Source organism: Streptomyces sp. CA-243310 (genome assembly GCF_050936775.1).
GTDB lineage: Bacteria > Actinomycetota > Actinomycetes > Streptomycetales > Streptomycetaceae > Streptomyces.
The window spans coordinates 3,473,299-3,528,799 of the sequence record NZ_JBNJMF010000001.1 but is presented as its reverse complement, the minus strand read 5'-3'; the positions used below and the strand labels follow the sequence as shown (position 1 = coordinate 3,528,799).

Here is a 55,501-nt window from a genome sequence, read left to right as displayed (position 1 = left end):
ACCAGGGCCGGGGAGCGCATCTCGCTGCTCGACCTGTACGAGCGGTCCTTCGTGCTGCTGAGCGCGGCGGGAACCCCCTGGCGGGCGGCGGCGGCGCAGGTGGCCGAGCAGTTGTCCGCGCGCCTGGCCGGGTACACGATCGGCTCCTCGTCCGACGCCGACCTGATCCAGCCGGCCGACGCCGACTGGACGGAGGTCCACGAGATCGGTGCCGGAGGCGCGGTGCTCGTGCGGCCGGACGGGTTCGTGGCCTGGCGCTGCGAGGACGCGGTGACCAACCCTCAGGAGGCGCTCCTGACCGCGATGATGGCCGTCCTCAGACGGGACTGAGGTCCGCGTGGCCTGCCGGGGTCACCGGCAGGCCCAGCACCCCGCCCAGCATCCGTGGCCTCCGGGGCGCGGATGCGGGCGGTGGCGCCTGTTGTCATGGGGGCGACTGGGCGCCCGGGACAGGCGCCCGGCGAGGCAGGCGACCACGACGGCTATCGCCGCCAGTTCCTCGGGTTCGGCGGAACCTCGGTGGACGCGCAGCAGGCTGGACACGGATGCGTCTTCCGGCATCGGCATGCCCTCCCGTCAGGAGAGTTCGCCCTTCGGGGCACCAGGCCCCCTGATGCCGACGACGCTACGAGCACGGCGCGGGCCTGTCGTGTTCGAAGGACTTGTCCACAGCCGTCCGGGTCACGCCCGGCCGTGCGCCGGGCGTCAGGTCCTCACCGGAACGGCCGTCATCCGAGCGGGGTGCGGCTCTCCGCACGGTCCGTCGGCCGCGGCCCACCGTCGGTTCCGTCCTGTCCCCCGGCGGCGCGGGCGGAGAGGGGCGTGGCGATCGATTCGAGGGACTTGCCCTCCGCCGCCACCGCGAAGAAGACCGCGACCAGGCCCGCCGCCACCATCAGGGAGGCCCCGATGCAGAACGCGAGCACGGCGTCGGCGACCACTCCGCTGGAGGTCAGGTCCGCGAAGACCAGCGGACCCGAGATGCCGCCGGCGGCGGTGCCCACCGCGTAGAAGAAGGCGATGGCCATCGCCCGCGTCTCCATCGGGAAGATCTCGCTGACCGTCAGGTACGCCGAACTCGCTCCGGCGGAGGCGAAGAACAGCACCACACACCAGCAGGCGGTCATCGTGAAGGCCGTGAGCATGCCGGCCCCGAAGAGCCACGCGGTACCGAAGAGCAGCAGGCCGGACAGGACGTAGGTGCCGGCGATCATCGGCCGGCGGCCGATCGTGTCGAAGAACCGCCCCAGGAACAACGGTCCGAGGAAGTTGCCGAAGGCGATGACGGCGAAGTAGTAGCCGGTGACCGAGCTGGAGACGTCGAAGAAGCGGACGAGGATGGTGCCGAAGCCGAAGGTGATCGCGTTGTAGAGGAACGCCTGCCCGACGAAGAGGGAGAGACCGAGCACGGCCCGCCGCGGGTAGGACCGGAAGACGGTCCTGGCGATCTCCCCGAATCCGATGCTGCCGCGCTGCTCGATCGTGATGGACTCCCCCGGTTCGGGGAGCGGGACGCCCTTCTCTCGCTCCACCTGGCGTTCGACGTCGGAGACGAGTTTCTCCGCCTCCTCGCCCTGGCCGTGGATGAACATCCACCGGGGGCTTTCGGGCACGTGCCGGCGGACGAGCAGGATCACCAGGCCGAGGACGACGCCGAGGGCGAACGTGAGCCGCCAGCCGAGCCAGGCCGGGAAGATGTCGGTGTCGAGCGCGAGCACGGACAGCAGTGCGCCGGCGACCGCGCCGAGCCAGAAGCTGCCGTTGATGATGAGGTCGACGCGCCCGCGGTACTTGCTGGGGATCAGCTCGTCGATCGCGGAGTTGATGGCCGCGTACTCTCCGCCGATGCCGAAGCCGGTGAAGAAGCGGAAGACGAAGAACCACCAGGGCGAGAAGGACACGGCGGTGAGCGCGGTCGCCGCCAGGTAGACGCCGAGGGTGATCAGGAAGAGCTTCTTGCGGCCGAACAGGTCGGTGAGGCGTCCGAAGAACAGCGCCCCGGCGCAGGCACCGGCCACGTACAGGGCCGCCGCGATCCCGGTGACCTGGGCGTCGGTGATGCTGAGGCCGCTGCCGTCCTCGGAGAGCCGACCGGCGATGTTGCCGACGATCGTGACTTCCAGGCCGTCGAGGATCCACACGGTCCCCAGCCCGATCACGATCATCCAGTGCCACCGCGACCACGGCAGCCGATCCAGTCGCGCGGGGACGCCGGTCGTGATCGTCCCCTGGTTCCCACCCGTGAGCTCAGCCATGACGCACCGTCTGCCCGACCTCCCTCCCGGACAAACGCCGGCGGGTGAAACGGGGGTATCCGGCGGTTCGTTCGGGCGAATGTGCCGTCGCGCCCGCAGGGGACTCCGCATGCCGTGGAACCAGTCGAGGAACACTTCCGGAGGTGGGGCACTGCCATGACCAGGCGATCCGCGGCGCGGTCGGCACCCCGGCCGGCCCGCCCGCGCGCGACCGGCCGCCCCCGGCGTCCGAGGCCTCCGCTGCCGGCGGGCACCCCCCACGTCTCTCCGCTGCTGCGCACGGTCGCCGCCTACTCCTGGCGGCTGCTGGCCGTGGGGGCCGTGACGTACGCGGTGTTCGTGGTCCTGGGCAGGTTCCACGAGGTGGGTGTGGCCGTCTTCCTCGGCCTCGTGGTCACCGCGGTGCTCCGGCCCCTGACGGGCCTGCTGGCCCGGTGGATGCCCCGCCCGCTCGCCGTGGCGTGCGCCCTGATCGGGAGCATCCTGCTGCTGCTCGGCGCGTTCGCCTTCGTCGGCGAGACGATCGCCTCCGAGTGGACCAACCTGCTCGCGGAGTTCAAGGACGGCCTGGGCAGGATCCAGCGATGGCTGGAGCAGCCGCCGCTGCGCCTGGACCCGCACGCCCTGGACGACTTGCAGGCGCGCATCACCTCATACCTGTCGAGCCACCGGTCGACCCTGCTCAGCACCGCGGTCAGTGGCGCAGGCCGGCTCGTGGAGATCTTCACCGTGATCGCCCTGGCGCTGTTCTGCTCGGTCTTCTTCATCCACTCGGGCGATCGGCAGTGGGCCTGGTTCTGCACCCAGCTCCCGCCGACCGCCGAGGACCGGGTGACGACCGCCGGACGGGCGGCATGGCGGACGTTCACCGGATACACCCACGGCATCCTGCTCGTCGCCGCGACGAACGCCATCCTCGTGGGCGTCGCGCTGTTCGCGTTGGGGGTGCCGCTGGCGGTGCCGCTCGCGTTGTTGGAGTTCTTCGCCGCGTTCATCCCGCTGATCGGTTCCCCGGTCGCCCTCGCGGTGGCCGCCGTCGTCGCCCTGGCCGCGAAGGGGCCGTTGGTGGCCTGCCTGGTGGTCGCGCTGATCGTGGTCATCGGGCAGATCGAGGGCCATCTGCTGCATCCGCTCGTGATGAGTTGGGCGGTGCGGCTGCATCCGGTGGTCGTGGCCCTGTCGGTGGTGGCCGGCGCCATCGCCGCGGGCGTCGTCGGCGCGGTGGTCGCCGTGCCGCTGGTGTCGGTGGCCTGGGCCGTCCGGCAGTCGCTGCGTCCACCCGCCCCCGTGTGAGGTGCGGGGCTCGACCTCTTCCGGCGTACGCATCGGGTGCGCGGGCCCTGCGCCCCCGTCAAGCTGGGACCCGGACCGACCGAACCCGAACACGCCCACGGAAAGGCCTCGGCCTCATGGACATCTACCGGCGCAAGGACCTCGGACTGCTCGCCCTGCGACTGGGGGCGGGCGGCGTGCTGATGGCACACGGCACTCAGAAGCTCTTCGGCTGGTTCGGCGGTGGCGGCCTCGACGGCACCGCGAAGGCGATGGAGCACATGGGCTTCGTCCCCGGCCGGCCGAGCGCGCTCGCGGCGGGACTCGGCGAGGCGGGCGGTGGCGCCCTCCTGGCCCTCGGCCTCGCGACCCCGGCGGCCGGCGCCGCCGCGGCGGGCGCGATGGCGGGCGCCGTGTCGGTGCACGCGCCGGCGGGGTTCTTCGCGCAGGGCGGGGGCTTCGAGTACCCGGCCTTCCTCGGCTACGTGGCCGCCGGCCTGGGACTCGCCGGGCCGGGCCGCTACTCCGTCGACCACTTCACCCGGCACCGGCTGGACCGGCCCGCGGTGCTGGTGCTGGCGTTCGCGCTCAGCGCGGCCGCCGCGACCGTCGTCGTCGGCCGCCGCAACGCCGCCCTGGCCGCGGCGGCGGCCCCCGACGACACCGCGGGCGGGGATCCCCTCTCGGGCGTCGACGCCTGAGGGTCCTCCGCGATCGATCTCGGGGTTGCGAGCGCCGCCTGCTACGGTGCGCCGATGTCAGCGATCAGGAAGTTCCAAGTCACCTTCGACTGCGCGGAACCGGAGCGTCTCGCTCGCTTCTGGTGCGAGGTCCTGGGGTACGTCGCACCGCCGCCGCCGGAGGGGTTCGCCACCTGGGACGAGTTCAGGGGCTCGCAGCCACCCGAGCAGCGGGACGCGTGGTTCGCCTGCGTCGATCCCTCGGGCGTGGGCCCGCGGTTGTACTTCCAGCGGGTACCCGAGGGGAAGGCCGCCAAGAACCGGCTGCATCTCGATGTGCGGGTCGGCACCGGGCTCGTGGGTGAGGAGCGCCTCGCCGCCCTCGACGCGGAGCGGGCGCGGTTGGTCCCGCTCGGCGCGGTGCACGTGCGGACGCTGTATGACGGCACTGATTCGTGCATCCCGATGCAGGACATCGAGGGCAACGAGTTCTGCATCGACTGAGCGCGCCCCGAGCCGGAGAGCCGGCCGACGGCGGCCCTACTGGCGCTCCTCGATCCCGATCGCCTTCTCCAGCTCCTCGTGCGCCGTGCCGGGCTTGCCCGAGTGCTGTTCCAGCAGCGCGGCGGCGATGGCGTCCAGCTTGCGCTGGATGGCGTGCTCGGCCCGCCGTTCGGAGTTCTTCAGCAGGGCCAGCAGGAGCAGGGCCACGGAGGCCACCGCGTCGCCCGCGAGGTGCTGCCAGCTCGTGGACAGGTGGAGGGCGTGCACGACCACCACGTTGACCACCAGGGCCACGCACACCACGAAGAAGGCCGCCGAACTCGTGAAGTTGGAGGCCAGCTCGGCCAGCTTCTCGAACGGACCGACCCGGCCGTCCTCGTTCTTCTCGGCGGGATGCTCGAATGTCATGTCGAACATCATCCCTTCTTCCGGCACGACGCAGGACCGGGGCCGTCCCGGGATCAGCAGATCCGGGGCAGCTGCTCCCCGAGCGGCAGGTCCACCACCCGCGTCCCGCCCAGGCCCGTGCGGGCGACGACGAGACCGGGGTGGGACTCCACCGCCTCCCCGATCACCGCGGCGCGGCGCCCCAGCGGGTGGGCGCGCATCGCGTCGAGGACCGCGTCGGCGTGCTCGCGCGGCACGAACGCCACCAGCTTCCCCTCGTTCGCCACGTACAGGGGGTCGAGGCCGAGGATCGCACAGGCGTTGGCGACCGGGTCCGGGATCGGGACCTTGCCCTCCTGGAGGACCACACCGGTCCCGGAGGCTGCCGCGATCTCGTTGAGGGCGGCCGCCACCCCGCCCCGGGTGGGGTCGCGGAGCACGTGCAGGTCGGAGGTGACCGCGAGCATGGCCTCGACGAGGCCGCCGAGCGCCGCGCAGTCGCTCTCGATGTCCACCCCGAATTCCAGGCCCTCGCGCACGCTCATGATGGCCACGCCGTGCAGTCCGATCTCACCGCTGACGATGACCACGTCGCCGGGGACGACGCGCTGCGCGCGCAGGTCCACCCCGTGCGGGACGAGGCCGATGCCGGCCGTGTTCACGTAGATGCCGTCGCCGTGGCCCGCCTCGACGACCTTGGTGTCCCCCGTCGCGATCTCCACGCCGGCGGCGCGGGCGGCGGCGCCCATGGACCGCGCCACCCGGGCGACCACGGACATCTCGACGCCCTCTTCGAGGATGAACCCGCAGGACAGGTACGCGGCGCGGGCGCCGGCCATCGCCAGGTCGTTGACGGTGCCGTTGACGGCGAGGTCGCCGATGTCGCCGCCGGGGAAGAACAGCGGCCTGACCACGTACGAGTCGGTGGAGAAGGCCAGTCGGGCGCCACCGAGGGTGACCGCGGCGGCATCGCCCATCTGGGCCAGCACCTCGCCGCCGAAGGCCGGGGCGAAGAGGTGTTGCACCAGTTCGGCGGAGAGCGCGCCGCCGCCTCCGTGACCCATCACGATGCGCGGGCGGTCCCGCAGGGGGGCCGGGCAGGTCCAGCCGGTGACGTCGAGGGCGGTGGTCTCAGACAACGGGGCTCGCCTCCAGCGGTGCGGTCCGTGCGAGGGGGTCGGCGGCGCGGACCGGGGTGAGGTCGAGCCTGCGGTAGAGGTAGTACGCGGCGCAGGCGCCCTCGCTGGACACCATGGTGGCGCCGAGGGGGTTGCGTGGCGTACAGGTGGTCCCGAAGGCCTCGCACTGGTTCGGCTTGATGAGGCCTTGGAGGACCTCGCCGCTGCGGCACTCCGCGGGCTCGAGGGTGGTGATGCCGGTGACGGAGAAGCGGTGTTCGGCGTCGTGCTCCCGGTAGCGCTCGGAGAGCCGCCAGCCGCTGTCGGGGATGACGCCGATGCCGCGCCAGGCGCGGTCGGTGACCTCGAAGACGTCCTCCAGCATGGCGATGGCGGCCGGGTTGCCCTCCGGTCGGACCGCCCGCGCGTAGGCGTTGTCCACGGTGTGTTCGCCGCGTTCGAGCTGGCGCACGGCACGTCGTACGCCTTCGAGGATGTCCAGCGGCTCGAAGCCCGTCACCACGATCGGGACCCGGTGCCTGGCGGCCAGCTCCGGGTACTCCCCCATGCCCATCACGCTGCACACGTGCCCGGCGGCCAGGAAGCCCTGGACGCGGCAGCTCGGCGACAGCATGATCGCCTCGATGGCCGGGGGGACGCGCACGTGGGAGACGAGCAGGCTGAAGTTGCGGATGCCGAGCTTCCGGGCCTGGTGGACCGTCATCGCGTTGGGCGGGGCGGTGGTCTCGAAGCCGATCCCGAAGAAGACGACTTCCTTGGTCGGGTTCTGTCGGGCGATCTTCAGTGCGTCGAGCGGGGAGTAGACGACGCGTACGTCTCCGCCCTCGCTGCGGACCTGGAAGAGGTCGCGGCCGGTCCCGGGGACGCGGAGCATGTCGCCGAACGAGCAGAAGATCACGTCGGGCCGGGAGGCGATCTCCAGGGCCTTGTCGATGACCTCCAGCGGGGTGACGCACACCGGACAGCCAGGTCCGTGGATCAACTCGACCTGATCGGGAAGGAGTTGATCGATCCCGTGCCGGATGATGGTGTGGGTCTGCCCTCCGCACACCTCCATCAGCGCCCAGGGGCGGGTGACGGTGGCGTGGATGTCGTCCAGGAGCCGGCGGGCGAGCTCGGGGTCCTGGAACTCCTCGATGTACTTCACTGTTGCCCTGCCTCCTGCGGTACGTGCCCACCGTCGACCGGTCCCGCGACCGCCGGGTCGGCGACGGCGTCCGACTCGTCGTCCTCGAACGGCCAGGGCGCTCCGCCCGCCTCCGCCGCCTGCTCCCAGGGGTCGCCGAACTCCTCTTGCAGCATGCCGAGTTGCGCGAAGAGTTCCAGGGTCTGCTTGGCCGACTCCTCGTCCAGGCGCTGGAGCGCGAAGCCGACGTGGACGATGGCGTACTCGCCCACCTGGAGGTCCGGCAGGTACTCCAGGCACACTTCCTTGACCACTCCGCCGAAGTCGACGGTGGCCATGCGGGTGCCGTTCTCCTCCGCGATCTCAACCACTCTGCCGGGTACCGCCAGGCACATGGGCTTCTCCTCGCTGTGGGTGTTCGGTGGTGCGGGCCGCCGCCACCATGAGTTGCCCGAGGGCCAACCCCCCGTCGTTCGGGGGCACTCGGTGGTGGCGCAGTACCGTGAAGCCGTGCCCCCGCAGTGCCTCGGCGCAGGCCGAGGAGAGGAGGGTGTTGGCGAACACCCCGCCGGTGAGGGCGACGGTGTCCAGGCCGTGCCGGTCCCGGGCGGCGACGCAGACCTCGGCCACCAGGTCCGTGACGGCGCGGTGGAAGCGCGCGCCGATCAGCGTCGCGGGGGTGCCCGCGCGCAGGTCGGCCACCACGGCCGCGAGCACGGGCGCCGGGTCGACGGTCATCGGGGGATCGGGGTGAGCGGCGGGATCAGGGTGGCCGGTGGCGTAGGGAACGGCGCCGGTCCCGGGTACGGCGGGCCGCAGGGCGAAGGCGTACCCCTCGTCCGCGCCGCCGGCCTCGTGGGCCGTGCGCGCCGCCGCCTCCAGCTCGATCGCCGCCTGGGCCTCGTAGCCCGCGTGGTGGCAGATGCCGGCCAGTGAGGAGACGGCGTCGAAGAGACGGCCCATGGAGGAGGTCGGCAGGCAGTTGAGGTTGGACCTCAACTGGGCTTCCAGAACGTGCAGTTCATCCGGCGGGCAGGCCGCGACGCACGGCAGGTCCGGTGTCCGGTCCAGGCCCGCCGCCCTCAGGTGGGACAGCGCCATGCGGTACGGGCGCCGTACGGCTGCGTCCCCGCCGGGCAGCGGAACGTACGCGAGGTGCGCGAACCGGGTGTGACCGGCGTAGTCGGCGAGGAGGAACTCCCCTCCCCACACGGCCCCGTCGTCCCCGTGGCCGGTGCCGTCGAAAGCGACGCCGATCACTCGGCGGTCCGCGCCCAGACCGTGCTCGGCCATGGCTGCGGCGACGTGCGCGTGGTGGTGCTGGACGCGGATCACGGGTCGGTCCGCGGCGTTGCGGGCGGCCCAGTGCGCCGAGCGGTAGCCGGGGTGCCGGTCGGCCGCGAGCAGGGTGGGCGCGACGCCGGTGATGCCCTCCAGTTGGCGCACCGCGCCGGCGAAGGCGTCCTGGGTGGCGAGGTCGTCCATGTCGCCGATGTGGGCGGACATCCAGGCCCGCCGGCCCTCGCCGAGGCAGAAGGTGTTCTTCAGGTCTCCCCCGACGGCCAGCGTCGGGGGTACCGGGAGCGGGAGGTCCAGGGGCAGGGGGGCGTGGCCGCGCGAGCGCCGCACGATCAGCGGCTCCCCGTCCAGGATCCGGACCACCGAGTCGTCGCAGGGGACGTGGATGGGGCGGTCGTGGGTGAGCCAGGCGTCGGCCAACCGGCCGAGCCGTTGCAGGGCTTCGGCGTCGTCGGTCACGATCGGCTCGCCGGCCAGGTTGCCGCTGGTCATGACGAGCAGGCGGGGGCCGGGAGGGTCACCGGGGAGCCCGAGCAGCAGGTGGTGCAGCGGTGTGTAGGGGAGCATCACGCCGAGGTCCGGGTTGCCCGGGGCGACCCCGACGAGTTCGATGGCGGCGGGGCGACGGCGCAGCAGCACGATGGGGCGCAGGGCGCCGGTGAGCAGGCTCCGTTCCCGCGGGTCGATGTGGACGTGGGGGGCGACGGCGTCGAGATCGCGGGCCATCAGGGCGAAGGGCTTGTCGCCCCGGCCCTTGCGGCGGCGCAGTTCGGCCACCACCGCGGGTTGCGTAGCGTCGCAGGCGAGGTGGTACCCGCCCAGTCCCTTGACCGCGAGGATCGCCCCGTCCGCGAGGAGCCGGCGCGCCGCGGCCACCGGGTCCCCGGCCCCGGGTTCGTCGGCGGCCGGTTCCCGGGGTGGTGTGCCGACGAGGAGGCGCAGCCGGGGGCCGCAGGCCGGGCAGGCGACCGGCTGGGCGTGGAAGCGGCGGTCGGCGGGGTCGGTGTACTCCCGGGCGCAGTCCGGGCACATCGGGAAGCGGGCCATCGTGGTGTGGGCCCGGTCGTACGGCAGGCCGGTGACGATGGTGAACCGGGGCCCGCAGTGCGTGCAGGTGATGAAGGGGTGGCGGTGTCGTCGGTCGGCCGGATCGGCCAGCTCCGCGAGGCAGTCCGCGCAGGTGGCCACGTCGGGCGAGACCAGCGTGCGGGCGGGGCCGCCGCCCGTGGAGGCGACGATGGTGAAACCGGTGCCGCCCGCGACGGGTACCTCGCAGTGGTCGACGGCGTCCACGACGGCGAGCGGCGGGGCGCAGGCGGCGAGCCGCTCACAGAACTCGGAGACGGCCGCCGAGGCGCCCTCGACCTCGGCGACGACGCCTTCCGGGGTGTTGGTGACGTGCCCGGCCAGCCCGAGGGCGATGGCCCGGGTGTAGACGTACGGGCGGAATCCGACGCCCTGGACCACGCCCCGGACGATGACCCGTCGCCGTTGCACCGCCTCCATCAGCGGGGCTGCGTCGCTGCCGCGTCGGCGCGCAGACGCGGATGCACGTGACCGTGGTCGTGGTCGTGGCTGTGATCGGCCCCGTGATCGTGATCGTGGTCGTGCGCCCCGTGGTGGTGGTCGAAGTGCCCGCCGTCCCGTCCCGCCATGACCGGCGCGTGGACCGTGGCGCCCGCCCCGATGGCCAGCGCCCGGTCGAGCAGGAAGCCGACGCCCTCGTCCGCGCGGGCGGACGTGAGGACCACCTCGACCCCCGGGTTGACCTGCTGTACGTGGGCGCGGAAGGCGTCCTCGTCGAACTCGACGGCCTTCGCGATGTCGGTCTTGGTGACGATCACCAGGTGGGCGAGCCCGAAGGCGGTGGGGTACTTGAGCGGCTTGTCCTCGCCCTCGGTCACGGAGGCGAGGACGACCCGCAGGGACTCCCCGAGGTCGTAGGAGGCCGGGCAGACCAGGTTGCCGACGTTCTCCACGAAGAGCAGCCGGGTGCCGTCGGGCATCCAGCCGTCCAGGTGCCGGCTCAGCATCCCGGCCTCCAGGTGGCACAGCCCGTCGGTGAGCACCTGCTTGACGGGTACGCCGGAACGGGCCAGCCGCACCGCGTCGTTCTCGGTGGCGAGGTCGGCGGTGAGGGCGGCCACGGCCACTCCCCGCTCACGGGCGAGCAGCAGCTCGCGTTCCAGCAACGCCGTCTTGCCGCTGCCCGGGCTGGAGAGCAGGTTGACGACCGTGGTGCCGCGGGCCGTGAGTTCGGCGCGCAGGTTCCGGGCGGCCTCGTCGTTCTTGGCCAGCACCGCCTGCTTGAGGTCGACGACTCGGCACATGTTCAGCGCTCCTCGGGGATCGGTTGGCGGTGGCGCGTGGGGGCGGGGCCGTCCTCCCAGTTCACGGAGAGGATCCGCAGCTCACGGCCGGCGGTGAGTTCGACGTCGGTGGCCCTGCCGCATCCGGGGCAACAGAGTTCGGGCGGCATGCCGACCGCCCAGTCGTCCGTGCAGGAGCGGCAGCGCGCACGGGCCGCCACGGGCTCGGTGACGAGTGCGGCGCCCTCCAGAACCGTTCCGGCGCAGGCCAGTTCGAAACAGAAGGCGAGTGCGTCGGGTACCACTCCGGCCAGCTCGCCGACTTCGAGTCGGACCGAGGTCACCACGCGCGCCCCACCGGCCTGGGCTGCGTCCTCGACCTGACTCACCACGGCCATGGCGATCGACATCTCGTGCATCGGGGCTCCGTCCTGCCGGGGCTCATTAGACCGGCAGGCGGGGGATGGCACCGGCGGGCACGCCGACGCGTCGCACGCCCTGTACGCCATTCGGGCGCCGGGGCGTGCGAGGGGCTGCGGGAGCGTCACATCCTGCGCATGCGCAGGTAGCGCTTGATGTCGGGGGCGACCAGTACGGCCACCGTGAACAGGGCGGCGAGTGCCACGCCGCAGAGGACTTCCTTCTTCATGGGGTTCTCTCCTCCGTTGTCACCAGGTCTTCCCGGGCCAGTCCCACGAGCGTCCGCACGGCCTCCGGGACCGCCGCGGCCACGGGGCCGCTGAGGCCCATGCCTTCCTCCACGGAGGCGGGTTCGCAGCCGAGCACCAGCGTGCGTCGGGGCGGGGCGCCGCCCGTGCCCGCGCACAGGGTGCCCAGCAGCGCGAGGACCGCGTCGGGGGACATGTGGTGGCCGTCGAGCACGGCGCCGCCGATCGGGGCGCCGGCGCACTCGTCGACCTCGATGAGGTACAGCGTGCCGGGCTCGCCGCCGCGCGCGGTCGCGTCCACCAGCACGAGGGTGTCGTAGCCGTCGAGCAGTTGGTAGGCGAGGTGGACTCCGCGCACACCGAAGTCCACCACCTCCACGTGGTCCGGCAGGTGGTGCGCGGACAGGGCGCGCACCACCTCGACACCGAATCCGTCGTCGCCGAGGAAGACGTTTCCGATCCCCGCGATCAGGGTCCTGCCGGTCACGTGACCTCCAGGGGGGTCACGTCGTCCGAGGGCCCCGTCGCGTCCAGGGCGGTCACCTCGTCGGGTTGGAAGTAGAGGAAGCGGCCCTGTTCGCGCCGGATGTCGGCGCCGGGATCCCCTTCCACCGTGACGGCGAGGTGCACTCCCCCGTCCACGTCGTGCAGCACGGCCTCGATGCGGGCGGAGCGGCCGTGGAGGAACACGTCCTGCGCGTCGGTGCGCCGCAGGCCCGGGCGCAGCAGCACGCGGCTGCCGACGTCCACCGGGACGCCGTCCACGAGGACGGGCTCCCGGGCGTGGTCGACGGGGTCCGCGTGGGCGGGGTCCCACCAGGGGGTGTCGGGGCGGAACACGGCCTGAGCGTCGAAGGGTTCGAGGCCGGTCGGGGTGTCCACCGGGATGTCGGGGTCGGTGATCTCCCGCAGGCCGCGGACCGCGCCGTGCAGCCGTTCGAGGACCTCGGGCGGCATGGATTCGGCGAGGTCGATCACGGCGGCGGCCCTCGGGTCGGTGCCGCGTGCCTCGCGCTTCTCCTGGTCGGTGAGGGCGGCGGTGCGCAGCGCGAGGATCTCGTCGATCTCGGTGGCGTCGTACATGGCGCCGATGCTCTCGGGGGCGATGCCGGGGTGGTCCTCCAGGATGATCGGGGAGGAGAGCACCACGTCCGCGCGGCCGGGCTCGCCGGCCAGCACGGGCCAGGTGTGTCGGTTGACGCAGGCGGCGACGGCGCCCTTGGCCCATTCGGGCGGGTCGGTCATCGACAGGAAGGAGCCCTTGTCGAGGCCGAGCAGGAGGTGCGCGGCGACCAGTGAGCGGGGCAGCGCGGCGTCGCGGTCGGCGCCGCTCTCGTCCGGTGTCCACGCGCTGGTGTTCTCCACCACCGCGGTCAGCTTCCAGGCGCGGTAGGCGCAGTCGAGTTCGCTCGCGCGCAGTCGGACGACCGCGTCGATGTTCTCGGTGCGGCGCAGCAGCCGGCCGACGGTCCGGCCGTCCGCGTCGTGGACGTCCTCGGTCTCCTCGCGTGCGGGCCGGGTGACGGGGACCCTCACGCCCTCCCGGGCGAGGTCGGCCACGTCCACGGTCATCTCGACGCGTTCCTCGGTCCCCTCGTCCCAGGGGACGAGGATCCGGTCGTCGAGGTGCAGTTCCGTGACGTCGGTGAACGATCCGTCCGGTCGGGCCTGTTGGACGGTCCGCCGTTGGGCGTGCAGGAAGCGGAGCTCGACGGCGAGCTTCGCGTTCCCCTTCGGCTCCATCAGGATCTCGGTCTGTTGGAGGCAGTGCTCCTCGTGCGCGGGGGCCCAGGCGGGCGGCACGAGGACGCCGAACTGCCACCGCAACCGGTTCTTGGCCGCCGAGGCCCGGTAGGGGTAGAGCACGTACCCCTCGAAGAGCACGGCGTCGGCCACCTGCCGGGCAATCGCGAAGCGGGCTTCGAGGGCGGTCGTTCCGGCCGCGCCGGCCGGCGTGGTGGTGACGGTCGTTCCGGTGGTGGTCGTCACGGTGCGGCCGTCCTCTCCGCGGGGCGCGCCGGCAGGGCGCCCGCCCGGAAGCGTTCCTGCGGTGAGGGTTTCGCGTCCGGGACGACGGCCGAAACCGCCGCCGCGTCCAGGAGGGCCCGTACGGTGGCCTCCCAGGACGCCAGGGCGTGTCGGGAGCGGTAGGCGAGCAGTTCGTCCATGGTGTCGCGGGGCAGTCTGAGCCATCCACAGCCCGGGAAGTGCTGCTCGATCATCTCCTGCCAGACCGCGACCGGCATGCGGTACGAGGCTTCGCGGTCCCAGGGGACGGGCTCGACGTGGAAGCCGCCGGCGCCGGTGAACGCGGTGCCGGAGAACAGCATGAGCAGGGGCGCCTCGCCGTCCTCCAGGGCGCCGAGGTAGCGGCTCGCCGCGATGTCCATGTCGTAGGTGCAGGGCACGACCAGGTCGATCTCGGTGGACCCGGTGAAGCTGGGCACCATGAGGGTGACCTGCGCGAACTGGACGGGCAGGAGGGTGTTGCCCCACCGGGAGCGTTCCCCGAACAGGTCGGCCAGGCCCTCGGCCTCGGTCGGCCCGTAACCGCGTCGGGCCGGTTCGATGCGGATCTGGCAGCGCAGGGCGAGGGCGTGGATCCGGGTCTGCTCGGTGGCGGTGATGGCCAGCCGGAAGACGAGGGTGGGACCGGCGGCGTACGGGTCGGCCCGTACGCCGGTGCAGGTGAAGCCGAACTCCGTCACGGCCGCGCCTCCTTCACCGGACTCTTGGCGCGGCGCTCGACCTGTCCGAAGAAGGCGGCGAGGGCGGCGCGCGCCTCGGATCCGCCGTCGAAGCCCTGCCACAACAGGCGCATGCGGCCGACGAGTTCGTAGCAGATGTCGATGGGCACCAGGTAGCAGTCGGTCCGCCCCTCGGCGCGTCGCAGCAGGAGCGCCTCGACGTCCGGTTCGAGCAGTGCGGACAGCGGGTTGCCGCCGAGTGCGGTCTGCCAGGTGGCGGGGTCGAGTTCGCTCTCGGTGGCGCCGGCGGGGCTGGGGTACAGCGCGACGAGTCGGTCGAGTGCGGCGTTGCGGAAGAAGAACGCGACGCTGACCGGGATCTGGAGCTGTTCCCACACCCCGTCTTCGAGCGGGTGGTCGGGGTCGGTGAGGTACCGGTTCGGGACGGCGCGGTAGCGTCCGGTCGCCGCGCCGGGCCGGTCGAACAGCAGGGCGCAGGCCGTGCAGGCGCATGCCAGGGCGCGCTTCTCGATCTCGACCAGGTGGCGGTGGCCGTCCTCGGCGACGGGGACCCCGCACAGTTCACAGGTTTCGGGGCGGGGGGCGCGCGGCCCGGCGAACCGGCGCAGGCCGCGCGGTCCGCCGGTCCGTGCGGCGGGTGGTGCCCAGCCCTGTGGGGCGCTCACGAGACCCGCGCCGGGCTGGTGTTCGGGCGGACGCCGATCTGCAGCAGCGGCTGCTGTGGCGCGGCCGCTTCGATCCGGACCTCGGTCACCTCGGGTGCGAAGGAGGCCAGCGCGTCCTCGACGGCCTGTCGGCCGCCGTCGTCGCCGCCCGCGCAGCCGCAGCCCGAACTCGGCGCGGAGCGCAGGTGCAATACGCCCGTGCCCTCGTCGAAGCCGACCAGTTCCACCGGTTCCCGTACGGCCGCCAGGGCGCGGGCGATCCGGGTGGGCGTGTCCTCGGGGTGCAGGTCGTGCAGGGCCAGCAGTCCGGAGACGAGCTCGTCGTCGAGGAGTGCGGCGAGGGCCTCGTCGTCGAGTCGGGTGGTGATGCTCGCCAGCCCGGCGCCGTAGAGGTCCATGAGCACGCGCACCAGTTCCTCGGCCGCCGTGCACACCTCGCGGTCGCCGGTGGCCGCCAGCCGGTCCAGGACCTCCTCGACCCGCAGGCCCGCCCGGCGGGCGTCGGTGGGGGCGCTCATCCGCCCAGTCCGCTCAGACCGGTGGGAACGTGCATCTGCTTGATCGTCTTGCCGCCGCCGACGTACATGTGGACGCCGCACGGCAGACAGGGGTCGAAGCTGCGCACGGCGCGCATGATGTCGATGCCCTTGAAGTTCTCCGGGGTGTTCTCCTCGAAGATGGGGGTGTTCTGCACGGCGTCCTCGTACGGTCCGGGGGTGCCGTAGGTGTCGCGGGTGCTGGCGTTCCACGGGGTCGGCGGGTAGGGGTGGTAGTTGGCGATCTTGCCGTCGCGGATCACCATGTGGTGCGAGAGGACCCCGCGCACGGCCTCGGTGAAGCCGACCCCCAGGCCCTCGTCGGGGACCTCGAACTTCTCCCAGGTCTGGGTGCGTCCGGCGCGGACCTCGGCGAGGCCCTTCTCGGCGCAGTGCAGCGCGATGGCCGCGGCGTACGCCTGGAAGTACGTGCGGGCGCGGTTGCGCTCCAGCGCGTTGCTCCACTTCGGGATCTTCCACTCGAAGCGGGTCTCGGGCTTGGTCATCGTGCGCGGCAGGGTGATGACCACGCTGTGGCCGGTGGCCTGGACGTAGTCGGTGTTCACCAGACCGGACAGGGCCGTGGACCACAGGCGGGCGAGGGGGCCGCCGCCGGTGTCGAGGGGGAGGTGGTCCTTGCCGTCGAACCAGCGGGGGGACATCACCCAGCTGTACTTGTCGTCGAAGTCCCGCTTCTGCGGCGCGGGGATGGTGTGCTGGTTCCAGGGGTGGCGGGCGTCGACCGGGTTGCCGAGCGGGTCGTGGGTGACGAACTTCTCCTGGCCCTGCCAGTCGTCGTAGTACGAGCTGCCGAGCAGGATCCGGATGCCGAGGTTGATCTCGGTGAGGTCGTTGGTGACGAGTTTGCCGTCCACGACGACGCCCGGGGTGACGAACATCTTCCGTCCCCAGTCGGTCATGTTGGCGTACGTGAAGTCGCAGTGCTCCGGGTCGTTGAGCGCGCCCCAGCAGCCCAACAGCACGCGCCGGCGGCCGACTTCCTCATAGCCGGGCAGGGCCTCGTAGAAGAAGTCGAACAGGTCGTCGTGGAGCGGGACGACGCGCTTCATGAACTCGCAGTACCGCATGAGGCGGCTCATGTAGTCCGTGAAGAGCTGGACGGAGGCGATGGTGCCGACGCCGCCCGGGTAGAGGGTGGAGGGGTGCACGTGGCGCCCTTCCATCAGGCAGAACATCTCGCGCGTGTACCGGCTGACCTGGAGGGCCTCGCGGTAGAACTCGCCCTCCAGGGGGTTGAGGGAGCGCATGATGTCGGCGATGGTCTTGAAGCCGTGTTCCCCGGCGTGCGGGGCGGGCGTGCGCTCGGCCAGCTCCAGGACGCCGGGGTTGGTCTCGCGGACCATCTTCTCGCAGTAGTCGACCCCGACCAGGTTCTCCTGGAAGATGTTGTGGTCGAACATGTACTCCGCGGCCTCGCCCAGGTTGATGATCCACTCGGCGAGGTGGGGCGGCTTCACCCCGTAGGCCATGTTCTGCGCGTACACGGAACACGTGGCGTGGTTGTCGCCGCAAATCCCGCAGATGCGGCTGGTGATGAAGTGCGCGTCGCGGGGGTCCTTGCCGCGCATGAAGACGCTGTAACCGCGGAAGACCGACGAGGTGCTGTAGCACTCCGCCACGCGCTTCTGCTTGAAGTCGATCTTCGTGTGGATGCCGAGGCTGCCCACGATCCGGGTGATCGGATCCCAGGACATCTCCACCAGGCCGCTGCCGTCTCCGGCCGCCTTCGTCTTCGGTGCCATCGTGTCTGCCGTGACCCTTCTTGGGTGGGGGTGCTGAAGGTTCTCGCGGGTGCTGAGTGTTCTCGCGGGGTGCCGGGGTCGCGCGGGGTTCGGACCCGCGGCCCTACGGGTGGAGTGCGCGGGGAGGCGTCACCACGGCGGCCGGTAGCCGGTGGTCAGCCGCTCCCCCGGGTTGCGCCACTTCGGTTCCTGGTCGACGGTGTGCGCCGTCACCGCGCGGAGCTTTCGGATCACCGCTCCGTAGATCCCGCTGGCGGTGGCGGACACCTTGCCGCCGGGGGGCTCGTCCATGAAGGGCATGAACTTGTCCGGGAAGCCCGGCATGGTGCAGGCGATGCAGATGCCGCCGACGTTGGGGCAGCCGCCGATGCCGTTCATCCAGCCGCGCTTGGGGACGTTGCACTTGACGACGGGACCCCAACACCCCAGCTTGACGAGGCACTTCGGGGAGTCGTAGGTCTCCGCGAACTGGCCCTGCTCGTAGTAGCCGGCGCGGTCGCAGCCCTCGTGGACGGTGGCGCCGAACAGCCAGGTGGGGCGCAGCTTGTCGTCGAGCGGGATCATCGGGGCCGAGCCGGCCGCCTGGTAGAGCAGGTAGGTGAGGGTCTCGGAGAAGTTGTCCGGCTGGATCGGGCAGCCCGGGACGCACACGATGGGGATCCCCGCCTTGGACTTCCAGTCCCAGCCGAGGTAGTCGGGCACGCCCATGGCGCCGGTCGGGTTGCCCTCCATCGCGTGGATGCCGCCGTACGTGGCGCACGTGCCGATGGCCACCACGGCGAGGGCCTTGGGAGCCAGCCGGTCGAGCCACTCGCTGGTGGTGATGGGCTGGCCGGTCAGCGGGTCGTCGCCGAAGCCGCACCAGTAACCCTCGGGCTTGATCTTCTCGTTCGGGATGGACCCCTCGACGACCAGCACGAAGGGGTCGATCTCACCGCGCTCGCCCTTGAAGAACCACTCGATGAAGGTGTCGGCGCCGCCGACGGGTCCGCACTCGAAGTCGATGAGCGGCCAGTGCACGGCGATCTTCGGCAGACCGGGCAGGACGCCCATCACGATCTCTTCGATGCTGGGCTGCATCGCTGCCGTCAGGGACACCGAGTCGCCGTCGCAGCTCAGCCCCGCGTTGATCCAGAGGATGTGGATCGGGGGGTCCTCTACCGTGGTCGGCGTTGCTGCATCCATGAGGATGCCTCCTTGGGGAGGTATGCGGGGAGGTGGGGGTGGCGTCCGCGTGTGGGCCGACGCCCTCACCCTTCTTGGTAACAGGGCTCCGATCCGGGTGGGCTGTCATGTGCGGCCATTGCGGTGACGTCGCCGCGCCGGCTTGACGCCGGGTCGGCGAGGTGCGGCGGGGTCCCGGTCGCGGGTTCCTTGCGTACGAAGGCCCTGCGCAGTGCGTGGTACGGGGCGTCCGGGTCGTGGAAGGTGGCGCGCATCCGGGTCAGCTCCGCCTCCCGGTGGGCGGCGAGCGGCCTGGCGGCCTCGTCGCGGTCGCGGGTCGCCTTCTTCCCCGCGATCCGGGACGGCGTGGCGGGCGAGTCCGCGAGCAGGCCCGCGAGGCGGGCCGTCTCGGCGGCGAACGCGTCGGGGGCGCAGGGCACCGTGCGGTCGATCAGGCCGAGTCCCTCGGCGGCGGCGGCGCTCAGCGGCAGGGCGTCGGTGGTGAGTCGCTCCGCGACGGCGGCGCCCACGCGGCGGGGCAGGGTGTACGTCCAGTACTCGGATCCGTACAGGCCCATCAGCCGGTAGTGCGCGTTCAGCACGACGCCGGTGCGGCACCAGACCTCGTCGGCGGCGAGGGCCAACATGGCCCCTCCGGCGGCGGCGTTCCCGCCGAGCGCGGCCACGACGAGGCGGTCGGTGGTGGTCAGGACGGCCTCCACCAGGTCGTCCATGGCCTCGATGTTCGCCCGGGACTCGGCCGCGGGGTCGTCGGCCGCCTCGATGACGCCGAGGTGGATCCCGTTGGAGAAGAAGTCCCGTCCGCCACCGAGCACCAGCACGGACGTGGGGCGCGAGCACGCGGCGCGGTAGGCGTGCAGCAGGCGGCGGCAGTGGTCGGTGGCCATCGCGCCGCCGGGAAAGGAGAACGACAGGAAGCCGACCCGGCCCTCCTCGCGGTATCCGATGTCGCCCGGGGCGGCGACGCCGTGCGATCCGTGCGATCCGTGCGGAGCGTGCGATCCGCCGCAGGGGGGCGGGGCGGGCAGTTCGGGCAGGGACGGCAGGCGATCGGCGAGGGCCAGGGTGGCGGGCAGTTTGACCGGAGCGGGTTCCCCGGCCCGGCGGCGGGCCCGAAGTTCGGGGATCCAGACGGCGCCGTCGGTCGTCGCCCGACAGATGGCGCCGCCTCGGGTGGCGAGCAGTTCGCCGGGGCGGCCGCGCAGCTCGTACTCGGGGCGACCGCCGTGCAGGAACCAGGCGCCGCCGAGCAGATCGTCCAGTACGCCGGGCCGGGAGTCGGCCGCGCGGAGCGTGCGCAGGACCCGCTCGGTCGGATCCCTGTCCCAGTCGATCCGGCGGTCCTCCTGGCCCAGGTAGGGCCGGGTGTGGTGCGTGGCCTGGGGCTGCGGGACGTACGTACCGGAGGCGAAGCGTTCCACCGCGGTCAGCACCGCCCGCAGGGCGGCGTCGGCGATCTCGCCCCGGTAGAGGTCGCTCTTGGCCACCTCGGGCAGGGGGCAGTCGGCGAACGCCCAGACGTCGCCGGCGTCCATCTCGCCGGTGGCCTGCAGGACGGTGACGCCCCACCGGTCGGCCCCGTCGAGGATCGCCCGGTCGAGCGAGGAGGGGCCGCGGTCCCCGACCGGCCCCGGGTGCACGATCAGGCAGGTGTGGGCCTCCCAGACCTCCCGGGGAAGGGCCGTCGTCAGCATCGGCGCGATGATCAGGTCGGGGCGTTGGCGGCGCACCGCGTCGACGAGGGGGACGCCGGGCACGGCCAGCTCGACGGCGACGCGGTGACCGTGGTCCCGCAGCTCCGCGTGAACGCGCTGGGTCAGGCTGTTGAACGCGCTCGCCACCAGCAGGATGTGCACATCGTCTCCCCGTGACCAGCCGCCGTCGGCGGACCGTGGCCGGGCATCCCCGGCCGCCTGCGATCGTCGGGTACGCCGGATCCGATGAGGCGGCACGAAGCGCCGACGTCACTCGAAAGCGGGCGGACCGCGCCGCCACCTGGCCGCCGGCCCGCGGCCCGTCGCTCGGCGCCCCGCCAAACCCGGCCGCGCTCGGCGACGAATCATCAGTGGGTACGGCGGACCGGCCACGAGGCCGGGGGCCGGACCGGGACGGTGAGGACCATGACGGACGAGGCGTTCGAGAAGCTGCTGATCGAGGCACGCGCGGAGGCGCGGCGGGTGTGCCTGCCGCCCGCCGAACCGACCGGGGAACCGGACTTCGCGCTCAGGACGCAGCACGCCGAGTTCGGGGCCTCGGAGCACTGAACACGTCAGTCCGTCAACCGGTCCGTCAACCGGTCCGTCAGGGAGAGACCTCGGTGTGGCCGCACACCCACGCCAGGGCGTCGTGCACCCCCTGGGCGTAGTCGCGCGGCAGGGCCCTCAGCGGGCCGGCCTCCAGTTGCACCGTGGCGGCGTCCACCTCGGCCGTCAGCAGGTCCATGTCGGGCGTGCTCTCGGCCACGGCGCCGGTGACGGGGGCCCCGTCGCCCCGCCCCAGGGCCCACTGGTAGCCGGTCAGGGCCCCGCGGGCGAGCTGGGTCCCGCCGTGCGGCCCGAGGGCGTCGGCCTCCAGCGCGGCGTGGCGCTGCTCGACCTCGGCGCGGGGCCGGGTCCCGATACGGTCCGAATCGAACTGATCTGTTCGCTGCGTGGTCATACCACTACGTCTGTCCGTCGGGAAGGCATTGATGTGCATGCGCGGGCCTGCGCACACGTGAAGACTCGGGCCGAGGGACCGGCGCGACCGGTCCTCGGGGCGCTCGTGCCCGGCGGCCCGGCTCACGTGAGCAGCGGCCGGTCCCGCGCGCGGACCGGGGCCTGGAGGGCGGTGCCGCCCGTCAGGTAGCGGTCGACCGCGGCGGCGACCGAGCGGCCCTCCGCGATGGCCCACACCACGAGGGACTGCCCGCGCCCGGCATCGCCCGCCACGAACACCCCGTCCGTCGCCCGGGACGGACCGCCGAGCGCCGCGAAGTCGTCGTCCCTCGCGAAGTTGCCCCGCTCGTCCCGGACGAGACCGAGCTGCTCACCCAGGCCGCAGGCCTTCTCGGGCCCCGAGAAGCCGAGCGCCAGCAGGACCAGCCCGGCTTCGATCAGCCGCTCGGTGCCGGGCAGGGCACTGCGTCGCGCGGGCTCCACCCCGGTCAGGCGCAGGGCCCGTACCCGGCCGGTCGCGTCGCCCTCGAAGTGCAGGGTCGCGCAGGCGAAGGCCCGGGGATCGGCGCCGTGGCGGCCGCGTGCCTCCTCGTGGGCGTGGGAGATCCGGTAGACCTTCGGGTACACGGGCCAGGGCTGGGAGTCGGGCCGGGTGGGGCCGGGCTCCGGGTTGATGTCGAGCTGGACCACCGACAGGGCGCGCTGACGCAGGGCCGTGCCCAGGCAGTCGGAGCCGGTGTCCCCGCCCCCGACGATCACGACGTGCCGTCCCGCGGCGGTGACCTCGGGTTCCGCGATGTCGCCCTCCACGACCCTGTTCGCGCCGGTCAGGTAGTCCATGGCCTGGTGGATGCCGCGCAGCTCCCGACCCGGTACGGTCAGCTCCCTGCGCTCCATGGCACCGACCGCGACGACGACGGCGTCGTACCGCCGGCGGAGGTCCGCCGCGTCGACCCGACCGCCGATGTCACTCTCCGTACGGAAGACGGTGCCCTCGGCCCGCATCTGTTCGACGCGGCGGTCCAGGTGCGACTTCTCCATCTTGAACGCCGGGATGCCGTAGCGGAGCAGTCCGCCGATCCGGTCGGCCCGCTCGTGGACGACGACGGTGTGTCCGGCGCGGGTGAGCTGCTGGGCCGCGGCGAGGCCCGCGGGACCGGACCCTATGACCGCGACGGTCTTGCCGCTGAGCCGGCCGGGCGGCGCCGGGGCGGTGTAGGCGTGCTCCCACGCCTGGTCGGCGATGGTCTGCTCGACGTTCTTGATGGTCACGGCGTCGGCGTTGATCGTCAGGACGCAGGCGTCCTCGCAGGGGGCCGGGCAGAGTCGGCCGGTGAACTCGGGGAAGTTGTTCGTCGCGTGCAGCCGGTCGGAGGCGGCCCGCCAGGCGCCGTGGGCGGCGTACGCGTTCCACTCGGGGATCAGGTTCCCCAGCGGGCAGCCGGCGTGGCAGAAGGGGATCCCGCAGTCCATGCACCGGTTCGCCTGCTCGGACACGAGGGGAAGCAGCGCCTGCCCGGAGTGGACCTCGCGCCAGTCGCCGAGCCGTGCGTCCGCGGGGCGCGCCGGGACGGGGCTGCGGGGCGTCCTGAGGAAGCCGAACGGATCGGTCATGCGCCGCCTCCAGGATTCACGCGCGGATACGGCGGTTCGACCAGGTTACGCCGCCTTTGTCGGCGTTTCCCGGGAGCCGGAAACGGGTGCTCGCGAACGTGACACCGGTCACTTCCCGTGACGCAGGGGACATGACCTCGCCTCCTGGGGGCAGGCGGGCCCCACTGCACCATCACCGCGGGTCCGCCGCGGTGCGGAAACCGGAGGTACAGCGCGTCGTGTCGGAGCAACTGAGCATTCACACAGCCGGAAAGTGGCGGTCCGCGTCGACCGGCGCCACGAGGGAGATCCTGGATCCCGCCGATGGCACCGTGCTCGCGGTGGTCGCCGAGGGCAGCGCCGCCGATGCCGACGCGGCCGTCGGTGCCGCCCGCGCCGCCTTCGACGGCGGCGAGTGGCCGCAGACCCCGGTGGCCGAGCGCGCCGAGGTGCTGCGCCGCACGGCCGACCTGCTCCAGCGCGACCGGGAGCGGATCGCGCTCCTGGAGAGCCTGGACGCCGGCAAGACCCTGGAGGAGGGTCGCGTGGACGTGGACTGCGTCAGCGCCGCCTTCCGCTACTTCGCCGACCTCGTCATCGGCGAGGGTGGCGGCCGGGTCGTGGACGCCGGCTCCGCCGACATCCACAGCGTGGTCGTCCACGAGCCGGTCGGGGTGTGCGCCCTGATCACTCCGTGGAACTATCCGCTGCTCCAGGCGAGCTGGAAGGTGGCCCCGGCATTGGCCGCGGGCAACACCTTCGTCATCAAGCCCAGCGAGCTGACCCCGCTGAGCACGGTCGTCCTCGTCGAACTGCTGGTGGAGGCCGGACTGCCGGCGGGCGTCGCCAACCTGGTGACCGGCGCCGGCGACCCCGTCGGTGCTCGTCTCTCGGCCCACCCCGACGTCGACCTCGTGTCGTTCACCGGCGGACTGGCCAGCGGTACGAAGGTCGCGCACGCCGCGGCCGACACCGTCAAGAAGGTCGCCCTCGAACTCGGCGGCAAGAACCCCAACGTCGTCTTCGCGGACTCCTGCGCCACCGCCGACGGCTTCGACACCGCCGTCGACCAGGCCTTGAACGCCGCCTTCATCCACAGCGGTCAGGTCTGCTCGGCCGGATCGCGGCTGATCATCGAGGAGTCGGTGCGGGACCGCTTCGTCACCGAACTCGCCCGTCGCGCCGAGAAGATCCGCCTCGGTCGCGGCACCGACGCGGGCGTCGAGTGCGGCCCGATGGTCTCGGCCGCGCAGCGGGAACGCACCGAGTCGTTCGTCGCCTCCGCCCTCGCCGAGGGCGCCGTGCTGCGTGCCGGCGGCGAACGCCCCGAGGGACCGGGCAACTTCTACCGTCCGACCGTGCTGGACCACTGCGACCGCCGGATGCGCGTCGTGCGCGAGGAGGTCTTCGGTCCGGTCCTGACCGTGGAGACGTTCCGCACCGAGGACGAGGCCGTGGCGCTGGCGAACGACACCGAGTACGGGCTCGCGGGCGCCGTGTGGACCTCCGACCAGGGCCGCGCCCGCCGGGTGGCGGGCCGACTGCGCCACGGCACCGTCTGGATCAACGACTTCCACCCCTACCTCCCGCAGGCGGAGTGGGGCGGTTTCGGGAAGTCCGGTGTCGGGCGCGAGCTCGGACCGTCGGGTCTCGCCGAGTACCGCGAGACGAAGCACGTCTACCAGAACCTGGCGCCGCGCCCCGTGCGCTGGTTCGCGGGCTGAAAGGGAGCACCATCATGACGACGCACACGGACTCCGGCGGACACGTCGCCGAGGAAACCCTTCACGAGTACGACTACGTCATCGTCGGCGGCGGCACCGCCGGCTCGGTGATCGCCGCCCGGCTGACCCAGGACCCGAACGTCACGGTCGCCGTCATCGAGGGCGGGCCGAGCGATGTCGACCGTCCCGACGTCCTCACCCTGCGCCGCTGGATGGGCCTGCTCGGCGGGGAACTCGACTACGACTACCCCACCACCGAGCAGCCCCGCGGCAACTCGCACATCAGACACAGCCGCGCCCGCGTCCTCGGCGGCTGCTCCTCGCACAACACCCTGATCGCTTTCAAGCCGCTGCCGTCCGACTGGGACGAGTGGTCGGACGCGGGCGCCGAGGGCTGGCACGCCGCCGCCATGGACCCGTACTTCGACCGGCTGCTGAACAACATCGTCCCCGTCGGCGAGGCCGACCGGAACGCCATCGCCCGCGACTTCGTGGACGCCGCCGAGCACGCCCTGGGCGTCCCCCGCGTCGAGGGCTTCAACGCGAAGCCGTTCCACGAGGGCGCCGGGTTCTTCGACCTCGCCTACCACCCGGAGACCAACAAGCGGTCCTCCGCCTCGGTGGCCTACCTCCACCCGATCATGGACGTGCGGGAGAACCTGACCCTGCTGCTGGAGACCTGGGCGTACCGGCTGGAGCTGGAGGGGACCCGGGCGCGCGGGGTCCACGTACGGTCCCAGGACGGGACCCGGTCGCTGCTGCGGGCCCGCCGCGAGGTCGTGGTGTGCGCGGGCGCGGTCGACACCCCCCGCCTGCTGCTGCACTCCGGCATCGGCCCGCGCGAGGACCTGGAGGCGCTCGGCATTCCCCCGGTCCACGACCTGCCCGGTGTCGGCGAGAACCTCCTCGACCACCCCGAGTCGGTGATCGTGTGGGAGACGGACGGTCCCATCCCCGAGAACTCGGCGATGGACAGCGACGCCGGCCTGTTCGTACGGCGCGACCCCGCGTCCGCGGGTCCGGACCTGATGTTCCACTTCTACCAGGTCCCCTTCACCGACAACCCGGAGCGCATCGGCTACGAACGCCCCGCGCACGGCGTGTCGTTGACCCCGAACATCCCGAAGCCGCGCAGCCGCGGCCGGCTGTACCTGACCAGCGCGGACCCCGAGGTGAAGCCCGCCCTGGACTTCCGGTACTTCACGGACGACGAGGACTACGACGCCCGCACGCTGGTCGACGGCATCAAGATCGCCCGTGAGATCGCGGCGGCGGAGCCGCTGGCCGGATGGCTCAAGCGCGAGGTGTGCCCCGGTCCGGAGATCACCGGTGACGAGGAGCTGAGCGCGTACGCCCGCTCCGTCGCCCACACCGTCTACCACCCCGCGGGCACCTGCCGCATGGGGGCGGCGGACGACCCCGGGGCCGTCGTGGGACCGGACCTGAGGGTCCGGGGCCTGGACGGGATCCGGATCGCGGACGCGTCGGTCTTCCCGACGATGCCCGCGGTCAATCCGATGATCGGAGTGCTCATGGTCGGCGAAAAAGCCGCCGAGCTGCTGGGAGGCGCCACGCGATGAACCCGAAGACGCACACGACCGACGAGAGTTCCAACGGATCGACCCCCGACACCCGGCCGCCGGTGTTCGCCGTCGACGGCCTCTGGAAGGTCTTCGGCCCCCGCGCCGCGGCTGCCAAGGTGCCCGGATCCGCCCACGCCGACCTGTCCCCCGCCGAACTGCGCGAGCGCACCGGCTGCACCGCCGCCGTGCGTGATGTCAGCTTCGACGTCCGCAGGGGCGAGGCCTTCGTGGTGATGGGCCTGTCCGGCTCCGGCAAGTCCACGCTCGTCCGCTGTCTGACCCGCCTGATCGAGCCCACCGCGGGCTCCCTCTCCATCGACGGCGAGGACGTGCTGGCGATGGACCGGGCCAGGCTGCGGGAGCTGCGCCGGCACCGCGCCGCCATGGTCTTCCAGCACTTCGGCCTGCTGCCCCACCGTTCGGTGCTGGACAACGTCGCCTACGGTCTGGAGATCCAGGGGATGGGCCGCGCCGAACGGCGCGCCAAGGCCGCCGAGATGACCGCCAAGGTCGGGCTCGAAGGCCTGGAGGAGCGCCGCCCCGGCGAGCTGTCCGGTGGCCAGCAGCAGCGCGTGGGCCTCGCCCGCGCCCTCGCCGCCGACCCCGAGGTCCTGCTGTTCGACGAACCGTTCAGCGCCCTGGACCCGCTGATCCGCCGGGAGATGCAGGAGGAGGTGGCCCGCCTGCACCACGAGGAGGGCCGCACGATGGTCTTCATCACCCACGACCTGTCCGAGGCCCTGCGCCTCGGTGACCGGATCGCCCTCATGCGCGACGGTGAGATCGTGCAGCTCGGCACGCCCGAGGAGATCGTCGGCTCCCCCGCCGACGACTACGTGCGCGACTTCGTGCGCGACGTTCCGCGCGAGCAGGTGCTCACCGTGCGCAGCGCCATGCGTCCCGCGTCCGCCGCCGAGGCCGAGCACGGCCCGGCGCTGAACCCGACCACCACCGTCGTCGACGCCATCGAGGCCGTGGCCCGCAGCGGCGGCCCCGCGCGGGTCGTCGACCAGGGCCGCTGTCTCGGCGTGGTCGACGACGCGGCGCTGCTCGCCGTCGTCGCCGGGATACCCGCCCCCCGGACCGGGGAGGTGGCCGCATGAGAACGAGCGCCGTCCGCAACGTCCCCACGCCCCGGGGGTGGTGGCGATGACCTCCACCACTACGCCCGTGCGCGAGCCCGCCTCGTCGCCCGCCCAGACGGACACGAAGCCGCCCACCGGCGGTTCGTCCCCCTCCACCGACGGCTCCTCGCCCCGTCGCCCCGGGTCCGGGTTCCCCTTCCGTGTCGGTCGCCGGGTCCTGCCCCTCGCCGTCGCCGCGGCCGCGGTGATCACGCTCGGATTCCTCTTCCCCGGCGCGGGCAGTTGGCCCGGCGCCCTTGCCGTGGACCTGTCGGGTCCCCTCGGCCGGGCCGGTGACTGGATCATCGACCACCGTGACAGCCACCCGCTGTTCCTGTACTTCTTCGGGCACGTCAGCAACGTGGTCGTGGTGTCCGTGCGTGCCGTGTACGTGGTCCTGCTCGCCGCCGGCTGGACCGGTGTCACCGCGCTGGCCGGGCTCGTCGCCTGGCGCCTCGCCGGTGTCCGGCTCGCCCTGACGTCGATGGCCGCCTTCGCGGTCTGCGGCCTGCTGGGCATGTGGATCCCCACCATGCAGACGCTGGCCCTGATGGTCGTGGCGGTCGCCGCCTCGGTCGCCGTCGGCGGGCTGCTCGGCCTGGCGGCCGGGCTGTCGCCGCGCACCGAGCGCGTCCTGCGCCCCGTGCTCGACACCATGCAGATCCTGCCCGCGTTCGCGTACCTGCTGCCGATGGTGCTGGTCTTCGGCATCGGGGTGCCCGCCGCCGTGCTCGCCACCGTCGTCTACGCCGCCCCGCCCATGGCGCGCCTGACCGCGCTCGGTCTGCGCGACGCCGACGCCGGGGTCATGGAGGCCGCCGCCTCGCTCGGCGCGACCGGCCGCCAGCGGCTGCTGACCGCGCGCCTTCCGCTGGCGCGCCGGCAGATCCTGCTCGGCGTCAACCAGGCCATCATGATGGGCCTGTCCATGGCCGTCATCGCCTCCGTGATCGGTGCGGGCGGCCTCGGCGACCGGGTCTACCAGGCCCTGGCCTCCGTCGACGTCGGCGCGGCGCTCGCCGCGGGCATCCCGATCGTGCTGCTGGCCGTGGTCCTCGACCGCACGGCCGACGCGGCGGGTGCCCGGCTCGGCACCAACCCGCCCCGGGCCGCCGAGCAGCACTTCCTGCGTCGCGTCTTCGCCGGTTGGTACGGGCGTCTGCTCTGCCTCCTCGCGGTGGTCGCGGTGGCGGTGGGCGGACGGATGCTGGGCACCTCGCAGTGGCCCGACTCCTGGAACGTGTCCCTGGCGGACCCCGTCAACCGGGCCGTGGCCTGGATGACCGACCACCTCTACTCCGGGGTTCCCGTCGTCGGCGGCACCGCCGACTGGGCGGCCCGCTTCACCGGCTGGCTCCTGGACCCGCTGCGCTCCGGACTCCAGGCCTCCCCGTGGTGGCTGCTCCTGCTGCTGGTCGGCGCGATCGGCGTCCTGGTCGGTACCCGGCGCACCGCGCTGACCGCCGTGCTCGCCCTGGCCGCCATCGGCGTCCTCGGCGTGTGGGAACCCGCGCTGGACACGCTCTCGCAGGTGCTCGCCGCCGTCGCGGTGACCCTGGTGCTCGGCTTCGCGATCTCCGTCGGCGCGGCCCGCAGCGCCCGCGCCGAGCGGCTGTTGCGGCCCGTGCTAGACGTGTGCCAGACGATGCCGCAGTTCGTGTACCTCATCCCGGTCGTCGCGCTCTTCGGTGTGGGCCGCGCCCCGGCGGCGGCCGCCGCCGTCGTGTACGCGCTGCCCGCCGTCGTCCGCATCACCACGCAGGGGCTGCGCGAGGTCAACCCGGCCGCGATGGAGTCCGCGCGCTCCCTCGGGGCGACCGGCTCCCAGCAGTTGCGGCAGGTACAGCTTCCGCTGGCCCGGCCGGCCCTGCTGCTGGCCGTCAACCAGGCCGTCGTGCTGGTCCTCGCCGTCGTCATCATCGGCGGTCTGGTCGGCGGTGGCGCCCTCGGCTACGACGTCGTCCTGGGCCTGGCCCAGGGTGACCTGGCCACCGGACTGGTCGCGGGTGCCGCGATCGTCTGCCTGGGCCTGATGCTCGACCGTGTCACCCAGCCCGCGACGAAGACGAAGGAGGCCTGAGATGCCCGAGACGCGAACCCTTCCCGTGAGACGTGCCCGCCGACGGATCGTCGCCGCGCTCGCCGCGGCGAGCACCCTGGCCGTCGTCACCGGCTGCGGAGCGGCCGACATGACCCGCCAGGCGTCCCCGTACGCGGCCGCCCAGGGCGCCAAGACGGTCACGCTGTCCGTGCAGTCCTGGGTCGGCGCGCAGGCCAACACGGCCGTGGCGGGCTACCTGCTCGAACACGAGCTGGGCTACCGGGTGGACACCGTCCAGGTGGACGAGGTGCCCGCGTGGGACGCCCTCAGTCAGGGCCGGGTCGACGCGATCCTGGAGGACTGGGGCCACCCCGAGCAGCAGAAGCGTTACGTCGAGGACAAGAAGACCATCGTGGGCGGCGGTGACCTCGGGGTCACGGGCCACATCGGCTGGTTCGTCCCGACCTACTTCGCGAAGCAGCACCCGGACGTCACCGACTGGAAGAACCTCGGCAAGTACACCGACCAGCTGCGCACGCCCGAGAGCCGCGGCAAGGGTCAGCTGATGGACGGCTCGCCTTCGTACGTGACGAACGACAAGGCCTTGGTCAAGAACCTGAAGCTGGACCTGGAGGTGGTCTTCGCCGGTTCCGAGGCCGCCCAGATCACCCAGATCAAGCAGTTCGCCAAGGAGAAGAAGCCCTTCCTGACGTACTGGTACAAGCCCCAGTGGCTGTTCGAGCGGGTTCCGATGACCGAGGTGAAGCTGCCCGAGTACAAGGAGGGCTGCGACGCCGACCCCGAGAAGGTGGCCTGCGCCTACCCGCACACACCGTTGCAGAAGTACCTGAACGCGCGGTTCGCGGACGACGGCGGGAAGGCCGCCGGGTTCCTGAAGAAGTTCCACTGGACCGTGGAGGAACAGAACGAGGTCGCCCTGATGATCGCCGAGGAGAAGTTGTCTCCTCAGCAGGCGGCGAAGAAGTGGGTGGAGCGGCACGAGGACGTCTGGCGTCCCTGGGTCCGCTGACCCCTCCCGGGTTCGCGACGGCGCCCCGCCACCGGAGTTCCGGTGGCGGGGCGCCGTCGTGTCCGCGCTCGGCTACCAGCCGAAGCGGCGGTTGACCTCCCGTTCGAACTCCTCGAAGGTCAGCACCCCGTCGCCGTCGAGGTTGGCCCGGTCGAAGAGGGCCGACGAGGCGTCGACGTCACCGACCCCCCAGAAGGGCAGGTCACCGGTGGAGGCGAGGGTGGGGCCCTTCGCCCGCAGGGCCGAGATGACCTCGACGCGCGTCAGGACGCCGTCGCTGTCGAGATCGAGTGCGTCGAAGAGCTTGCGGGCCTTCTCGCTCATGACGTCGTCCTTTCCGCAGGAGGGGGCGGCCACGGAGGTCCGGTCCGCCGGACCGACAGCCTATGACCCCCTCGACGGGGCCGTGCGGCCCCGTCTCCCACATCCCCGTGGGCCCGGTCCGACGCGGCCGGTGCGCGCGGGCGGTCAGTGCGGGCGGGCGGCCCGTACGGTGCCCGGGGCGGCGGCCGGCGCGTGGGTCGGCGATCCGTCGAACCGTGCCAGGTAGCCGCGGCGCAGCAGGTTCTCGTAGAGGTGGTCCAGGACGCCGGCCGGCGCGTGGATCCGGGCGTCACAGCGGGCCGTGCCTCGGCTGTCGGTGACGGCCGTGCACAGCGTGCGGTCGCGCCCGGCGTCGCTGAAGATCACCGTCCGACCGGGTACGGGGGCGCCGTGGGCGGTGGTCAGGGCGCCCGAGAGGCCCTTGACCGTCAAGGCCTGCGGGTCGGATTCCCGACGGGCGGTGGCGTCGGTGGTCCGCAGCCGGGTCGGGGCGGGCGGGATGGCCAGGCCGGTGGGGGTGTTCAGGCCGGTGATGGGCAGGGTGGTCTGGCCGCCTCCGTTCGGGGCGAGGCGCACGACCCGGTTGTTGAAGGCGTCCGCGACGTAGAGGTTGCCGCGCTCGTCGAGGGCAAGTCCCAGCGGGTCGTTGAGTCCGACCGCGGGAACCGTGCTCTGGCCGCCGCCGGCCGCCACCCGCACCACCCGGTTGTTGCCGGTGTCGGACACGTACAGGTTGCCCCGGGGTCCAGTACGATCCCGGCCGGCTGGGACAGGCCGGTGGTGGGGACGGTGCTCTGACCGCCGCCGTCCGCGGCCAGCCTGACGACGCGGTCGTTGACGAAGTCGGAGACGTAGAGGGTGCCTTCGGCGTCGAAGGCGAGGCCCCACGGGTGCAGCAGCCCGCTGGTGGGGACGGTGCTCTGCCCGCTGCCGTCGGCGTGCACCTTCACGACGCGGTCGTTGAAGCTGTCGGCGATGTACAGGTCGCCCGTGTCGTCCAGGGCCAGCCCGAGGGGGCGGGACAGTCCGTCGGTCGGGACCGTGGTCTGCGGCCCTCCGTCGGAGGGGATCCGCACCACCCGGTTGTTGCCGGTGTCGGAGACGTACAGGTCGCCCGCCGCGTCGGCGACCATGCCGGTGGGGCGGACCAGGTCGGTGGTGGGGACCGTGCTCTGACCGCCGCTGCCGTCGGCCGGCGCCTTCAGGACCCGGTTGTTGCCGTAATCGGAGACGTACAGCGGGGTCGGGCCGGCCCCGACGCCGGGATCGGAGGCGGCGGCCGTGCCGACCGGGCCGAGCCCGAACGCGCACAGGGTCGCCAACACGAGCACGGAGCCGAGCCGCCGGCCGGCGCCGGCCGGCCGCCGAAGGGTCTCGGGAACTGCGGAACGGGGCACGGCGCACCTACCTGTCATGATCGTCCGGCCGCCGAGGCTAGACCCCGGACCGTCCGCGCTCCCCGGCACCACGCCACGGGCCGACGGCCATACACACGGACGGCAGGCGTCAGATCCTGCCGGTCGCTCGTGCCATGTAGAAGCCGACGACGGCGACCACACCGGCCACGACCAGCCAGGACGCGGGGCTGGTGTGCCCGCCCCTCCGCGCGGGCCGCGGCCGTCGCTTCGAGCGGCCCTGGCCCGATCCTGCCGTCGAGGGCCCGGCAGCGGTCTCCGCGAGGAGACGGCGGCACACCGCGGCGAGTTCCCCCGTACCGGCGGAGAGGCTGGCGACCGCCTCGCTGCGCGCGGGAGCCGTCGTACCGCCCTCGAGTATCCGACCGGCCCGCAGGAGCACCTCGTCGCGCCCTGCGCTGGGTGCCAGGCTGATCCACCGCTGGACGTGCTCCCCCCGGATGACGACGCCGCCGGTCCGGTCCCGGTAGACGGTGTGTTCCCGCCACAGAACCTCGGCCAACTCCGTGGCCGTGTCTTTCAATTGCCCGCTCATTCCCGCCCCCGTCGATGCACTGGTCGAACAAACACGGGACATTAGCGGCAGGCACCGACAGCGCCCTCGGCGGGGTGTCCGAGGCGGGCCACTTCAGGGCGTTCGACCGCGGGAGGCTCGCTACGGCGAGCACATCGGGCTCTCCGGCCCGCCACTGCGGAGGCGCATGCGTGGTCGAGCGGTCGCCGGCTTCGCACCACTCTTGCACTGACTGAAAATTCAGTCAAGATATCTCCATGGCACCAGAACACCCGGGTTTCCCCCTCACCCGCCCCTTCACGGCTCTCGCCCCGGACGATCCGCGCGAAATGGGCGGTTTCCGCCTCGTCGCCCGGCTCGGCGCGGGTGGAATGGGCCGCGTCTACCTCTCCCACACCCCCGGTGGGCGCCCCGTGGCCCTCAAGGTGGTCCGGCCGGAACTGGCGGCGGACCACGAGTTCCGCCGGCGCTTCGCCCAGGAGGTCGCCAGCGCCCGGCGCATCCACGGCCTCTACACCGCACAGGTCGTCGGCTCGGGCACCGAGGCGGCCGGCCCCTGGCTGGCCACCGCCTACGTACCCGGCCCGTCGCTCCAGCAGGTCATCGACGAGCACGGCATCCTGCCGCTGCGCACCGCGCTGCTGCTCACGGCCGGCGTGGCCGAGGCACTCCAGGTGATCCACGACGCCGGGGTGGTGCACCGGGACCTCAAGCCCGCGAACGTACTGGTCGCGGCGGACGGACCCCGCGTCATCGACTTCGGCATCGCGCGCCCCGCGAACGCGACCGCCCTGACCGGCGTCGGCCTGGTCATCGGCTCGCCGGCCTTCATGGCTCCCGAACAGGCCCTGGGCCGGGCCGTGACCCCCGCCACCGACGTCTTCGCGCTCGGGGCACTGGCCGTGTACGCCATCGGAGGGACGCCGCCCTTCGGAGACGAGCCCGGACCCACCGCCCTGTACCGCACCGTGCACGAGGATCCCGATCTGTCGGGCGTGCCCGGCGAACTCCACCCGCTCCTCCACCGGTGCCTGGCCAAGGACCCCGCTCATCGGCCGACGCCCGCGCAACTGATCGAGGTCGTGCGCGACCACCCGTCGATCGGGGGGCGGCTCAGATTCACCGACGACTGGCTGCCCCGCCGGATCGGCACGGAGATCATGCGCCGCGCCGATCTCCCCGCGGCGCCCCGATCCCTCACGGAGGTGGCCTCACCCGCGACTCCCCCGACCTCCGCGCGGACCCCCACGCTCGCCTCGCCCGCGGGCCCCGCGGCGTCCGCCGACGCCGCGCCGATCACCGCGCGGGGGCCCGGGTCCTCGTCCCGCCGGCGCGCGGCACCGAGGGGGCACCGCTCCGGGCGTACCGTCCTGGCCGCGGCGGCGGCCCTGGTCCTCGGAGCGTGCGGAGCCGTGTACCTGCTCGACGAGCCCTACGAGGACGAGCCGACGGCCGGTGCCGCCGACGCGCCCCTCCCGACCTCGCCTCCCGCCTCCCCCTCGCCGTCGAGGACGACGCCGGGCTACGTCCCCGCCTACACGGGCACGGAACTCACCTCCCCGGACCAGGGCTACGAGTTCGACATCCGGGCCGGGAAGGTCGCGCCGCAGGACACCGCCGCGTGGTTCGTGGGCCGCACGGCGTCCGAGTTCTACGTACCGGAGGAGAGCGAGGCCTACATCGCCGAGGGCGGCCGGCCGGACCTCGACGCGTGCGTGCGGGGCATCGAGAGCCGCCCCGTGACCGCTCTCCCGTTCAGTGCGCTCGGGGCCGGGCGGTCCTTCTGCGTGCGGGCCCAGGACGGCCGGGACATCGCCGTGGTGAACGTGCTCGCGACGAGCACGGACGGAGGCCCGGTGACGGTCTCCCTCGACCACTACCGACGCTCCGACTGAACCGCCCGATCGCCGAACGCCGGCGAGCCGCCCCGGAAGGGCCGAGCACCGGCGGCGACGGGTCAGCCGGCGGGGCGGGCGAGATCGCGCACGGTGGCCATGTCGCTGAAGGGCAGGAGTGCTTCGCCGACGATCTGATGCGGTTCGCTGCCCTTGCCGGCGATCAGTACGACGTCCTGCGGCCCTGCGGCGGACAGGGCGAGGCCGATCGCCCGGCGGCGGTCGGACGACCGCTCGTACGGTGTGCCGGTGGACTCGATGCCCGGGGCGATCTGGTCGAGGATCGCCTCGGGGTCCTCGTTGCGGGGGTTGTCCGAGGTGAGGACGCACAGGTCGGAATGGGTTCCGGCGATCCGACCCATTTCCACCCGCTTGGTGGTGTCCCGGTCACCGCCGCATCCGAAGACGGTGATGACCCGGCCGCGGGCGAAGCCGCGGATCGCCGTGAGCACCTTGTCCAGGGAGTCGGGCGAGTGCGCGTAGTCCACGATGACGGAGGTGCCGGCGGGGGTCACGAAGCGTTCGAAGCGGCCGGGGACGGCGGGCATCAGGGCGAGCGCGGCGACCAGTGCGCCCAGGTCGTGCCCCAGGACGTGGCAGGCCGCCACGGCGGCCAGCGCGTTCGACACGGAGAAGCGACCCGGAACCGGGATCGCCGCCGCGTACTCCCGGCCGGCGTGACGCAGGGTGAAGCGGGTCCCGGAGGCGTCCGCCACCAGGTCCGAGGCCCGGTAGTCGGCCTCGGTGTCGACGGCGTACGTGGCGACCGCGCCCGGCATCATCGCCCGGATACCCGCCCCCACCGGGTCGTCGACGTTGACCACGGCCTGCCGGCACAGGCCCTGGAACAGGCGCAGTTTGGCGTCCGTGTAGTGCGCCATCGTGCCGTGGTCGTCCAGGTGGTCCTGGGTCAGGTTGGTGAAGACGCCGACGTCGATGAAGGTCCGGTCGACCCGGTACGTCTGCAGGGCCATGGAGGTGGCTTCCAACACCACGGTGCCGGTGCCCCGGTCCCGCATGTGGCCCAGCAGGTACTGGAGGTCCGGGGATTCGGGTGTGGTCAGCACGGACGGGGGCATCGGGATCGCCTCGTCGCCGATCCGGCTGCCCGCGGTCCCGATCACCCCCACCGCGGCGCCCTCGGAGATCCTCAGCAGCGACTCGACCATGTACGAGATGGAGGTCTTCCCGTTGGTCCCGGTGACGGCCACCATGTCCATCTGCCGGCCGGGCTCGGTGAAGTAGCGGGAGGAGACGACCGCCGCCGCCTTCCGGGTGTCGGACACGCGTACGACGCACACGCCCGGAGTCGTCGCCGGGCCCCGTCGCGTGGCGGCGGCCCCGTCGTCGTCGACGAGCACCGCCACCGCGCCTCGGGCGAGGGCCGCACCGATGGCGGCGGGGCCGCCGGCCCGGTGGCCGGGCACGGCGATGAAGAGCGAGCCCGGTGTCACCCGGTCCACGTCGAAGGTGGTGCCCGCGGTGATCCGCGTGGCCTCGGTGTCTCCCTGGAGGACGTGGTGGTCGTGGCCTGTCAGCAACCCGCTCAACTTCACGGTGGTCCCTTCGAAGGCGGCGGGGGCCGGATTGCGGCCGCCGCCGGGCGGCGGCCCCGACGGCACGTCGGAACCGCGGTGATGGCGGGAGGTGCGATGGTGCGCGCCCGCACCCCGGCCCCGTGGCGCGTGGGGTGAGCGGCGCGGGGTGCGGGGAGGACGCGGAGTGCGCGATGCGAGGTGCGAGGTGCGAGCCGCGGAATTCCGATACCGGGTACGGCGGTCGGGGCGCGCCGGTCGGGTTCGGAGGGCGGCTTCGGAGGCGGCTCGGGGGCGTTGCCCGAGGGACAGGGGCGCGCCGGGCCGGGACCGGTGGGGTTGTCGCTAGCCGTGGCCGTGCAGGGCGCCGCGGCCGACCGTGGGGGCCTGGCCTTCGGCCGCGGTCCACGGGCTCACGCCCGGCCGGCTCACGGCGGCCGCGCGCGCGGTGGAACCGGCGCGGTGCCGGTGCTCCCCCGTGATGCGTGTGCGGTCCATGGGCCGAGTGTACGGCCGCTCACGCCACCCCGGGCGCCACACGGGCTTCCCGGTCGCCGCGGTCGCGGCGCCGCGCAGCCGATCGGTTGAACCGGGGTACGGCGAGGCGTCGGGGCGGCGCCCGAGGGGCACGCAGCACGGGTGACCTCGACCGACCTGCGGCCGGCTCCGCCCCCGCGCTCCACCGCCCGCCGCGCGCTGCTCGCCGGTTCGGTCGGCAATCTCGTCGAGTGGTACGAGTTCGGCGTGTACGGCGCCTTCGCCACCGTCATCGCCGCCAACTTCTTCGCCCCGGCCACGGATTCCGGAGCCGGGCCGGGGACGGGCGGGGCCGCGGCGCTGATGGCGACCTACGCCTCGTTCGCGCTCGCGTTCTTCTTCCGCCCCGTGGGGGCCCTCCTCTTCGGGCGGCTGGGGGACCGTCTGGGACGGCGCCCCACCCTGATCCTGGTCGTCGGCCTGATGACGCTGGCCACCACCCTGATCGGGCTGCTGCCCACCCAGGCCACCGTCGGGGCCGCCGCGCCCTGGCTCCTCACGTTCCTGCGGGTGCTGCAAGGGATCTCCGCGGGCGGGGAGTTCGGCGGGGCGGTGGCCCTGATGACGGAGTCCGCCCCGGTGGGCCGTCGCGGTCTCCACGGCGCGTGGCAGTCGTTCACCGTCGCACTGGGCCTGCTCGCCGGCGCCGGCACGGCCGCCGGCCTGGCCGCGGTGCTGTCCCCGTCCGCGCTGTACGCGTGGGGCTGGCGGATCCCGTTCCTGCTGGCCCTGCCGCTCGGTGTCGTCGCGCTGTGGTTGCGTACCGCGCTGGAGGAGCCCCCCGGGCCTCCCCCGGACGGGGCTCCGAGCGGAACCGCCGCCCCCGAGCCTCGGCGGAAGGGCGAGCAGGCGCGCGCCGTCGTCCTCGGGGTCGGGCGGGTCATGGGCTGGTCCGCGGCCGGGTACAGCTTCCTCGTGGTCCTGCCGTCCCACCTCCAGTCCGCCCTGGGCGTCTCCTTCCGCGAGGCCCTGCCGGCCGCCGTCCTCGCCAACCTGGGCTTCGCCGCCTCGATCCTTCCCGCCGGGATGCTCAGCGACCGGATCGGCCGGCGGCCGGTCATGCTCGCGGGGGCGCTGGGTGTCGTCGTGTTCGCCCTCCCCGTCCTGCGGGTCCTCCAGTCACCCGGGGCCGCGTTCGGGGTGAAGGCGGCGGCCCTCCTGTTCGCGGGGGCGTTGATCGGTCTGATGGCGGGCCCGGGGCCGGCGATGCTCGCCGAGATGTTCCCGCGCCGGGTGCGCTGCACCGGGCTCGGATTGGCGTACGCCCTGGCCAATGCCGTGTTCTCCGGCTGCGCGGGTCTGGTCATCACCGCCCTGACCGCCCGGACGGGGAACACGACCGTCCCCGCCCTCTACGCCGCCGGCGTCTGCGCCCTGAGCTGCGTGGCCCTGTTGACCCTGCGCGGCGACGACCATCGGGAGCCCCTGCGATGAGAGTGATCGGCCTGATGTCGGGCACCTCGTACGACGCCGTCGACGCCGCCGCCTGCGACCTCGAACGGGGGCGGGGTGACGAGGCCGGGGAGCTGCGCCTCACACCTCTGGGCATGATCGGCGAACCGTATCCGGTCGATCTGCGGGCGGCGCTCGCGGCGGCGCTGCCGCCGGCGGGTACGAGCCTGGCCGAGGTCTGCCGGCTCGACACCGGCATCGGGCGGGCCTTCGCCCGGCTGGCCGCCCGAGCGGACCGTGAACTCTGTTCGGGTGGGGCGGAGTTGATCGCCTCGCACGGCCAGACCGTGTACCACTGGGTGGCGGACGGTCGGGTACACGGCACGCTCCAGCTCGGGGAGCCCGCCTGGATCGCGGAGGAGACGGGCTGTCCGGTGGTGTCGGGATTCCGGCCGCGCGACGTCGCCGCCGGGGGCCAGGGAGCGCCGCTGGTGAGCCTGATCGACCTGATGCTGCTGCGGGGGCGGCCCGGTGTGACCGCGGCCCTGAACATCGGCGGGATCGCGAACGTGACGGTCTCGACGCCGGCCGGCGACCCGGTGGCGTTCGACACCGGCCCCGGCAACGCGTTGATGGACGCGGCGGTGCGCGAACTGACCTCCGGGCGCCTCGCGTACGACGAGGGCGGTGCGCTCGCCGCGGCCGGGCGGGTACACGAGGGCTTGCTGGAGCGGCTGTCGGCGGAGCCCTACTACCGTCTGCCCCCGCCGAAGACCACCGGCAAGGAGTTGTTCCACGCCGGCTACGCGGGCTCCCGGCCCGCGGGGTTCGAGCGGCTGTCCGGGCCGGACGTGCTCGCCACGCTGACCCGGCTGACGGCCCGGACCGTGGCCGACGCGCTGCGACCGTTCGGGGCGAGGGAGGTCTTCGCCTCGGGAGGGGGCGTCCGCAATCCGACCCTCATGGGCATGCTGCGGGAGGAGTTGGGCGCCGGCGTGCTGCGGACCTCCGAGGAGTTGGGATTGCCCGCGGCGGCGAAGGAGGCGTACGCGTTCGCGGTCCTCGGGTACCTCACCCTGCACGGCCTGCCGGGCAATGCCCCGCCGTGCACGGGCGCGACCGGCCCCCGCGTACTGGGTTCGATCACCCCGGGGGCCCGCCCCCTGCGCCTCCCGACGGGCCCGCCGGACGCCCCGTACGCGCTGGTCGTACGAAGCCCGACCCCGCGGTGAGACCGGTGCTCCCCGGGCCGACGGGCGGCCCGGGGCCGTGGATCGCGCCCCCGGAACCGACGTCGCGCCACGCGCCGCCGGCTCACCGCATGACGCGCGGCAGGCGCAGGCTGAGCAGGGCCGTCAGCGCGATCAGGCCCAACTGGACCATCAGGGTCACGACGAGGGCGTCCCGCATGCCCGTCGACGCGGCCAGGGCGAGGAAGAGACTGCCGACGGTCGCGACACCGAGGGCGAGCGCGGACTGCTGGGTGGTGACCATGACGCCGCCGCCCACGCCGGCCCGGTCGGCCGGTACGTCGGAGAGCATCAGCCTCATCAGGACCGGGAGTTGCAGGCCCTGACCGAGCCCGGCGACGGCAACGCCGGGAGCCAGGGCGAGGATTCCGAGATCGGGCCAGTCCCGTCGCACCGCGAGGAGCATCAGGCAGACGCCGAGCGCCTGGAGCAGGCCGCCCGCCGTGACCACCCTGGTGCCGTACCGTCCGACGAGTCGGGGGCCGGCGAGGGACGCGGCGAAGAAGGCCAGTGCCATCGGCACCAGGGTCAGTCCGGCCGCCACGGGGCCCATGTGCAGGGCCTGTTGGAGGACGACCGCGATCACGAACATGAACCCGCTGAAGCCGATGGAGAACGGCACCAGCATCACCAGTCCGCGCCGCAGCGAGTCCAGGCGCAGCAGGCTCGGCGGTACGAGGGGGCTCCGGCCGAGTCGGTCGGCGCGCCGTTCCGTCAGGTAGAAGGCGGTGGCGGCGAAGGGGAAGACCGCCAGCGAGAGCCAGGTCCACAGCGGCCAGCCGGCCGCCCGCCCCTCGGTCAGCGGCAGCAGCAGGGACACCAGGGTCAGGGCCAGCAGCAGGGTTCCCGGCACGTCGACCGAGGCGGGGCGTTCGGACCGGGTCTCCGGGACGGCGCGGGCCGCCAGGACCAGGCCGACGATCACCACGGGGACGTTCACGAGGAAGACCGAGCGCCAGCCGGTGCCTGCGATGTCGGCGGCGACGAGGACTCCGCCGAGGATCTGCCCGGCGACCATGGACAGCCCGGCCGTGGCCCCGTAGAGGCTCATCGCCCGGGCCCGGTGGGCGCCCTGGGTGGTGGCCTGGATGGTGGCGAGCACCTGCGGGAGCATCAGCGCGGCGGCGACGCCCTGGGCCACGCGGGCCGCGACGAGGGTCCAGGCCGTGGGGGCGAGGCCGCAGGCGAGCGAGGTGAGTCCGAAGGCGGCCATGCCGATGAGGAAGAGCCGGCGTCGGCCGGCCATGTCGCCGAGCCGGCCGCCGAGGACCAACAGGACGGCGTACGTGACCCCGTAGCCGGCGACGATCAGTTCCAGCAGCGCGGGGCCCGCGGCCAGGTCGCTGTCGATGGTGGGCAGCGCGACGTTGACGATGAAGAAGTCGATCAGGGGCAGGGCCGCTCCGAGGAGGACCGTGAACAGGCCGAGCGGGGTGATGCCCGCGGCGACCCGGGGCGTGGGGTCCGTGTGGCCGGTGGCCGTGGGGGCGGGGTCCGTGGGGGCCGGAGTCGGATGGGTCGTGCGTACCGTTGTCTCACTCACGTCCCCGACGATCCTCCCCCTCGGAGCCGGGTACCAGAGTCTCCTTGTCCTGGTACCAGCAGTACCTGGAAACCGGCTGAGCCGTGAGGCACCCTGGACCCATGACCACTGTGGCCCCCGAGAGCGACGTCCGCCGGCACGAGCTGGCCGAGTTCCTGCGCAGCCGGCGGGAGCGGATCACACCCGAACAGGTGGGGCTGCCGCCGGGGCGCCGCCGGCGCACCCCCGGGTTGCGTCGCGAGGAGGTGGCCCAGCTGTCGGCGGTCGGCGTCACCTGGTACACGTGGCTGGAGCAGGCCCGGGCGATCCAGGTGTCCCCGCAGGTGCTGGACGCCGTCGCCCGCGCCCTGCTGCTGGACCCCACCGAGCGCGCTCACCTGTTCTCGCTGGCCGGCAGCCTCGACCCGGCGCCGAACACCCCCTGCCCGAGCGTGACGCCGGCGCTGAGGGCGATGCTCGACCAGTTGGGGCCGATCCCGGCGTGCGTGCAGAACAGCCGGTACGACATCCTCGCGTACAACGCCACTTACGGGCGGTTGCTGTGCGACCTGGACGGTCTGCCGCCCGAGGACCGGAACTGCATGTGGTTGGCGTTCACCCATCCGCAGTGGCGGGCGGCCATGGTCGACGTGCCCGACGTGAACCGGGTGATGGCGGCCAAGTTCCGGGCGTCGATGGCGGAGCACCTGACCGAGCCGGCGTGGAAGACGCTGCTCGCCCGGTTGGACGCGGCCTCGGCGGAGTTCCGGGAGATCTGGGCGCGGCACGAGGTGGTCGGCCTGGGCGGCAAGTCCAAGTACATCCGCAACCCGCACGTGGGGCTGCTGCACGTGGAGCAGAGCAATCTGTGGTTGGGGCCCACGGCGGGGCCGCGTCTGTTGACGTACGTGCCACTGGACGAGGAGACCCGCTCGCGACTGGAACGCCTGTCGCGCATGGAGCACCTCGACCGCCCGGACGGCGCGGACCGCCCGAACGGCACGGACCGCCCGAACGGCACGGACCGCGCAGACCGCCCAGATGAAGATCGCGATACCGTTTGACGGTGTTCGCGGCCACGGCGGCCGTCGACGAGACAGCGGGCGGACAGCAAGGGGAGGCACACCGGTGCACGGTGAGTACAAGGTGCCGGGTGGCAAGCTCGTCGTCGTGGACCTGGACGTCGAGTCCGCCGACGGCGGCGACGTACTGCGCGGCGTACGGGTCGCCGGTGACTTCTTCCTCGAACCGGACGAGGCCATCCTCGACATCGACCGCGCGTTGACCGGCGCACCCGCGGACGCCACGGCCGAGCAACTCGCGGCCCGCGTCGAAGCGGCGCTCCCCCCGGGCACCGTGATGTTCGGTTTCACGGCGGAGGCCGTGGGGATCGCCGTCCGACGGGCGGTGGCACACGCCCACCGACTGGACGGACTACGACTGGCAGCTGATCCACGACGCCCCCCAGTCCCCCGCCCTGCACATGGCCCTGGACGAGGTGCTGACGGCCGAGGTCGCCGCCGGGCGGCGGCCGCCGACGCTGCGGATGTGGGAGTGGGGTGCGCCCGCCGTGGTGATCGGGAGCTTCCAGTCGCTGCGCAACGAGGTGGACGCGCGGGCGCTGGAAGAGCACGGGATGACGGTGGTGCGCCGGATCAGCGGCGGCGGCGCCATGTTCATCGAGCCGGGCAACACCATCACGTACTCCCTGAGCGTGCCGGACGCTCTGGTGCGGGGCCTGTCGTTCGCCGACAGCTACGCCTACCTCGACGACTGGGTGTTGGGAGCCCTGGACGGCATGGGCGTGAAGGCCTGGTACCAGCCCCTCAACGACATCGCCACCGAGTCGGGGAAGATCGCGGGCGCCGCGCAGAAGCGCCTGGCCGGGGCGCACGGTGCGGTCCTGCACCACGTGACCATGGCGTACGACATCGACGCGGACAAGATGCTCGACGTGCTCCGCATCGGCAGGGAGAAGCTCTCGGACAAGGGGACGAAGAGCGCGAAGAAGCGGGTGGACCCGCTGCGCCGCCAGACCGGGCTGCCCCGGGACGCGGTGATCCGGCGGATGATCGAGTCCTTCCGGGACCGGTACGGGCTGTCGGAGGGCTCGGTGACGCCCGAGGAGATGGCGCGGGCACGGGAGTTGGCCGCCGCCAAGTTCGGCTCCGAGGAGTGGACCGCGCGCGTTCCGTGACCCCGGCCCGCCTGCTCTGGGGCCGAGCCCTCGGGGCCTCGGAACCGGGTACGTGACCGTGACCGTGACCCGATACGAGATCGGGTACGGGACCGTGACCGGGTGCGGTGCGCACGGTGGTGCATGCGGTGTTGCACGCTGGATGTCACGTGCCGTCATGAACACGGCGGTGCGTGGACGTTCACCGAGCCGTGCCCGACCACACCCGAGGACCCGACATGACCGCCTGGATCACCACCCCCGTCGAGCCCGCCTTCGTGCGCGGCGCCATCGACCTGGAGCACACCGCCCGGGGCATCCTGCCGCACCGTCTGCCCGCCTGGGCCCGCGAGCAGTTCCCCGATCCGGGCCTGGCGATGACCGAGGCCCAGACCTCCGGCGTGCGGGTCGCCTTCCGCACCCGCGCCACCACCGTCGAGCTGGAGACGGTCCCGACCCGGATGGCCTACGTGGGCGCTCCGCCCCGGCCCGCCGGGGTGTACGACCTGCTCGTGGACGGGCAGCTCGCCGGTCGGGCGAGCGTGACCGGCGGGAACGTGCACACCGTCGACATGGCCGCGGGGACCGCGGTCACGACTGCGGGACCGGCCGGCGTCGCACGGTTCACCGGACTGCCCGACGCGGTGAAGGACGTCGAGATCTGGCTGCCGCACACGGAGACGACCGAGTTGATCGCCCTGCGCACCGACGCACCGGTCGAGGCGGCGCCCGCCGACGGCCGCCGCGTGTGGTTGCACCACGGCAGTTCGATCAGCCACGGTTCCAACGCCGAGCGTCCCCGCTCGACCTGGCCCGCGCTGGCCGCCGCCCGGGGCGGGGTCGAGCTGATCAACCTGGGCTTCGGCGGCAACGCCCTGCTCGACCCGTTCGTCGCGCGCGTCATGCGCGACACACCCGCGGACCTGATCAGCGTCAAGATCGGCATCAACCTGGTCAACATCGACCTGATGCGGTTGCGCGCCTTCACCCCGGCGGTCCACGGCTTCCTCGACACCATCCGTGAGGGCCACCCGGACACGCCCCTGCTGGTGGTCTCCCCCGTGCTCTGCCCTCTCCAGGAGGACACCCCGGGTCCGCTCGCGGCGGAGTTCGACGGGCAGCGGCTGCGCTTTCGCGCCACGGGCGACCCCGCGGACGTGGCCGCGGGCCGGCTGACGCTGACCGTCATCCGCGAGGAGCTGTCCCGCATCACCGCGCGGAGGGCGGCCGGGGACCCGCACCTGCACCACCTCGACGGCCGCGCCCTGTACGGCGAGGCGGACTTCGCGGAACTGCCCCTGCCCGACGATCTTCACCCGGACCCCGCGGGACACCGCCGCATCGGTGAGCGCTTCGGCGAGCTGGTCTTCGGCCCGGGCGGCGCGTTCGAGACCTCCCGCGGAGGTGTGTAAGAAATTATTGACACCGTGTACGAATGATTTTACATTCCTCGTGTCAAAGTTGTTTTACACGGGAGTGGGTGCGGACGTGGCCTCCGAGGAGAAGCGCGCATGGATCGCGGCGGTGGTGGCCGTCGCCGGGTACGCCGTCTACCTGGCCGTCGTGCTGGGGCGGGCCGGCGGCGGCGTGCCGCTCGCGGAGGTCGCGTACACGGCCCCGCTGCTCTGGACGGTCGGGGGCGCGATCGGCGCCGCCATCGCCCTGAACATCGCGGTCGCACTGGTCTCGCCCCGCGACGCCGATGTCAAGGACCAGCGGGACAAGGAGATCGGCCGCCTGGGCGATCTCGCAGGGCAGTCCTTCCTCGTCATCGGCGCCGTGGCCGCTCTGGTCCTGTCGATGGCCGAGGCGGACCACTTCTGGATCTCCAACGTGATCTACCTGGGGTTCGTCCTGTCGGCGCTGCTCGGTTCCACCGTGAAGCTCGCCGCCTACCGGTGGGGGTTCCAGTCGTGGTGAAAGCGACCGGCATCACGAACCGGATCCGGACCCTGCGCTTCGAGCACGCGGAGATGACCCAGGCGGAGCTGGCCGAACGTGTCGGCGTGACCCGGCAGACCGTCATCGCGATCGAGAAGGGCCGCTACTCGCCCTCCCTCGAAACGGCGTTCCGGATCGCCCGCGTCTTCGCGGTCCCGCTCGAGCAGGTCTTTCAGTACACGGACGAGCAGTACACACACGAGGAAGGGACGGCGCCGTGAAGGCGATCGCACAGGACACGTACGGCTCCAGCGAGGTACTGGAGCTCCGGGACGTCGAAACTCCCGCCCCGGGCGGCGGCGAGGTGCTCGTCGCGGTCCGGGCCGCCGCCCTGGACGCCGGGGTCTGGCACCTGATGACCGGCCGGCCCCACCTGGTCCGCCTCATGGGATACGGGCTGCGCAGACCCAAGGTGCCCGTGCGCGGCCGGGAGGTGGCCGGGCGGATCGAGGCCGTCGGCGAGGGGGTGACCGACTTCCGGGTGGGGGACGAGGTGTTCGGCGTCTGCGAGGGTTCGTTCGCCGAGTACGCGACCGCCCGGCAGGACAAGATCGCACTCGTGCCCGCGGGCATCCCCCCGGAACACGCTGCCGCCCTCCCCGTCTCGGGCCTCACCGCGCTCCAGGCCCTGCGCGACGCGGGCCGCGTCAGACCGGGACAGCGGGTCCTGGTCATCGGCGCGGCGGGCGGGGTGGGCACGTACGCGGTACAGCTGGCCAAGGCGTACGGCGCGCACGTCACCGGCCTGTGCAGTACCGCCAAGACGGAGCTGGTGCGCTCGCTCGGCGCGGACGAGGTCATCGACTACACCCGCGAGGAGTTCGCCGACGGCGTCCGCTCCTACGACCTCATACTCGACAGCGCCGGCAACCGCGCCCTCTCGCACCTGAGGCGGGCCCTGACCCCTCGGGGGACGCTCGTCCTCATCGGCGGTGAGGGGGGCGGTCGCTGGATCGGCACGATGGCCCGGGTGCTGCGCGCGGCGCTGCTGAACCCTTTCGTACGGCACACCCTCAAACCGTTCATGGCCGCGGAGCGCCGGGCCGACCTGGAGATCCTCGGGCGGCACGTCGAGGCGGGTGAGCTGACGCCCGCCATCCACGGCGTCCGCCCCCTGGCCGAGGCCCCGGCCGCGATCGACGCGATGCACCGGGGCGAGGCCCGCGGCAAGACCCTGATCGTTCCCTAGGCTCTGGCGAGGCCGGGGGCGAAACGTGCCGGTGCGCCGGGTGTGCTCAGTGGTGCGCGGCGATGGTCTTGGTGATCCAGCCCTTGTGCGCGGGCACGGAGGTCCAGATCCCGGGACCGCCGGCGCAGTGCGGGTCGGCGGCGTGGTCGCCGTCCCCGGAGGTGGCGCCGACGAGCTGCCAGCGGCCGGCGAGGCGCTGGATCTGCGGCCCTCCGGAGTCGCCGGAGCAGGCCATCGCCCGGGGGGTGCGGGCGGCCGTGCACAGCTCGCTCTTGCCGTTGATCTCGGCGCAGTCGCCGGTGGCGATGCTGCGGGTGTCGAGTTCCTGGAGGCGCTCGGGGAAGACCCAGTGCTCGGGGTCCAGGGCGTCGACGACGGTTCCGAAGCCGATGACCCGGGTGGACGCGCCCACCTTCGGCTCGTGGTCGGCCATGGCGACGGGCTTCTGCCGGACGGGACGGTCGAGCTTCAGCAGGGCGATGTCATTGGTCGAACGTTCCTCGCCGAGGCCGTTGTACCCCGGGTGGACCACCTTCTGGACGATCTTGGCGACCGTGCCGCCCGAGTGCCGTGCGGCGCTGCCGATCCGGACCGTCCCGGTCGGGTGGGTGGCCCCGACGTCCTGGGCGCAGTGTGCGGCCGTCACCACCCACCGGGGGGCGATCAGCGCGCCTCCGCAGACTCCGTCGAGGGAGGCCGGGCCCTCGTCCAGCGTCATCGGGATCGAGGCCATGAACGGATACGCCTCGGTGGAGTCCTTCCCGTGGACGATCGCCTGAGCACCCGTGGTGGACGCCACCAGGCACAGGACGACGGCGGCCCCGACCGCCGTGGCCCGGGCAGGGAGACGGCGGACCGTCCGGGATCGGGCGGTCGGACGGTGCGGGCCGGGAGGCGGAGTGGAAACGCTCATGAGGTTGTCCTTCCCAGCGGCGCCCGGCTGATGCGCGCGGGACGCGGAAGGCTTCACGGCACGGGAAGGGCGCACGGGGCGGGAGGGACCGCGGCCGACGGGCCCGCACACGCCGACGGGGCGGCGGCGGGGCCGGGGACCGGATGCCGTCGGCATCGGTCGCCGGCCCGCCGCCGCCCCGTCGGGCGGGACACCGGGTCGGTCGTGCGGCGGGATCAGACCGCCGGGGCCGGGAAGGTCGGGTACTCGACCCCGGAGACGTGCTGGACGACGCGGATGACCTGGCAGGAGTAGCCGAACTCGTTGTCGTACCAGAGGTACAGGATCGCGTTGTCACCGTCGACCTTGGTGGCGCCGGCGTCGACGATCGAGGCGTGGCGCGAGCCGATGAAGTCGCTCGACACCGCGTCGGGAGCGGTGGTGAAGTCGATCTGCCGCTTGAGCGGGGAGGTCAGCGACACGTTCCGCAGGTAGTCGAGGACGTCCTCGCGGGTGGTCTCGCGACCGAGCCGCAGGCTGAGGATCGCGATCGACACGTCCGGCACCGGGACGCGGATCGAGCTGCCGGTGATCGGCGCCTTGAGTTCGGGCAGCGCCTTGGCGACGGCGGAGGCGGCGCCGGTCTCGGTGATGACCATGTTGAGCGGCGCGGAGCGGCCTCGACGGTCGGCCGGGTGGTAGTTGTCCAGCAGGTTCTGGTCGTTGGTGAACGAGTGGACGGTCTCCACGTGGCCGCGCAGGACGCCGTACTCGTCCGCCATCGCCTTGAGCGGCGGGACGATCGCGTTGGTGGTGCAGGAGGCGCAGGACAGGATCTGCTCGTCCGGCTTGATCATGTCGTGGTTGACGCCGTGGACGATGTTCGGGACGTCGCCCTTGCCCGGAGCGGTCAGGACGACCTTGTCGATGCCGGGGCGCAGGTGCTTGGAGAGGCCCTCGCGGTCGCGCCACTTGCCGGTGTTGTCGATGAGGATGGCGTCCTTGATGCCGTACGCCGTGTAGTCGATCTCCGACGGGTCCCCGGCGTAGATCACCTTGATCTCGTTGCCGTTGGCGATGATCTTGCTGTTCGCCTCGTCGACGGTGATCGTGCCCTGGAACTGACCGTGGATGGAGTCGCGGCGCAGCAGCGAGGCGCGCTTGACGATGTCCTGGTCGCCGCCCTGGCGGACGACGATGGCGCGCAGGCGCAGACCGTTGCCGGAACCGGCCTTCTCGATCAGCAGGCGGGCGACGAGGCGGCCGATGCGGCCGAAGCCGTAGAGGACGACGTCACGCGACTCGCGGGACTCGATCTTGTTGTCACCGGTGGCGCCGGACACGGCCTCGGCAGTGAACTCGCCCACCGAGAGACCTCGGGTGTCGCTCTTGTAGGTCGCGGCGAGCATCCCGATGTCGATCTGGGACGGACCGAGGTCGAGCGGGGTGAGCGCCTCCAGGAACGGCAGGGTCTCGGTGACCGAGAGCTCCTCGCCGGCGATCTGACGGGCGAATCGGTGGGTCTTGAGGATGCTGACCACCGACTTGTTCACCAAGGAGCGGCTGTGCAGCAGGACGGTGACGTCCCGCTCGCGGTGCAGCTTCCCGATGATCGGGATCATCGATTCCGCGATCTCCTCGCGGTTTTTCCAGTTGGTGAACGAGTCGTCATTGACAGTCACAGGTTTATCTTTCGAGCTAGGCGGCGCTCATATGCTAACCCGACAGCAGTTTGATCTTTCAAGGGGTCCCGCCCGACGCGGTCTCCCCGAAGGGCCGGTGGGCCCGCCCGCGCGGGCGCGAAGCCTTCCGCACCCCGGTGACCTGCGACATCTCACGGCGACGGCCGTTCAGGGCGTGCGCCGCACACCCGCCTGCCGTTCGAGGTTCCACACCTGCACCGCCGGGTCGCCCGCGACGGCCGAGTGGGCGGGGCCGCTGCGGCCGATGGGGAGGACCTCCTCGCTGCGCATGCCCCGAAGTGGGCCACCGGGCCCAGTGCGGGCTGACCGGCGGGACCGGCCCGTCGAGGCTTCGCACTCGGCCGCAGCGTGGACGATCCGACCCCCGACGACCGTGAGGACGGACTCGGCGGTGCCCGACTCACGACCTCGCCCTCCTGAGGCAGGACCACCTGACCGTCCCCGAGGACGCGATCCCCGACATCGAGCGGTCGACGAGGTTCCCGGCCGGGTGGAGCGACGTGCCGCCGACGGTGCGGCCCGTCACCAGCCAGTGCAGACCTTGGCGTTGCGCACGAGCAGGTCGGCGGCCGGTCGCCGCCCGGCGGGGGCCGGGGACATGTCTCAGACGGGCATGCCGGCCGTCATGCGAGGGCCTCGCGCAGGGTGTCGACGGCGAGACCGATGGCGAGTTCCGCCGCCCGGGTCTCCCGGAGCGCGTTCAGCATGACGAAGTCGTGGATCGTGCCCTGGACGCGCAGGGCGGTGACCGGCACTCCGGCGGAGCGCAGCTTGGCCGCGTACGCCTCGCCCTCGTCGCGCAGGACGTCGGCCTCGGCGGTGATGACCAGCGCGGGAGGCAGTCCGGTGAGTTCGTCGAGGGAGGCGCGCAGCGGCGAGGCGGTGATCCGGGCGCGGTCGGACTCGTCGGTCGTGTACTGGTCCCAGAACCACTGCATCGCCTCGCGGCGCAGGAAGTAGCCGGTGGCGAACTGCTCGTACGACTCGGTGTCGAAGGCGGCGTCGGTGACCGGGTAGAAGAGCACCTGGTGGACGACGGTGACGTCGCCGCGTTCCTTGGCCATGAGGGTGAGGGCGGCGCTCATGTTGCCGCCGACCGAGTCGCCGGCGACGGCGAGGCGCGTGCCGTCCAGGTCCTTGTCCCGTCCTTCGCGGCCGATCCACCGGGCGACGGCGTAGTTCTGCTCGATGGCGACGGGATAGCGCGCCTCCGGCGAGAGGTCGTACTCGGGGAAGACGACGGCCGCGCCGGCGCCGACGGCGAGTTCGCGGACCAGTCGGTCGTGGGTGTGCGCGTTGCCGAAGACCCAACCGGCTCCGTGGATGTAGAGGATGACGGGGAGGGGACCGGTGAGGCCTCGGGGACGGACGATCCGGGTACGGACCTCCCCGGTGGGACCGCCCTGGACGGTGATCCATTCCTCGTCGACGGCGGGCAGCGAGACGCCTTCGCCGCTCTGTACGTCGTCCACGGCCTTGCGGCCGTCGGCGGGCGGGATCTGGTAGAGGTACGGCGGCTGCGCGGTGGCGTTGGCGAAGGCCTGCGCGGCGGTTTCCAGTACGGGCTGACGGTTGGTCATGACGGTGCTCCTTCGGAGGGTCGGGGCGGGGCAGGGGGCGGCCGGGGGGATCGCGGCGTTCAGGATCACACCGGCGACCGCTCCGGGCCGGGAGACCGCCCGGCGTGTGACGTGATTGGCCCGACCGGGTGGGCGCGGCGGCTGGGCGGGTGCGCACGGGGACGCCACACGAGAGGGGTCGGTGGTGTCCCCGTGCGCGGTTCGGGTGGGCGGGTCGGGCGATGAAGGCGAGCAGCGCGGCGTTGGCCTCGTCGTCGTGGCTCCAGGTGAGCCCGTGCGGGCCGCCCTGGACGCCGTGCGGTTCGGCGCCGGCGATCGTCTGCGACAGCGGGATCGCGGTGGCGGTCACGGTCAGTCGCGGCCGGCGACGAGCAGGCCCGTCCGGGGGCGCAGGATCAGGAGGCCGGTGTCCGACCGGGGTCAGCCCGCCGCGTGTTCGCCGATGACCGACTGCGCGTACACGACGCCGAGGCCGTAGGCGCCCGCATGCTCCTTGACGATCTCCATCACGGCGCCGTACGTCTCCTGGCGGGCCCAGTCGCGCTGGAGTTCCAGCAGGACCTGTACCCAGGTGACGGGGACGGCGCCGGCGGCGAGCATGCGCTGGAGGGCGTGCTCGTGGGCGGCCGGGCTGACGCCGCCGGAGGCGTCGGAGACCACGTAGACCTCGTAGCCCTGCTCCAGCGCGGACAGTGCGGGCAGGACCAGGCAGACCTCGGTCCACAGGCCCGAAAGGATGATCTTCTTGCGTCCGGTGGCCTTGACCGCCTCGACGAGGGCCTCGTCCTCCCAGGCGTTCATGGAGGTGCGGTCGATGGTGTCCTGCTCGGGGAACACGGCGGCCAGTCCCGGCAGGATCGGGCCGGAGAAGGACTCGGCGGCGACCGTGGTGAGCACGGCGGGGACGTCGAAGGCGCGGGCGGCCTTGGCGAGGCCCACGGTGCTGTTGACGATCGCGGCGCGGTCCCCGCTGCCGACGCCGAAGAACATCTGCGGCTGGTGGTCGACGAAGAGCATGACCGAGTTCTCGGGCGTCAACAGGTCCCGGCCGGCGGCGGCCCGGACCTTGGCGATGTCGAACATGAGGGGTCCTTGTCTCGGGGGGAGGCGATGAACGCCGGCCGCCGCGACTCCCGCGGCTCGGCACTCCCCGAACGTACGATCGCTGCGCCCTCGCCTCTTTCCCCAGCGTGCGCACGGGATGGCCCGAGAACGCACGACCCGCGGACGCGTAAGGGGCGCCCCCACCGACCGATGACCGACACCCTGTCAAGAACGCCCCGGTGCGCGGTCGTAGGCTGGCCCCTCTTGATCAACGCGCGCTCCCTCGCGGCGGCGCGCCCTCGGGGAAGGCCGATCGTGCGTACTCCTCTCTCCTGGGCGGCGGGCAGGTTCGCGCTCGGTCCCCGCAGCGTCCGGTGGGCCGCGACGACGTCCGTGGTGGCGAGCATCGCGATCGTCGTGGGCGGCGGGATCGTCCGGGTCACCGGTTCCGGCCTGGGCTGCCCCGAATGGCCGATGTGCACGACGGGAACGCTCGCTCCCACCTCCGAGATGGGGCTGCACGGGGCGATCGAGTTCGGCAACAGGCTGCTCACCGGGGTGCTGTGCGTGATCGTGGGTTGGGTCGTCGTCACCGCGCGCCTCCAGCGCCGTCCGATGCCCGCCGTACTGCGCGGCGCCTGGGCGCAGTTCTGGGTCGTCGTCCTGAACGCCCTGGTGGGCGGGGTCACCGTGTGGATGCGGCTGAGCCCCTACGTGGTCGCCGCGCACTTCCTCGCCGCGACCCTTCTGTTGACCGCCGCCGTGTGGACCCGGCAGGCGGTGCCCGCCGGGGACGGTGGGCCCGCCCTGGACCTCTGTCCCCGCCGGCGGCCGGCCGGCCGCCATCGCTCGCTGTCGTGGGCGTTGGTGGCCGCGACGGCCCTGCTCGTCGCGGTGGGCACCGTGACCACCGGTTCCGGTCCCCACGCGGGGGACTCCTCCGACGTGCGTCGGATGCCGTTCGACTGGGCCACCGTGACGGTGGCGCACGGTGTGGTGGCCGCAGCGGTCCTGGTGCTCGCCGTGCGGCTCCTCGCCGTGTTGCCTCGGCAGGGCCACGGTGCGGCGCGGCGCACGACGGTGCTCTTCGTCGCCGTGCTGGTGGCCCAGGGCGCGGTGGGCCTGTTCCAGTCCCGGGCGGGCCTGCCGGCGCTCGCCGTGATCCTGCACCTGCTGGGGTCGGCCCTGGTGTGGGTCGGTGTGCTGCGGGTCCACCTGACGCTCCGGGCGGCGGACACGGTACGGCCCGGCCCGTACGCGAGTGTGGTCCGGCGGGAGACGGTCGGCGGCGCGGCGCGCGGTTGACGCGGGCTCAGACCAGCGACAGGCGGTCCGCGTCGACCGGTTCGACGTCGGCGAGGTCGGCGATGCGCTCCACTCCGCCGCCGCGCGGGCGGATGTACGCGCGGCGGATCCAGCGGGGGGTGCCGGTGTGGCTGGGGAGTTCCTCGCGGACCACGGCCATCAGCCGTCCCTCGACACCGGAGGCGGTGTCCCGCACGAGGCGTCCGACCAGCGGATGCCGTTCGTGGCCGTCGGGATTGTGGTGGTTGCTCATCGCGGCCTCGCTCACCTCGGGGCGACATGGGTCGACCGGTATTCGGAGCCGGTCCCGCTGCGGATGGGTCTGCCGGCGAAAGCGGGGCGGAGGGGACGGCTGAGGCCGCGATAGCCTGCTGCGCATGGACGAGTTGAACGGGGTGGAGATCATCGCCTTCGCGGACGCCGGGGCGTTCGAGGGCTGGCTGTCGGAGCATCACGCGCGCGAGGCGGGCGTCTGGGTGAAGGTGGCCAAGAAGAGGAGCGGCGTACCGTCGGTCACCGACGACGAACTCGTGGACATCGGGCTCTGTTACGGCTGGATCTCCGGGCAGCGCAGGTCACTCGACGACGTGTACTACCTCCAGAAGTACGTGCCGCGCCGCCCCCGGAGCCTGTGGTCGCGGGTCAACGTCGACAAGGTGGAGCTGCTCACGGCCGCCGGGCGGATGCGCGAGCCCGGGCTGGCCGAGGTGCGCAGGGCGCGCGAGGACGGTCGCTGGGACGCGGCGTACGCGTCGCAGAAGACCGCCGAGGTCCCACCGGACCTGGCCGCCGCGCTGGGATCCGACCCGCGGGCGCGCTCGGCCTTCGAGGCGCTCGACCGGACCGGGCGCTACCAGGTGATCCTGCCCCTGCTCCAGGCGCTGACCCCGAAGGCCCGCCGGGACCGTCTGGACAAGGCCCTGCGCACGCTGCGCGGGGACTAACGGACGCCCAGCCTGACCCACTTCGCCGTGCTGGGGACGCCCCGGGAGTTCAGCAGGAACAGCATGTAGTGGCCGGGCGGGGCGTCGGCTGCGGAGGGCGGCGTCCGCAGGTCGATCGTGTCCCCCCGGGTGCCGGTGCGGCGCAGCTCCAGGTGGCGTTGGCTGGTGTTGATCGAGTGGGTGACGGTCGTCGGCGCGAGCAGCACGGCCCGCGCCACCTCCCCGGGGGTGGAGGTGCGCACCTGGAAGTCGGTGTCGTGGGCGAGGGTGTGGCCGGGAACCCCGTCGAGGGCGGGTCGGGCCCCCCGGTGGAGGTAGGCGGGCTCGTACAGCTCGACGCTGCCGTCCATGCCGTCCGTGATGTCGGGGTCGTTGGCGATCTGCTGGAGTTCGTCCCCGGTGACCAGGACCCGCCCGTCGGGCAGGACGAGGGCGTTGGAGTGGTAGCCCCGGGGCAGGCGTTGGGCGGGTCCGAGGCTCCAGTGGCCACGGGCGTCGCGGAGTTCGATCTGCCGGTACTTGAGGTCGGCCTTGGGATTGAACGGCCCGAAGCCGTAGTCGCGGGTGTCCAGGGCTCCGTTGACCGTGAGCAGGGTCGCGTCCGGCAGGATCAGCGTGTCGTCCTGGGTGCGGCCGAACGCGCGCGGTCCGTCCGTGCTCCAGGCGCCGCCGGACAGCCGGTAGGTCAGCGGGTCGCGCGGATCACCGCCGAGGACCAGCACGGAGTCGGGGCCCCGGAAGCCGGCCGGGAGCGGCACCGCGGATCCGTAGCCCCGGAAGTCCGCGGGCCGCCGGGGCAGGTCGACGCGGGTCTCCTTGACCGGGTCGAACAGCCACTGCTGGTCGGCGTCGCGGCCGAGGCCGTAGATCATGCCGTCGCGGAGCGAGAAGAGGTGCGGGTAGTCGTTGCGGAAGGGCGCGTCGGCCCCGAACCGCTCCGCGGGGAGGCCCACCGGGATGTCGTACGTGCGCCAGGGAACGGGGCGGCTGCGGGCCGGGAACCGTTCCACCAGCGGGGTGGGGTGTCCGGTGCCGCGTTCGTCCTGTCCGGACATGACGAGTTGGCGGCCGTCGGCACCGGTGACCACCGACGGGTACCAGCGGCCCACGGCCATGTCGCGGTTGCGGAACCAGGTCTCGGTCCAAGGGTCGAACACGAAGGACAGTCGGGCGCCGGTGCCGCCCTTGCCCCCGCCGTTGCCGCCGAACACGCCGACCATGCCGTTGGGCAGGAAGGAGTGGCCCGCGCAGAAGAAGGGGGCCGGGCGCGGTACGTACGTGCCGTCGGGCATGAGCACCGTGGGTGGCGGCACGTTCTTGAAGGCGCGGGCGCCTGTGCCCTTGGCCGGATCCCAGAGGTAGGCGCGGCCCGCGTTGGTGCCGCCGATCCGGTCGGTGGGCCCGGTCTCCTTGGTGGGGTCCGCCTCGACCCGTTCGAAGGAGAAGAAGAGCACCTTGCCCGTGGGGAGTTGGGCGAGGTGGACCCCGAAGTCGGGGGCGGGGAAGTAGTCGGTGAAGCGCCCGGACCGCGCCGCGGTGAAGCCGGCGTTGACCCGCCGCTGGGAGGCACCCAGCGCGTCCAGGCTCTGCGTGCGCTTCGCCTGGGGGTAGCCCTGGGCGCCCCGGGCGGCCGCTCGCCGACCGGCGTGGGCCCGGGCGTGGTCCTCGCCGAGGGAGGCCGCTTCCGCGGGTCGGGTCCCGGTGGCGAGCCTCCGGTGGGAGGTACCGGCGCCCGCGTGACCGTCACCGTCGTGCCCGGGAGCGGTCGCGGAGGCCGGCAGCGCGGTGGCGAGCACGGCGGAGGCGACCAGGGGCAGGGTGGCAAGTACGGCGGACCAGGGGGATCGGGACACGGCACTCCTCGGTGCGACCGCCGACGGGGCCGCCATCGTAGGAGAGGAACGATCTTTGGCACGTCGGCGCGGCCGGCGGCGGGCCGGATCCGCCCGGACAGCCGCCGCCCGGTCACGCGCACGGAGGAGCGGGGGCCGTGCGACGGGGGCCGAACGGCGGAGCGGCCACCACCCCGCACCGGGGTGGTGGCCGCTCCCCCGGTCATCCGCCGGAGGGGGTCCGGGCGGGACGACCGGAACCG

55 protein-coding genes and 1 pseudogene (2 of these 56 running past the window's edge) are annotated in these 55,501 nt (G+C 72.8%); 21 read left to right on the top strand and 35 right to left on the bottom strand.

Annotation, left to right across the window (positions count from 1 at the left end):
* Positions 1–330, top strand: partial view of an FAD-dependent oxidoreductase gene (locus ACQEVM_RS15555; protein ID WP_433080029.1) — the 3' portion only. It extends 1,302 nt beyond the left edge of the window; the window shows 330 of its 1,632 coding nt (coding positions 1,303–1,632); its start codon lies beyond the left edge, outside the window; the stop codon is at positions 328–330.
* A 21-nt stretch (positions 331–351) separates the two neighbouring features.
* Here ACQEVM_RS15555 and ACQEVM_RS15550 read toward each other — a convergent pair whose 3' ends face one another.
* Complete coding sequence (locus ACQEVM_RS15550; RefSeq protein ID WP_433079027.1) at positions 352–561, bottom strand: acyl-CoA carboxylase subunit epsilon; 210 nt, start codon at positions 559–561, stop codon at positions 352–354.
* Between the two features lie 167 nt (positions 562–728).
* On the bottom strand, positions 729–2,255 hold the full coding sequence (locus tag ACQEVM_RS15545) for an MFS transporter (protein ID WP_433079025.1): 1,527 nt from the start codon (positions 2,253–2,255) through the stop codon (positions 729–731).
* A gap of 156 nt (positions 2,256–2,411) precedes the next feature.
* Between ACQEVM_RS15545 and ACQEVM_RS15540 the strand changes: the two genes are divergently transcribed.
* From ACQEVM_RS15540 to ACQEVM_RS15530, 3 genes are all read left to right on the top strand, one after another.
* Positions 2,412–3,548, top strand: coding sequence for an AI-2E family transporter (locus tag ACQEVM_RS15540; protein ID WP_433079023.1), 1,137 nt, complete (start codon positions 2,412–2,414; stop codon positions 3,546–3,548).
* A 116-nt stretch (positions 3,549–3,664) separates the two neighbouring features.
* Positions 3,665–4,228 (top strand): DoxX family protein, encoded by a 564-nt coding sequence (locus tag ACQEVM_RS15535; protein WP_433079021.1) that lies wholly within the window; start codon positions 3,665–3,667, stop codon positions 4,226–4,228.
* A gap of 54 nt (positions 4,229–4,282) precedes the next feature.
* Complete coding sequence (locus tag ACQEVM_RS15530) at positions 4,283–4,711, top strand: VOC family protein (protein WP_433079019.1); 429 nt, start codon at positions 4,283–4,285, stop codon at positions 4,709–4,711.
* Between the two features lie 36 nt (positions 4,712–4,747).
* On the opposite strand, the gene ACQEVM_RS15525 is transcribed toward ACQEVM_RS15530, so the two are convergent.
* From ACQEVM_RS15525 to ACQEVM_RS15450, 16 genes are all read right to left on the bottom strand, one after another.
* On the bottom strand, positions 4,748–5,119 hold the full coding sequence (locus ACQEVM_RS15525) for a low affinity iron permease family protein (RefSeq protein ID WP_433079017.1): 372 nt from the start codon (positions 5,117–5,119) through the stop codon (positions 4,748–4,750).
* Between the two features lie 53 nt (positions 5,120–5,172).
* Positions 5,173–6,237: a hydrogenase expression/formation protein HypE gene (hypE, locus tag ACQEVM_RS15520; protein WP_433079015.1), complete on the bottom strand. Its 1,065-nt coding sequence runs from the start codon at positions 6,235–6,237 to the stop codon at positions 5,173–5,175.
* Positions 6,230–7,384: a hydrogenase formation protein HypD gene (gene hypD / locus ACQEVM_RS15515; RefSeq protein WP_433079013.1), complete on the bottom strand. Its 1,155-nt coding sequence runs from the start codon at positions 7,382–7,384 to the stop codon at positions 6,230–6,232. Before hypD ends, hypE begins: the two co-directional genes overlap by 8 nt.
* Positions 7,381–7,758, bottom strand: coding sequence for a HypC/HybG/HupF family hydrogenase formation chaperone (locus tag ACQEVM_RS15510; protein WP_433079011.1), 378 nt, complete (start codon positions 7,756–7,758; stop codon positions 7,381–7,383). Before ACQEVM_RS15510 ends, hypD begins: the two co-directional genes overlap by 4 nt.
* Complete coding sequence (gene hypF, locus ACQEVM_RS15505; RefSeq protein ID WP_433079009.1) at positions 7,727–10,168, bottom strand: carbamoyltransferase HypF; 2,442 nt, start codon at positions 10,166–10,168, stop codon at positions 7,727–7,729. The genes ACQEVM_RS15510 and hypF overlap by 32 nt, the downstream gene beginning before the upstream one ends.
* Positions 10,168–10,992: a hydrogenase nickel incorporation protein HypB gene (hypB, locus tag ACQEVM_RS15500; RefSeq protein ID WP_433079007.1), complete on the bottom strand. Its 825-nt coding sequence runs from the start codon at positions 10,990–10,992 to the stop codon at positions 10,168–10,170. Before hypB ends, hypF begins: the two co-directional genes overlap by 1 nt.
* A 2-nt stretch (positions 10,993–10,994) precedes the next feature.
* Positions 10,995–11,390, bottom strand: coding sequence for a hydrogenase maturation nickel metallochaperone HypA (locus ACQEVM_RS15495; protein ID WP_433079005.1), 396 nt, complete (start codon positions 11,388–11,390; stop codon positions 10,995–10,997).
* A 125-nt stretch (positions 11,391–11,515) separates the two neighbouring features.
* Positions 11,516–11,620, bottom strand: a complete 105-nt coding sequence (locus ACQEVM_RS15490; protein ID WP_371591520.1) for a DUF6893 family small protein — start codon at positions 11,618–11,620, stop codon at positions 11,516–11,518.
* Positions 11,617–12,126, bottom strand: coding sequence for a hydrogenase maturation protease (locus tag ACQEVM_RS15485; protein ID WP_433079003.1), 510 nt, complete (start codon positions 12,124–12,126; stop codon positions 11,617–11,619). Before ACQEVM_RS15485 ends, ACQEVM_RS15490 begins: the two co-directional genes overlap by 4 nt.
* Positions 12,123–13,628 carry a hypothetical protein gene (locus tag ACQEVM_RS15480; protein ID WP_433079001.1) on the bottom strand — a complete coding sequence of 502 codons (1,506 nt, stop codon included), beginning with the start codon at positions 13,626–13,628 and terminating at the stop codon, positions 12,123–12,125. The genes ACQEVM_RS15485 and ACQEVM_RS15480 overlap by 4 nt, the downstream gene beginning before the upstream one ends.
* Positions 13,625–14,347: a DUF6084 family protein gene (locus ACQEVM_RS15475; protein WP_433078999.1), complete on the bottom strand. Its 723-nt coding sequence runs from the start codon at positions 14,345–14,347 to the stop codon at positions 13,625–13,627. Before ACQEVM_RS15475 ends, ACQEVM_RS15480 begins: the two co-directional genes overlap by 4 nt.
* On the bottom strand, positions 14,344–15,012 hold the full coding sequence (locus ACQEVM_RS15470; protein WP_433078997.1) for a DUF5947 family protein: 669 nt from the start codon (positions 15,010–15,012) through the stop codon (positions 14,344–14,346). The genes ACQEVM_RS15475 and ACQEVM_RS15470 overlap by 4 nt, the downstream gene beginning before the upstream one ends.
* Complete coding sequence (locus tag ACQEVM_RS15465; RefSeq protein ID WP_433078995.1) at positions 15,009–15,530, bottom strand: hypothetical protein; 522 nt, start codon at positions 15,528–15,530, stop codon at positions 15,009–15,011. The genes ACQEVM_RS15470 and ACQEVM_RS15465 overlap by 4 nt, the downstream gene beginning before the upstream one ends.
* Positions 15,527–17,311 carry a nickel-dependent hydrogenase large subunit gene (locus tag ACQEVM_RS15460; RefSeq protein ID WP_266953004.1) on the bottom strand — a complete coding sequence of 595 codons (1,785 nt, stop codon included), beginning with the start codon at positions 17,309–17,311 and terminating at the stop codon, positions 15,527–15,529. Before ACQEVM_RS15460 ends, ACQEVM_RS15465 begins: the two co-directional genes overlap by 4 nt.
* 129 nt (positions 17,312–17,440) lie before the next feature.
* Positions 17,441–18,496, bottom strand: a complete 1,056-nt coding sequence (locus ACQEVM_RS15455; RefSeq protein ID WP_266953002.1) for a hydrogenase expression protein HypE — start codon at positions 18,494–18,496, stop codon at positions 17,441–17,443.
* A gap of 65 nt (positions 18,497–18,561) precedes the next feature.
* Positions 18,562–20,352 carry a hydrogenase maturation protein gene (locus ACQEVM_RS15450; protein ID WP_433078992.1) on the bottom strand — a complete coding sequence of 597 codons (1,791 nt, stop codon included), beginning with the start codon at positions 20,350–20,352 and terminating at the stop codon, positions 18,562–18,564.
* 264 nt (positions 20,353–20,616) lie between these two features.
* Between ACQEVM_RS15450 and ACQEVM_RS15445 the strand changes: the two genes are divergently transcribed.
* Positions 20,617–20,760 carry a hypothetical protein gene (locus ACQEVM_RS15445; RefSeq protein WP_433078990.1) on the top strand — a complete coding sequence of 48 codons (144 nt, stop codon included), beginning with the start codon at positions 20,617–20,619 and terminating at the stop codon, positions 20,758–20,760.
* Between the two features lie 37 nt (positions 20,761–20,797).
* Here the strand turns inward: ACQEVM_RS15445 and ACQEVM_RS15440 are convergent, their stop codons facing one another.
* Both ACQEVM_RS15440 and ACQEVM_RS15435 read right to left on the bottom strand, forming a co-directional pair.
* On the bottom strand, positions 20,798–21,154 hold the full coding sequence (locus tag ACQEVM_RS15440; protein ID WP_433078988.1) for a hypothetical protein: 357 nt from the start codon (positions 21,152–21,154) through the stop codon (positions 20,798–20,800).
* A gap of 122 nt (positions 21,155–21,276) precedes the next feature.
* A complete protein-coding gene (locus ACQEVM_RS15435) occupies positions 21,277–22,767 on the bottom strand; it encodes a glutamate synthase subunit beta (RefSeq protein ID WP_433078986.1) in 1,491 nt (496 codons plus the stop codon).
* A 218-nt stretch (positions 22,768–22,985) separates the two neighbouring features.
* Between ACQEVM_RS15435 and ACQEVM_RS15430 the strand changes: the two genes are divergently transcribed.
* Genes ACQEVM_RS15430 through ACQEVM_RS15410 form a run of 5 tightly spaced genes read left to right on the top strand, consistent with a single transcriptional unit; the run spans position 22,986 to position 30,248 of the window.
* Positions 22,986–24,470: an aldehyde dehydrogenase family protein gene (locus ACQEVM_RS15430; protein ID WP_433078984.1), complete on the top strand. Its 1,485-nt coding sequence runs from the start codon at positions 22,986–22,988 to the stop codon at positions 24,468–24,470.
* Positions 24,471–24,484: 14 nt separating this feature from the next.
* Positions 24,485–26,050: a GMC family oxidoreductase gene (locus tag ACQEVM_RS15425; RefSeq protein ID WP_433078982.1), complete on the top strand. Its 1,566-nt coding sequence runs from the start codon at positions 24,485–24,487 to the stop codon at positions 26,048–26,050.
* Entirely contained in the window at positions 26,047–27,156 is a 1,110-nt protein-coding gene (locus ACQEVM_RS15420; protein WP_433078980.1) for a quaternary amine ABC transporter ATP-binding protein, read from the top strand. The genes ACQEVM_RS15425 and ACQEVM_RS15420 overlap by 4 nt, the downstream gene beginning before the upstream one ends.
* 46 nt (positions 27,157–27,202) lie before the next feature.
* A complete protein-coding gene (locus tag ACQEVM_RS15415) occupies positions 27,203–29,257 on the top strand; it encodes an ABC transporter permease subunit (protein WP_433078978.1) in 2,055 nt (684 codons plus the stop codon).
* Position 29,258: 1 nt separating this feature from the next.
* Entirely contained in the window at positions 29,259–30,248 is a 990-nt protein-coding gene (locus tag ACQEVM_RS15410; RefSeq protein WP_433078976.1) for an ABC transporter substrate-binding protein, read from the top strand.
* A 72-nt stretch (positions 30,249–30,320) separates the two neighbouring features.
* On the opposite strand, the gene ACQEVM_RS15405 is transcribed toward ACQEVM_RS15410, so the two are convergent.
* The 4 genes from ACQEVM_RS15405 to ACQEVM_RS15390 form a co-directional block, all read right to left on the bottom strand.
* The gene (locus tag ACQEVM_RS15405) at positions 30,321–30,572 is read right to left on the bottom strand and encodes an EF-hand domain-containing protein (protein WP_433078974.1); all 252 of its coding nucleotides are present in this window, start codon (positions 30,570–30,572) and stop codon (positions 30,321–30,323) included.
* Positions 30,573–30,716: 144 nt separating this feature from the next.
* Positions 30,717–31,211 (bottom strand): hypothetical protein, encoded by a 495-nt coding sequence (locus tag ACQEVM_RS15400; RefSeq protein WP_433080027.1) that lies wholly within the window; start codon positions 31,209–31,211, stop codon positions 30,717–30,719.
* Positions 31,094–31,969 carry a hypothetical protein gene (locus ACQEVM_RS15395; protein ID WP_433078972.1) on the bottom strand — a complete coding sequence of 292 codons (876 nt, stop codon included), beginning with the start codon at positions 31,967–31,969 and terminating at the stop codon, positions 31,094–31,096. The genes ACQEVM_RS15400 and ACQEVM_RS15395 overlap by 118 nt, the downstream gene beginning before the upstream one ends.
* 109 nt (positions 31,970–32,078) lie before the next feature.
* Entirely contained in the window at positions 32,079–32,522 is a 444-nt protein-coding gene (locus tag ACQEVM_RS15390; RefSeq protein WP_433078970.1) for a hypothetical protein, read from the bottom strand.
* Between the two features lie 236 nt (positions 32,523–32,758).
* On the opposite strand from ACQEVM_RS15390, the gene ACQEVM_RS15385 reads away from it, so the two are divergent.
* Positions 32,759–34,396, top strand: a complete 1,638-nt coding sequence (locus ACQEVM_RS15385) for a serine/threonine-protein kinase (RefSeq protein ID WP_433078968.1) — start codon at positions 32,759–32,761, stop codon at positions 34,394–34,396.
* Positions 34,397–34,458: 62 nt separating this feature from the next.
* On the opposite strand, the gene ACQEVM_RS15380 is transcribed toward ACQEVM_RS15385, so the two are convergent.
* Positions 34,459–35,952 carry a UDP-N-acetylmuramoyl-L-alanyl-D-glutamate--2,6-diaminopimelate ligase gene (locus tag ACQEVM_RS15380; RefSeq protein WP_433078966.1) on the bottom strand — a complete coding sequence of 498 codons (1,494 nt, stop codon included), beginning with the start codon at positions 35,950–35,952 and terminating at the stop codon, positions 34,459–34,461.
* Between the two features lie 324 nt (positions 35,953–36,276).
* Positions 36,277–36,429, bottom strand: a complete 153-nt coding sequence (locus ACQEVM_RS15375) for a hypothetical protein (RefSeq protein WP_433078964.1) — start codon at positions 36,427–36,429, stop codon at positions 36,277–36,279.
* A 141-nt stretch (positions 36,430–36,570) separates the two neighbouring features.
* Between ACQEVM_RS15375 and ACQEVM_RS15370 the strand changes: the two genes are divergently transcribed.
* On the top strand, positions 36,571–37,902 hold the full coding sequence (locus tag ACQEVM_RS15370; protein ID WP_433078962.1) for an MFS transporter: 1,332 nt from the start codon (positions 36,571–36,573) through the stop codon (positions 37,900–37,902).
* Positions 37,899–39,092, top strand: coding sequence for an anhydro-N-acetylmuramic acid kinase (locus tag ACQEVM_RS15365; protein ID WP_433078960.1), 1,194 nt, complete (start codon positions 37,899–37,901; stop codon positions 39,090–39,092). Before ACQEVM_RS15370 ends, ACQEVM_RS15365 begins: the two co-directional genes overlap by 4 nt.
* 82 nt (positions 39,093–39,174) lie before the next feature.
* On the opposite strand, the gene ACQEVM_RS15360 is transcribed toward ACQEVM_RS15365, so the two are convergent.
* Positions 39,175–40,653, bottom strand: a complete 1,479-nt coding sequence (locus ACQEVM_RS15360) for an MFS transporter (protein ID WP_433078958.1) — start codon at positions 40,651–40,653, stop codon at positions 39,175–39,177.
* Positions 40,654–40,754: 101 nt separating this feature from the next.
* On the opposite strand from ACQEVM_RS15360, the gene ACQEVM_RS15355 reads away from it, so the two are divergent.
* The 6 genes and pseudogenes from ACQEVM_RS15355 to ACQEVM_RS15330 all read left to right on the top strand — a co-directional run bounded on the left by ACQEVM_RS15355 (position 40,755) and on the right by ACQEVM_RS15330 (position 45,938).
* Entirely contained in the window at positions 40,755–41,696 is a 942-nt protein-coding gene (locus ACQEVM_RS15355; RefSeq protein ID WP_433078956.1) for a helix-turn-helix transcriptional regulator, read from the top strand.
* A gap of 64 nt (positions 41,697–41,760) precedes the next feature.
* Positions 41,761–42,829 (top strand): annotated as a pseudogene (locus ACQEVM_RS15350) (lipoate--protein ligase family protein).
* Positions 42,830–43,047: 218 nt separating this feature from the next.
* A complete protein-coding gene (locus tag ACQEVM_RS15345; protein WP_433078954.1) occupies positions 43,048–44,220 on the top strand; it encodes a GDSL-type esterase/lipase family protein in 1,173 nt (390 codons plus the stop codon).
* A gap of 40 nt (positions 44,221–44,260) precedes the next feature.
* On the top strand, positions 44,261–44,728 hold the full coding sequence (locus ACQEVM_RS15340) for a hypothetical protein (protein WP_433078952.1): 468 nt from the start codon (positions 44,261–44,263) through the stop codon (positions 44,726–44,728).
* Positions 44,722–44,970 carry a helix-turn-helix transcriptional regulator gene (locus ACQEVM_RS15335; RefSeq protein WP_433078950.1) on the top strand — a complete coding sequence of 83 codons (249 nt, stop codon included), beginning with the start codon at positions 44,722–44,724 and terminating at the stop codon, positions 44,968–44,970. The genes ACQEVM_RS15340 and ACQEVM_RS15335 overlap by 7 nt, the downstream gene beginning before the upstream one ends.
* Positions 44,967–45,938: an NAD(P)-dependent alcohol dehydrogenase gene (locus ACQEVM_RS15330; protein ID WP_433078948.1), complete on the top strand. Its 972-nt coding sequence runs from the start codon at positions 44,967–44,969 to the stop codon at positions 45,936–45,938. Before ACQEVM_RS15335 ends, ACQEVM_RS15330 begins: the two co-directional genes overlap by 4 nt.
* 46 nt (positions 45,939–45,984) lie before the next feature.
* Here ACQEVM_RS15330 and ACQEVM_RS15325 read toward each other — a convergent pair whose 3' ends face one another.
* The 5 genes from ACQEVM_RS15325 to ACQEVM_RS15305 all read right to left on the bottom strand — a co-directional run bounded on the left by ACQEVM_RS15325 (position 45,985) and on the right by ACQEVM_RS15305 (position 51,196).
* Positions 45,985–46,851 carry a S1 family peptidase gene (locus ACQEVM_RS15325; protein ID WP_433078946.1) on the bottom strand — a complete coding sequence of 289 codons (867 nt, stop codon included), beginning with the start codon at positions 46,849–46,851 and terminating at the stop codon, positions 45,985–45,987.
* Positions 46,852–47,066: 215 nt separating this feature from the next.
* The gene (locus ACQEVM_RS15320) at positions 47,067–48,512 is read right to left on the bottom strand and encodes a glyceraldehyde-3-phosphate dehydrogenase (protein ID WP_266952943.1); all 1,446 of its coding nucleotides are present in this window, start codon (positions 48,510–48,512) and stop codon (positions 47,067–47,069) included.
* Between the two features lie 168 nt (positions 48,513–48,680).
* Entirely contained in the window at positions 48,681–48,803 is a 123-nt protein-coding gene (locus tag ACQEVM_RS15315) for a hypothetical protein (protein ID WP_433078943.1), read from the bottom strand.
* 353 nt (positions 48,804–49,156) lie between these two features.
* The gene (locus tag ACQEVM_RS15310) at positions 49,157–50,113 is read right to left on the bottom strand and encodes an alpha/beta hydrolase (protein ID WP_433078941.1); all 957 of its coding nucleotides are present in this window, start codon (positions 50,111–50,113) and stop codon (positions 49,157–49,159) included.
* A gap of 420 nt (positions 50,114–50,533) precedes the next feature.
* Complete coding sequence (locus ACQEVM_RS15305) at positions 50,534–51,196, bottom strand: hydrolase (protein WP_433078939.1); 663 nt, start codon at positions 51,194–51,196, stop codon at positions 50,534–50,536.
* A gap of 276 nt (positions 51,197–51,472) precedes the next feature.
* On the opposite strand from ACQEVM_RS15305, the gene ACQEVM_RS15300 reads away from it, so the two are divergent.
* Positions 51,473–52,462, top strand: a complete 990-nt coding sequence (locus ACQEVM_RS15300; protein ID WP_433078937.1) for a COX15/CtaA family protein — start codon at positions 51,473–51,475, stop codon at positions 52,460–52,462.
* Positions 52,463–52,469: 7 nt separating this feature from the next.
* On the opposite strand, the gene ACQEVM_RS15295 is transcribed toward ACQEVM_RS15300, so the two are convergent.
* Entirely contained in the window at positions 52,470–52,715 is a 246-nt protein-coding gene (locus ACQEVM_RS15295) for a hypothetical protein (protein WP_329439911.1), read from the bottom strand.
* 124 nt (positions 52,716–52,839) lie between these two features.
* Here ACQEVM_RS15295 and ACQEVM_RS15290 point away from each other — a divergent pair, with 124 nt between their 5' ends.
* Positions 52,840–53,406, top strand: coding sequence for a YdeI/OmpD-associated family protein (locus ACQEVM_RS15290; RefSeq protein ID WP_433078935.1), 567 nt, complete (start codon positions 52,840–52,842; stop codon positions 53,404–53,406).
* On the opposite strand, the gene ACQEVM_RS15285 is transcribed toward ACQEVM_RS15290, so the two are convergent.
* Complete coding sequence (locus tag ACQEVM_RS15285; protein WP_433078933.1) at positions 53,403–55,259, bottom strand: galactose oxidase-like domain-containing protein; 1,857 nt, start codon at positions 55,257–55,259, stop codon at positions 53,403–53,405. The two genes, ACQEVM_RS15290 and ACQEVM_RS15285, sit on opposite strands and share 4 nt — an antisense overlap.
* Before the next feature lie 202 nt (positions 55,260–55,461).
* Positions 55,462–55,501, bottom strand: the 3' portion of a protein-coding gene (locus ACQEVM_RS15280; RefSeq protein WP_433078931.1) for a hypothetical protein. It continues 782 nt past the right edge of the window; only the last 40 of its 822 coding nucleotides appear in the window; its start codon lies off the right edge, out of view — the gene reads right to left on this strand; the stop codon is at positions 55,462–55,464.

What these genes read in the sequence shown, in the direction of transcription:
- ACQEVM_RS15550 (WP_433079027.1), bottom strand. Translation starts at nt 561, where the DNA reads ATGCCGGAAGACGCATCCGTGTCCAGCCTGCTGCGCGTCCACCGAGGT.
- ACQEVM_RS15545 (WP_433079025.1), bottom strand. Translation starts at nt 2,255, where the DNA reads ATGGCTGAGCTCACGGGTGGGAACCAGGGGACGATCACGACCGGCGTC.
- ACQEVM_RS15540 (WP_433079023.1), top strand. Translation starts at nt 2,412, where the DNA reads ATGACCAGGCGATCCGCGGCGCGGTCGGCACCCCGGCCGGCCCGCCCG.
- ACQEVM_RS15535 (WP_433079021.1), top strand. Translation starts at nt 3,665, where the DNA reads ATGGACATCTACCGGCGCAAGGACCTCGGACTGCTCGCCCTGCGACTG.
- ACQEVM_RS15530 (WP_433079019.1), top strand. Translation starts at nt 4,283, where the DNA reads ATGTCAGCGATCAGGAAGTTCCAAGTCACCTTCGACTGCGCGGAACCG.
- ACQEVM_RS15525 (WP_433079017.1), bottom strand. Translation starts at nt 5,119, where the DNA reads ATGACATTCGAGCATCCCGCCGAGAAGAACGAGGACGGCCGGGTCGGT.
- ACQEVM_RS15510 (WP_433079011.1), bottom strand. Translation starts at nt 7,758, where the DNA reads ATGTGCCTGGCGGTACCCGGCAGAGTGGTTGAGATCGCGGAGGAGAAC.
- hypF (WP_433079009.1), bottom strand. Translation starts at nt 10,168, where the DNA reads ATGGAGGCGGTGCAACGGCGACGGGTCATCGTCCGGGGCGTGGTCCAG.
- hypB (WP_433079007.1), bottom strand. Translation starts at nt 10,992, where the DNA reads ATGTGCCGAGTCGTCGACCTCAAGCAGGCGGTGCTGGCCAAGAACGAC.
- ACQEVM_RS15495 (WP_433079005.1), bottom strand. Translation starts at nt 11,390, where the DNA reads ATGCACGAGATGTCGATCGCCATGGCCGTGGTGAGTCAGGTCGAGGAC.
- ACQEVM_RS15490 (WP_371591520.1), bottom strand. Translation starts at nt 11,620, where the DNA reads ATGAAGAAGGAAGTCCTCTGCGGCGTGGCACTCGCCGCCCTGTTCACG.
- ACQEVM_RS15465 (WP_433078995.1), bottom strand. Translation starts at nt 15,530, where the DNA reads ATGAGCGCCCCCACCGACGCCCGCCGGGCGGGCCTGCGGGTCGAGGAG.
- ACQEVM_RS15460 (WP_266953004.1), bottom strand. Translation starts at nt 17,311, where the DNA reads ATGGCACCGAAGACGAAGGCGGCCGGAGACGGCAGCGGCCTGGTGGAG.
- ACQEVM_RS15455 (WP_266953002.1), bottom strand. Translation starts at nt 18,496, where the DNA reads ATGGATGCAGCAACGCCGACCACGGTAGAGGACCCCCCGATCCACATC.
- ACQEVM_RS15445 (WP_433078990.1), top strand. Translation starts at nt 20,617, where the DNA reads ATGACGGACGAGGCGTTCGAGAAGCTGCTGATCGAGGCACGCGCGGAG.
- ACQEVM_RS15440 (WP_433078988.1), bottom strand. Translation starts at nt 21,154, where the DNA reads ATGACCACGCAGCGAACAGATCAGTTCGATTCGGACCGTATCGGGACC.
- ACQEVM_RS15435 (WP_433078986.1), bottom strand. Translation starts at nt 22,767, where the DNA reads ATGACCGATCCGTTCGGCTTCCTCAGGACGCCCCGCAGCCCCGTCCCG.
- ACQEVM_RS15425 (WP_433078982.1), top strand. Translation starts at nt 24,485, where the DNA reads ATGACGACGCACACGGACTCCGGCGGACACGTCGCCGAGGAAACCCTT.
- ACQEVM_RS15420 (WP_433078980.1), top strand. Translation starts at nt 26,047, where the DNA reads ATGAACCCGAAGACGCACACGACCGACGAGAGTTCCAACGGATCGACC.
- ACQEVM_RS15415 (WP_433078978.1), top strand. Translation starts at nt 27,203, where the DNA reads ATGACCTCCACCACTACGCCCGTGCGCGAGCCCGCCTCGTCGCCCGCC.
- ACQEVM_RS15410 (WP_433078976.1), top strand. Translation starts at nt 29,259, where the DNA reads ATGCCCGAGACGCGAACCCTTCCCGTGAGACGTGCCCGCCGACGGATC.
- ACQEVM_RS15405 (WP_433078974.1), bottom strand. Translation starts at nt 30,572, where the DNA reads ATGAGCGAGAAGGCCCGCAAGCTCTTCGACGCACTCGATCTCGACAGC.
- ACQEVM_RS15390 (WP_433078970.1), bottom strand. Translation starts at nt 32,522, where the DNA reads ATGAGCGGGCAATTGAAAGACACGGCCACGGAGTTGGCCGAGGTTCTG.
- ACQEVM_RS15385 (WP_433078968.1), top strand. Translation starts at nt 32,759, where the DNA reads ATGGCACCAGAACACCCGGGTTTCCCCCTCACCCGCCCCTTCACGGCT.
- ACQEVM_RS15375 (WP_433078964.1), bottom strand. Translation starts at nt 36,429, where the DNA reads ATGGACCGCACACGCATCACGGGGGAGCACCGGCACCGCGCCGGTTCC.
- ACQEVM_RS15365 (WP_433078960.1), top strand. Translation starts at nt 37,899, where the DNA reads ATGAGAGTGATCGGCCTGATGTCGGGCACCTCGTACGACGCCGTCGAC.
- ACQEVM_RS15355 (WP_433078956.1), top strand. Translation starts at nt 40,755, where the DNA reads ATGACCACTGTGGCCCCCGAGAGCGACGTCCGCCGGCACGAGCTGGCC.
- ACQEVM_RS15345 (WP_433078954.1), top strand. Translation starts at nt 43,048, where the DNA reads ATGACCGCCTGGATCACCACCCCCGTCGAGCCCGCCTTCGTGCGCGGC.
- ACQEVM_RS15325 (WP_433078946.1), bottom strand. Translation starts at nt 46,851, where the DNA reads ATGAGCGTTTCCACTCCGCCTCCCGGCCCGCACCGTCCGACCGCCCGA.
- ACQEVM_RS15315 (WP_433078943.1), bottom strand. Translation starts at nt 48,803, where the DNA reads ATGCGCAGCGAGGAGGTCCTCCCCATCGGCCGCAGCGGCCCCGCCCAC.
- ACQEVM_RS15310 (WP_433078941.1), bottom strand. Translation starts at nt 50,113, where the DNA reads ATGACCAACCGTCAGCCCGTACTGGAAACCGCCGCGCAGGCCTTCGCC.
- ACQEVM_RS15305 (WP_433078939.1), bottom strand. Translation starts at nt 51,196, where the DNA reads ATGTTCGACATCGCCAAGGTCCGGGCCGCCGCCGGCCGGGACCTGTTG.
- ACQEVM_RS15295 (WP_329439911.1), bottom strand. Translation starts at nt 52,715, where the DNA reads ATGAGCAACCACCACAATCCCGACGGCCACGAACGGCATCCGCTGGTC.
- ACQEVM_RS15290 (WP_433078935.1), top strand. Translation starts at nt 52,840, where the DNA reads ATGGACGAGTTGAACGGGGTGGAGATCATCGCCTTCGCGGACGCCGGG.